This window comes from Thiocystis minor (assembly GCF_016653465.1).
Classification (GTDB): domain Bacteria; phylum Pseudomonadota; class Gammaproteobacteria; order Chromatiales; family Chromatiaceae; genus Chromatium; species Chromatium minus.
The window spans coordinates 1-57,671 of the sequence record NZ_NHSQ01000113.1; the positions used below are offsets into that span (position 1 = coordinate 1).

The following is a 57,671-nucleotide window of genomic DNA, read 5'->3' on the forward strand; positions in this document are numbered from 1 at the left end:
CATGTACTGATGTTCAGACCCGGCGTCGAACTGGACTTTGACCTGCGCGGACAGGAGCCCGGACTGCATTCGCAGAACATCCCGGTGCGCGCGAAGCTCGCGACCGTCAAGGCCCAGGCAGAGCAACGCCAGGCGCCTCAGTCTCCGACTGACGCGCGCCGGATGATGTCCGCCAACACCGATGGCCGGCTAGGGCGCCCGCGCCGCGCGCGCTTTCCGACCAAGCTTGGGCTTGGGCTTGGGTTGCTCGCCGGTGCCATCGCGGCGGACGCGACTGGGACTGGCCTTCCGCCGGTTGGCAGCCAGCCTCCTCCCCAGCACGCTAGCCACCTTGAACTGATACTTGGCAGCGCGGTCAACAGCCGCGCGAAAAACGACGAGGACGACAGCGGACTGGCCTGGGGCTTTGCCGAAGTCCGGATCAGCGAGAGCTGGCGCTCTGGCTTGAACGGCGGAGCAACGCTCATCGCGACCCCCGAACTCTGGCAGGATCAGCCCGGACTCTATGACCGGGTCTTCACCGCGTCCTTCGACATTCGCGACCTCTATCTTGGCGCCAGCACGCCGGACGGTGCCGCGCAGGCATGGGTCGGGCGCAAGAGCTTCGCGATCAATCCGGTCCTCGACGGCGACAGTCAGCAGGGTATTGGGGCGAGTCTAGCGCTCGGCGGCGAGACCCAGCTCCATCTGGCCGCGCTGTCGCGCTGGATCAAGTACTCGCGCACGCACTTTGACGCCCGCGGCATCTCCGGCTGGGAGAGCGTCGCCGAGGCCAACCCGCGCGCGGGCGATGTCTATCTCGCGCTGAGCATTGAGCAGATCCGGCTCGGCGAACACCTGAGCCTCGCGCCCTTTGTTAATTATCAGGACCATGTGCTTGCCGTTTACGGCTCGACCATCACCTGGTCGCAACCGCTGCGCGGACACGACGACGCTTGGCGCTGGGAACTCGAAACCATCCTGGCGTACTACCGCAATCAGGTTCCAGCCGCGCTGCAACCCGACTATCAGGACGTCTGGTCAGGCCGGATTCATGCCCAGCTCCACCGCTCGGACTTCTCCGTTGGTGCCGGCGCCTACTGGATCGGTGACCGGCGCAACGACACCGGCGCCGGTCTCTTTACCGATTTCGACCCGATGCAGGAAGACGACCTCTATCCCTACAACGATCGGAACAACCTGCACCTGTTCTATCTCGATGGCGCCTTTAGCCTCGGCAAGCTGGCGCTGAAGCCGGCGCTCGGCGTTGGCCGCAACCAGGCTCTGTCGAGCAATTCGCTTGAATTCGATCTGCTGGTCGAGTATCCGCTGACCCCAAGGATCACACTCGCCGGCTATGTCGTTCATGTCGATTTCTCACGCGATGTGATGCCCAATTATTCCAAAATCGGCACCTCGCTGAGCTACGCCTTCTGACGCCGGCGCCACGCTCTTCATGCGTTTCAAACAGTGGCCAGAAGCAGAGCAGGTCGGGTTCCTGAGTCGCACGCGTGGCTTACATTCCAACCGACGCCACGAAACTGCCGCACCCAACCAAACAACCGCCACCGCCCACACCTCCTAGCGCGTCGTCCGACAGCTCACTGGGGCGGGCAGGGATGAACAGATGAAGCACCTGCTCCGTGTTTGCCGCGTCAGGTCACGCCGCGGCGGGCGGGGAACCGAACCCGCCCGGCGATCCGCGACGGCAGGCTACCGCACACCGGACACGATGGATATGATCGATTGGCCTTCATCATGAATCCGACCGGGCTGTGGGGGAACGAGCGTTTCGGCGTCGAGAGATGCCATTCTGGACGCGGTTTCGCTGACCTTTCTCCCAAGCCCGGCTAGAATCTCCCCATCGTGACGCACCGGACTCACCCGATGATGCTGTTTTTCTTTCTGCTTGGTCTGGCGGTCCTGATCCTGGGCGCCGAATTACTGGTGCGTGGCGCCTCCCGCCTGGCCGTCGCCTTCGGCATCTCGCCGCTGGTGGTGGGTCTGACCGTCGTGGCCTTCGGCACCAGCTCGCCGGAACTGGCGGTCTCGGTGCAGTCCACCTGGTCCGGACAGGCGGATATCGCGCTAGGGAACGTGATCGGCAGCAATATTTTCAATGTGCTCTTCATCCTTGGCGTCTCCGCGCTCATCACCCCCCTGATTGTCAATCGGCAGCTCGTTCGTCAGGAGGTGCCGCTGATGATCGGCGTCTCGCTGCTGACCTGGGGTCTGGCGCGGGATGGAGCCCTGTCGTTTCTGGACGGCGCGCTGCTGTCCGGCCTGCTGGCGGTCTATTGCGTGTTTCTGATCCGGCAGAGCCGCCGTGCCCAGTCGCTCGATCTGGCGCCGGAAAACGCTCCGTCGCCGGACCTGACCGACCACGCAACCTGGGACCGGCATTGGGCGGTGCAACTCGGATTGATCGCGGCTGGGCTGATCCTGCTGGTGCTCGGCTCGCGCTGGCTGGTGGAGGGCGCGATCGCCTTCGCGACCTGGATGGGGGTCAGCGAGCTGGTCATCGGACTGACCATCGTCGCCGCCGGCACCTCGCTGCCGGAGGTCGCCACCTCGATCCTGGCGGCGCTGCGAGGCGAGCGCGATATCGCGGTGGGAAACGCGGTCGGCAGCAACATTTTTAACCTGTTATGCGTTCTCGGCATCTCCGCCCTGGTCGCGCCAACGGCGCTGCCGGTCTCCTCGGGCATGCTGAGCTTCGATCTGCCGATCATGATCGCCGTGGCGGTCGCCTGTCTGCCGATCTTCTTCACCGGCTATGTGATCGCGCGCTGGGAGGGCTTGCTGTTTCTGGCTTATTACATCGCCTATACCGCCTGGCTCTTCCTGCACGCCACCGACCACGCCGGCCAGGCGCTGTTCGGCACGGTGATAATCGGCTTCGTCATTCCGCTCACCTTCGTCACGCTCGCCGTCCTGAGCTACCGCCACTGGCGGGGATCGCACCGTCCGGGCGATCTCTGAGCGGACCGCGCGGAGGCAGCCTGTCGGCCACACCAAACATCGGGACGCCGCTTCCGGGCGGCAGTCGGTTCGGTTATGATTCGACGATTCATCAGGCGGCCTGTCATGGGTTGGCCTGACCGGCAATCCTGAACGGCTGACGCGGACCATTCTCCCGTGCCAGTCACCCCTGACAACAATTCACCCACGATCGTGGCGAGACGGAGAAACCCATGGGACTCGGCGGCATCAGTATCTGGCAGCTCTTAATTATCCTGGTCATCGTGCTGTTGCTGTTTGGCACCAAACGATTGAAAAATGTCGGTTCCGATCTGGGTGGCGCGATCCGGAGCTTCCGCGACTCGATGTCGAACGCGGACAAGGATGACAAGGTCGACAATGAACAACCGACCAGCGGACAGGCCGCCAGTGCGCCGGTTTCAACGTCGAAAACCAGTCAGGAAACGGACAAGCATCGCACCTGACCCGCGTTCGATAGAGCAGGTTGACTCATCATGTTCGATGTTGGCTTCTCGGAACTGATTTTGGTCGCGGTCGTCGCGCTCCTCGTCGTCGGCCCGGAGCGACTGCCGAAGGTCGCCCGCGTCGCCGGCATGTGGCTAGCGCGCGCGCGGCGCAGCCTGGTCGCAGTCAAGCAGGAGATCGATCGCGAAATGAAGGCGGGCGAACTCGCCGAAATCCTCAAGCAGCAGGCCGCCGCCAATCCGCTAGAGACTATCCTTGAGGATTCGTCCAAGCCTCCTTCGTCATCGCCCACCCCAGCCGCACCGGCTTCCGTCGATGCTTCGGCCACTCCCGATCAAGGTTCGCGCGGCTAAACCGCATCGCCCGCTGCTACAACTCCCGCGCCGGCAAGCACCAGCGATGCAAGGCCATCCACTCAAGGATGCTCCGCTTGCCACCGCAGGCAAACTATTGACAACAATTCATACCGTTAAAGAGGTTGCTCGATTGAATCCCCTATCCGCCTGGACATCCCGCGTCCACCAATCCTCGCTCTCCCGGCGCATGCCCCGGCCCGTGATGATCGCCCTGATCCTGACCTGTCTGCTGGCGCCGCTCGTGGCCAGCGCCGCAACCACACAGGAGATCGCGCTCTTCGGTATCCCGACCGAATTCATCCTCTTCGCACTCACCCTGCTTGGGGTCGCCTTCCTTCATAACCACACACTCACCGTCGCCCTGACCGGGCTTGCCGCGATCACGACCTACAAACTCGTCTTCACGGGTTTTCACGCGGGCGCTGGCCTTGCCGGTCTGGCGGGTCACATGGGCGGCGAGTGGGTGATTCTGACCAACCTGCTCGGGCTCCTGCTCGGCTTCGCGCTGCTGGCCCGTCATTTCGAGGACAGCGGAGTGCCCCAGATTCTGCCCCGCTACCTGCCGGATGGCTGGCTGGGCGGCTTGGCGTTGCTGGCCGCGATTTTCGTGCTGTCGAGCTTCCTCGACAACATCGCCGCCGCCCTGATCGGCGGCACCATCGCCTTCACGGTCTTCCGGCAGCGGGTGCATATCGGCTATCTCGCGGCCATCGTGGCGGCCTCGAATGCCGGCGGCTCCGGCAGCGTGGTCGGCGATACCACCACCACCATGATGTGGATTTCCGGCATCGCGCCTCAGGATGTCTTCCACGCCTATGTCGCCGCGGGCGTGGCCCTGGTGATCTTCGGCATCCCCGCCGCGCTCCAGCAGCATCGCTTCTCGCCGATCGTCTGCGATGCCCCGGAGGGCAGCCGGATCGACTGGACCCGTCTCGGCATCGTCGCCTGGATTCTCGTGGCCGCCGTCACCACCAACGTCGTCGTGAATTCCGGCTTCAAGGATCTGGCGGATGTCTTTCCGTTTCTCGGTGCCGCGGTCTGGGTCGCCATTCTGCTTGCCGCCCGGCTGCGCAAGCCCGAGTGGAGCCTACTGCCGGAGGCACTCAAGGGCAGCCTTTTCCTGCTGACGCTGGTCGTCTGCGCCTCCATGATGCCAGTGGAAAAGTTGCCGGAAGCCTCCTGGTATTCCGCCTTTACGCTGGGCTTCGTCTCCGCCGTCTTCGACAACATCCCGCTCACCGCGCTGGCCATCGAGCAGGGCGGATTCGATTGGGGCATGCTCGCTTACGCGGTCGGTTTCGGCGGCTCCATGATCTGGTTCGGCAGCTCCGCCGGCGTGGCGCTCTCGAATCTGTTTCCACAGGCCAAATCGGTCGGCTCCTGGCTGCGTCACGGCTGGCATGTGGCGGTGGCCTATGTGATTGGCTTCGCCGCCCTCATGTTCACCCTTGGCTGGCAACCGCATGAGGCGCCTCTGGCAGCGGTCCCCGCCGCGAACACCGCACACAGCGAACCAGCCGTGCTCCAGCTCGATACTCTAACGCACGCGGATCGGGAGACAGCGCAATGATCAAGTTTCTGGCACCGGTCGATGGTTCGGAATCGGCGGAACGCGCCGTCCGTCATCTGATTCAACTCGCTCGCTGCAAGGCGCCGGCGGAAATTCATCTTCTCAATGTGCGTCCTCCGATCGAGGCTTGGGAAGTGCGCCGTTTCCTGACCGAGGAAGAAATCGCGCAGACCCAGCAGGGCGAGGGCGAAAGCGACCTGCAGTCCGCGCGCGCCTTGCTCGACGAGGCCGGACTCTCCTACACCGCCCAGGTGCTGATCGGCCCGGTCGCGCAGACCATCGCGACCTTCGCCACCGAGCAGGGCTGCGACGCCATCGTCATGGGGACTCACGGCCGGGGGGGACTCGGGAATCTCCTGATGGGATCGGTCGCGACCAAGGTGATCCATCTGGTGAAGATTCCGGTCACGTTAGTCCGGTAAATGCGTGCGGCTCCGCCCGGTTCAGCCGGGCGGAGTCTCCAGAATCCAACTCCCCAATGGTTTTCCCGCGTGATCGTACTGTTGATCATCGCCTCTTCATTTTCGCGACGCGAACTATGAGCGCCGGCTTGCAGCCGGCACCTGGGGCAGTCGACATGTTGTCGACTGAAACACGACCGAGGGTCGCTTGTCCGGCTACAAGCCGGACTTACCAGTGCCGGCTGCAAGCCGGCGCTCCCGGAGATTGTCGTAGATCTCGCTGCGATTACGACCCTGTTGTTTCGCCAGATACAGCGCCTGGTCCGCCTGTTGGACCAGCACCTCCGACTCGGGATAGGCATCCTCGGCGACCGCGCCCCCAAGACTGATGGTCACGCCGCCGGTGGGCGAGTTGGGATGACGGATATTCAAGTCAATCACCGCTTGGCGTAGCTCCTCGGCGAAGTCCCGTATCCCCGGCAAGCCGGTGTTTGGCAGCACGAGAACAAATTCCTCGCCCCCATAGCGGGCGCAAAAATCGCCGCCGCGCCGCAATTTCGCCTGGAGCGCCTGGGCAACTTGCCGCAGACACTGATCGCCAGCCGGATGACCGAAGGCGTCGTTGTAATCCTTGAAGTGGTCGATATCGCAGAGAATCACGGCGAGCGGGATCTGTTGCCGTCGCCCGGACCGCCATGTCTGCTGGAACTGTTCGTTGAAGAAGCGTCGATTGCGTACCCCGGTCAGCGAGTCCACCATCGCCTGTTCGCGCAATTGGCGATGATAGCCGCTCAACATCTGGCCCATGATCACGATGACCAACAAGCCGCTGAGACCGATCGCGAGATGGCTGAAGGTCAGCGCGGCGAGCGGAATCGCGGCGACGCGCGGCAGCGTCACGCTAACCCCGCCGCGCACGTCGCCTTCCCGATACCCCTGCTCTTCATGGCAGCGTAGACACGCCTTTTCCGTGATGAGCGGTGCCATGTAACGATAGGATCGCTCGCCGACGATCTCTCCCTTTTCCGCAAGGCCCTGTTCAAACTGACGCAGCGCCTCGGTCTCCCAGTCCGTGGGCTGGTTCTCCGGGCGCAGCGGCTTCAAACTGGTGATGTGGAACTGAACCCCTCGGCTTTGCTGGGCGATCTCGGCCAGTTGTCGGGTCATGAAGGCGGGATTGACGAGCGTCAGGGTCAGGTCATCGGAGATTCGCAGGTCGCGCTGCGGATCCTTGAGATAGGGGTTCGGCTGGGTCTCCGGTGTCACCGGGACATAGACGCCGCCATGACGGGCATTCCAGCGCCGGGTGATGACGATCTGCTCAAAGAAGGAGCGCGCGGTTTCGAGCGCCAGCTCCTGACGTTTTTCGTTGGCTTGATAGATATTCCAGGCCAGCGAGAGACCCACCAGGGCGCACCACAGCAGACCGGCCAGAACCAGCCTGAAATTTAAGCGATATCCGGTCACTCGACGACCTTAGGCTCCCGCCATGCTCCCGCCAGATAGGCAAAGACGCTGTCGATCCGCGCGGGTTCCAGCGCCCCGAAGCGTTGTCCCAGGCGATAGCCGAGATTTTTCCAGGTCAGGCGCTCCAGGGCATCGGCCTCGTAGACCTTGTGGCGCCGGGTCGCATCCTCCCAGCCGTTCAGGAATTTACCGCGACGGTGTTCGTCAGGGGCCTTGCGTTCGTCGCGGTCATAGATGCAGGCGGTGACGGCGGCGTCGATCTCGTGGGTCGGAATGGGCATGATGTCTCCAGCGATTGAGGGCGCGGCGAACATTAGGTACCGCGTGCCGGCGCAGTCTAGCGCCAAAGGCGATCCGGGTCACTGAACCGCGAGCGGGTTCGGCGACAGCAGGCCGTTGACCGAAGAGAAGGTCAGTTCGCGTTATTTCAGCGCGCCGGCCCTGAATCGGGCCGGTCTGCTTGGCAACCGTTACGCCCTGCTGACATCGGGTCTGATGCTCCTTTTGCAGTTCGCCTTCACCGATCTCGTTCCCATGCACGATCCATTCGCGGAAGACCGGAAGCAGCCGTGCCCGCCTTATAGACAGCATTGACATTTTCAACATTGCATGATCACGCGGGTTGGGGTTACAGTATTTTGACGCGATGCAGCAATTGCAAGCCGCACTGATTTTCCAAGTACATTCCCGACCGAGGTCAACCATCATGCCGATCGACGTTCCCGCGCCGGACGATCCGACGGACCCGCTCCAACCGGAGCTGGTGGAGGGTCTGGCGCGTGTCGTGGCGGTGGAAGGCAGGCTGGCCTGGCTCGAACCCGAACAGACCACCTCTTGCGGCGGCTGCGCGGCATCCGGTCTGTGCGGGGCCAAGGGCATCGGCACGGCCGCGAGTCGACTGGAGATGCGCCGTTTCCCGCTCGTCAACGATGCGCATCTCGCCGTCGGCGAGCGGGTGGTGGTCGGGGTCGATGCGCGTGCGCTGCTCAAGGCATCGGGAACCGCCTATGCGCTCCCGCTGGTCATCATGTTCGGCGCCGGGGGGATGGCGCAGTGGATCGCCGGAAGCGATGGGATCACCATGGCGACGATGTTGGCGGGGCTTGGCGTCGGCCTGCTCGCCGCGCGCTGGGGCGCCCGTTGGCTCGGTGCCCGTGGTCAGCTCGCCCCGCGTTTTCTCCGCCGCGCCACTGAAGGCGAAACCTGTCGGATCGATTAAACCGCGTCCGGCATGGCCCGCGTCGTTTGTGGATCGGATCGACATCGCCGGACTCCACGCGCGATGGCGCTGACGCGGTTTCAGTTTTTTACATTTTTATTATTTAAACCGCGTGTGACTGATCGTCGTTGGTGGCCAGCGAGGCTGGGGGCACTCCAAACAACGCCTGTCGCTCTGGACGCGGTTTAACGGGGTCGGAACATGCAGGAATACATTCTTTTAATGGTCGGCGCGGCGCTGGTCAACAACGTGATTCTGGCCCGTTTCCTGGGTCTCTGCTCCTTCATGGGCGTGACGACCCGGATCGATACCGCCATCGGCATGGGGCTGGCGACGACCTTCGTCATCACTGTCTCCTCGATGGCGAATTGGGGAGTTGAGCACTATTTATTGGTGCCCTATGGCCTGGGCTATCTGCGTACCGTCACCTTCATCCTAGTGATCGCGAGCGCCGTGCAGTTCACCGAGATGACGGTGCGCAAGGTCTCGCCGCCGTTGTTTCAGATGCTGGGCATCTATCTGCCGCTCATCACCACCAACTGCGCCGTGCTGGGTGTCGCGCTACTACTGGTCGAGGGCAAGATGACGTTCATCGCGGCGACCCTGTTCGCCTTTGCCTCCTCGCTTGGCTACAGCCTGGTCATGGTCATCTTCGCCGGGCTGCGCGAGCGCCTGGCCCTAGCCGAGGTACCGCGTTTGTTCGCCGGTCCACCGATCGGATTCATCGTCGCCAGCCTCCTCGCGCTGGCATTCCTGGGTTTTTCTGGCATTAGCACGACCTGAGGGCTGAAGCAATGTTAACGGCGGTTGGAAGTTTGACGGCGATGGGCGTTGCCCTGGGTGGCATGCTGGGTGTCGCGGCGCGTTTGCTCGCCGTCGAGGAAGACCCGTTGGAACTTGAGCTTCAGGCCATGCTGCCGGGCTCGCAGTGCGGGCAATGCGGTTTCGTCGGCTGCGCTCAGGCGGCGGTGGCGCTGGCCAAGGGCGAGGCGTCGGTGACCCTCTGTCCGCCGGGCGGCAAGGCCGTCGCCGAACAATTGGCCAAACGCTTGGGCGTGACGGTCGATCTGGGCGATCAGGCGCCGCGACTGCCCGTGTATGCGGTCATCGATGAGGAACTCTGCATCGGCTGCACGCGGTGCGTCAAGGAGTGTTCGGTCGATGGCATTATCGGCGCCAGCAAGCTGATGCACACGATCGTCGCCGAGGTCTGTCACGGCTGCTCCAAGTGCGCTCAGGTTTGCCCCACCGATGCGATTCGCATGGTCGAAATCCCGCTCACCCTCGCCGCCTGGCATTGGCCGAAGCCCGCCTCGACCCATACGCACTAACGTCCTTCTCCCCGCCCCTCTTCCCAGCGGGGGGATTTCGAGCGCCCGCGGCGCGACTTTCACGGTGTCCCTGGAGCCGTCAAATACATGAAGCTTTTCCCGATCCGTGGCGGTATCCATCCCGAATACCGCAAGGAGTTGAGCGGCGAGCGCGCCATCGAGGCGCTGCCGCTGCCGAGCCGACTCTATATCCCGCTGCAACAGCACATTGGCGCGCCCGCCGAGATCCTGGTCTCCGCAGGCGATCTGGTCAAAAAGGGCCAGGTCATCGCGCGCCGTCAGGGACCGATCTCCGCGCATCATCATGCCTCCACCTCCGGGCGCGTGGTCGAAGTGACCGAGATCCCCGCCCCCCACCCGTCGGGCCTGCCTCAACCGACCATCGTCATCGAACCCGATGGAAAGGATGAGTGGGCCGCGCTGCCCGAGCCCATCGCCGATCCCTTCGCGGTCGCCCCCGAGGTCATCGAGGAGCGTGTCGCCGAGTCCGGCATCGTCGGCATGGGTGGCGCGACCTTCCCGGCGGCGGTCAAGCTGCACCTGGGCATCCAGTACCGCATCGACACCCTGCTGATCAATGGCGCCGAGTGCGAGCCCTATCTGACCTGCGACGACCGGCTGATGCGCGAGCACGCCGAGGCGATTGTCGACGGCGCCCGCATCATGGCTCACACCTTGGGCGCACCCAGGATCGTCGTCGGCATCGAGGAGAACAAGCCGCAGGCACTGGCGGCCATCACGGTTGCGGCCAACCCCTTCCCGAACATCGAAGTCGCCGCGCTGCCCGTGAAGTATCCGATGGGTTCCGAGCGTCACCTGACGCTGGCGATCACCGGACTGGAGACCCCGGCGCGCAAGCTGACGGCGGATCTGGGCGTCGTGGTGCATAACGTCGCCACCGCCCGCGCCGTGCATCAGGCCGTGCGCTTGGGTCGCCCGCTGATCGCCCGCGTGGTGACGGTGAGCGGCGGGGCGATGCGCGAGCCCAAGAATATCGAAGCGCCCATCGGTGCGCGGGTGTCCGACCTGATCGACTTCTGCGGCGGCTTCTCACAGCGCCCGGAACGGATCATTCAGGGCGGTCCCATGATGGGCACGCCGCTGCCGAATCTGGAGGTGCCTGTGGTCAAAGGCACCTCGGGCATCCTGGCGCTCACCGCCGATGAAATCAACGAACGCCCCGCCGATCCCTGCATCCGCTGCGGCGCCTGCGTCAACATCTGCGCCTGCGGTCTGACACCGGTCGAACTCGCCGCGCACATCCGCCATGACGATCTGGAGGGCGCGGCGAAGCTCGGACTCTCGGACTGCGTCTCCTGCGGCAGTTGTTCCTGGGTGTGTCCCTCGCATATTCCGCTGGTCCACTATTTCAATTACGCCAAGGGCGCCCTGAACGCTCGGGATCGCGAGCAGCGCAAAACCGAGCGGACGAAAACGCTGGTCGAGGCCAACGCGGCGCGTCAGGAGCGACTCGCCGCCCAGCGCGCGGCCGCCCGCAAGCCCAAGGCAGCACCCGCCGCCAACGAGGTCCAGGCATGATTGGCGGGGAGGCCACGAAAAGCGGGCCATTCGCCCATAGCACGAACACGGTCCAGCAGACCATGTTCACGGTGATCCTGGCCCTGTCGCCCGCCACGCTCTTCAATCTTTATCTGTTCGGCTGGCCGTCGATCTTTCTGTTCGGCGTCACCATCGGCGCCTGCGTGATCGCCGAGGCCATCTGTCTGGCGTTGGCCGGGCGGCCGGTGACGCACACCCTGAGCGATGGCTCGGCCATTCTCACCGGCTGGCTGCTGGCCATGACCCTACCGCCCTGGGCGCCCTGGTGGATCGGCGTGCTCGGTGCCGTCTTCGCCATCCCGCTGGCCAAACAGGCGTTCGGCGGACTGGGTCAGAACCTGTTCAACCCTGCCATGGTCGCGCGCGTCGCCCTGCTGGTGTCCTTTCCGGTGGTGATGACCGCCTGGATCGCGCCCCATCCGCTGTTCTCGGCGAGCGCGCCCGGTCTGGCCGACTCCATCGCCATTACCTTCGGCGGGCAAGTGCCGGACGGCGTGACCGCCGCCACCGCGCTTGGCTATGTCAAGACTGAACTGTCGCGGGGGATTCCGGTCTTCCAGTCGCTCGTCGAGTACGGCCGCGGCACGAATCTGACCTATACCCCGGATCTCATGGATCTGGCGACCGGCTACAAACCGGGCAGTCTGGGCGAGACCTCGGCGATCCTGATCCTCATCGGCGGACTCTTTCTGATGCGCCGGCGCATCATCACCTGGCATATCCCAGTCACGGTGCTGGGAACGCTGTTCCTGATGGGCACCCTGTTCAACCTGCTGGATCCGGCCCGCTTCGCCCCCGGACTCTTCCATGTCATCTCCGGTGCGACCTTTCTCGGGGCTTTTTTCATCGCCACCGACTATGTGACCTCGCCGGTCTCCGAGAAGGGGCAGTTGATCTTCGGCATCGGTGTCGGACTCCTGACCTGGGTCATCCGCACCTTCGCCGGTTATCCGGAAGGGATGGCCTTCGCCGTGCTGCTGATGAACTCGCTCACCCCGATCATCGACCAATACACCCGTCCGCGCCTCTTTGGCCGCACGCGCAAAGGCGAGCCCTTGCCGCTGAAGGGGAAAGCATGAATCCGCTCATGAAACAGGGCACCTTGACCCACGCGGCCATTCTCGGCGTCTTCTGTCTTGGTTTTGGCATCTTCCTCGGACTCACCGAGCTGGCGACCCGCGACGCCATCGCCGCCCGCGCGATGGAAGACCGGCAGAACTCACTCGGACAGGTGATCCCGGCGAGCCTCCACGACAACAACCCGGTCATCGACAACTTGACCATGCAGGACGCCGAAGGCCAAAACATCACCATCTACCGCGCCCGCAAGGCCGGCCAGGTCACCGGTGTCGCCTACGAAATCCACGGCTCGGGCTATGCCGGCCACATGAAGTTCATGCTCGGCGTGGACGCCGAGGGCCGGGTTCTGGGGGTCCGCGCCCTGAGCCACAAGGAGACCCCTGGGCTGGGCGACAAGATCGAGATCAAGAAGGGCGACTGGATTCTCCAGTTCGCCGGGCTTTCGCTGGGCAATCCGCCCGCCGAGAAATGGAAGGTGAAGAAAGACGGCGGACAGTTCGATCAGTTCACCGGAGCGACCATCACCCCGCGCGGCACCGTCACCGCGATTCGTCACGGGCTCGAATTCTTTGCCGCCAATCAGGCGCAACTGCTGGAGGTACACTGATGGCGACGACCGACTATGGCCGGATCATCCGCGACGGTCTGTGGGACAACAATGGCGTGCTCGCCATGCTGCTCGGCATGTGCCCAACCATGGCCATGACCACCAGCGCCACCAACGGATTAGGGATGGGGCTGGCCACCGCCGTGGTGATGGCCGCCTCCAATTTCATGGTCGCCGCCTTCCGCAACTACATCACCCGCGAGGTGCGCATCCCGGTCTACATCCTGATCGTGGCGGCCAACGTCACCTTCGTGGATCTGACCATGAATGCCTGGATGCACGAACTCTACAAGGTGCTGGGGCTCTTCATCCCCTTGATCGTCTCCAACTGTCTGCCGCTGGCGCGGCTCGAATCTTTCGCTTCAAAGGAACCAATACTGCCGTCGCTCATGGACGGCATCTTCATGGGGCTTGGATTCACGTTCGCGCTAACCCTGATCGGCGCGGGGCGCGAAATCCTGGGGTCGGGAACCCTGTTCGCCGATGCCTCTCTGCTGCTGGGTCCAGCCTTCAAATTCATGGAGCTGCGCATCATGCCCGCCGACATGGGCGTGCTGATGATGATCCTGCCTCCGGGTGGATTCCTGGTCACCGGGCTAGTCGTGGTGGGCAAGCGCCTGCTCGACATCCGCGCCGGCAAGGGCATCCAGATGGCCGGCGCCCATAGCGTCTGAGGAGATTCCGAATGAAGGTCAGCATTGTCTATGCCCTGGCCAAGCGCCAGATCTGGTTGAACGTCGAGGTTCCCGAGGACGCCACCCTGCGCGAAGCGGTCGAGCGCTCGGGCCTCCTCGCGCAATGTCCAGAGATTGACCTGGACCAGCAGAAGGTCGGGGTCTTCGGCAAGGTCTCCGCCCTGGAAACCAAGCTGGCGGATGGCGATCGTGTCGAAATTTACCGCCCGCTCATCGCCGATCCCAAGACCCTCAAGGGGCGTACTAAAGGCGAGGAGACGGCGGCCCCATCCGCCAAGACTTCTGCACATTGAGACTGAAACTGTTATCGAAGCAGGGCAGCAGATCAATCCGGACACACGCCTGCGAACCGTGCGGATCGGCGTCGTTCCGCACCAGCCCGTTCCAGCCGCCGGCCTGGATCAGGCGGTGGTTGCGATAGACATAGAAACCCTAACCCCACCGAAATGGGCATAGCGAGAAAACTCAGTCTGAACTTAAATCCGCCTGCGGCGCAGGCTGACGACCGCGCTCAGTGCCATCAGTCCCGACAGCATGAGCATGCCCCATTCGGAGAGGGTGGGAATCTCTGTGACCGTCGCAGGAATGACGGTGAACGCGATGCTGATCCCGTCTGCGAGTTGGTCACCACTGGTGCCCGTGGCCGCCAAGCTGACGTTGGATTCAGCCCCCGAATAGGTCACGCCGGCGACCGTGCAGCTATTGGCTCCTGCCAGGATGGTACAACCCGGCGTACCACCGAGTGTGCCGGTACCCGAGAGCAGCGACAAAGTCACCGCTGTATTCGCAGCCACATTTTGCGGCACATCACTGCCATCCTGCGCCTGCACGACCACGTTGAATCCAACGCCCACTGTTGGGTTGATGCCGCCATTGACGCTGGTAACAGTGAGCTTGGTCGGTGCTGTTGGCGTGCTGGCCACGCACTGGAAAATGTCGGTGTGCGTATTGACGTTCAAGTTGATCCATTCGGAGGGCACGTCAAACGCAGTGCCGCCAGCGTCCCGGTCACCAATAACGATCGTCGCCGGGCCAATGGTATCTTCGATCGTGATAGTTTCTACGCGACGCGACGACCCCACGGGGGTACACGCCGGCGGCGATTCCAACCGTGTGATGCTGGTGGTTGACCACGTCGTGCTGGTGCTACCTGCTCGCTGCAAGCAATGCGAGAACTCCGAGGTATTGCCAGAAGGATCGGTCGCGGTGGCGGCGATCACAGACTGGTCTGGCGGTACCGGCAACGTGACCGCACTGAAGCCCCCGTTGCCGCTGCCGTCAGTCGTGACGGTCGTGAAGCCAAGAAAACTCCGGCCCTGCCCGTCGCCATTCCCTCCGCACACTGTATTGGAGAAAAACTCGATGCGAAAGGCCGTGTTGGCAGTGCTGTTCAATGTCCCCCGCATCGTGGTGTTGCCTGTGACCAATGCGACACCTGTCAGCACCGGGAAGTTCTGCAGGTTGTTCGGCCCGGTGTCGGGGTCTCCGGCGTCGTTCGGCGTCACGCCGTTGTTGCCCAGGTCGATGCCCAGCCCGCCGTTGGAGAAAATCCGGTTGCGGCTGATGCGGTTGCCAACGTCGCCAGTGACGGCGATGCCGTTAAGCGTGTTAAAGGCAATCAGGTTGCCACCATCCGCCATTGCTGGATCGCCGATCTGTGCTCCAGTCGCCGTTGCGAGGATGCCGTGTTTGCCATTGCCCAGTGGCTGACTGCCAGTGATGTCTGCGCCGATGTAATTGCCCTGAATCAGGGCCGTGCCGTAGTAGCTGCCCCCGGCGATGCCGCTACCCAGATTGCCGGAGATGATGTTGCGCGCGGCGGCGCTCGTGCCACCGACCACGAGCGGCAGCGCGAGGTAATCCTGAAAGATCCCGTCGCCCTGATTGGGGTTGGCAGCCGTGCCGGCGGCATTCGTGCCGATCCGGTTTCCCTGGACCACGACCGTGCCGCTGGGCGGTGAAGAGTCGTAGGCGATGACAACGATGCCAGACCCCTTGTTGCCGGCGATCAGATTGCCTGCACCGGCGGTGGTGCCACCGATGGTCAGCGTGCCGGCGCCGAGGTTCAGGTCGGAAATGATGATTCCGCCCGTGGTGTTCTGGCCTACGGCCCCGTTGCCCAGCGCCCCACTGCCGTCGGCGCTGGTGCCGATGTAATTGCCCTCAATCCGGTTACCGTCGCCCAGGGTGTAGAGGGAGCCAGGCCAGTTGGATGCTGCGTCGATGCCGGCACCATTGCCAGAAATGAGGTTGCGCGCACCGGCGGTGGTGCCACCGATGAGATTATTAGCAACGTAGGGTCCGAGCCGAATGCCCAAGACCGTGTTGGGGATTGCTGCGGTGCCCGCAGCATTGGTGCCGATGGTGTTGCCTGCGATCAGGTTTCCGGTTGTCTCAGGCCCGCGCAGGATCAAGCCGCTGAAATTGCCAGAAATAAGGTTTCGCGCGGCAGGCGTTGCGCCACCGATGGTGCTGTTGGATACGTTGTCGAGGCGGATCCCCGACCCCGGATTCGCCGCAGCCGCCGTGCCGACCGCATTGGTACCGATGAAGTTGCCCTCGATCCGGGCATTGGACGCGAGGGACAGCAGGGCGAGGGTGGTCCCGCTACCCGATGATCCCGCTCCAGCGTGGTTCATGACCAGCCCGCGGATCGTGGTGTCGCTGCCAAGAACGGACAGCAAGGTGTTCGACACGGCACTCAGGCTGGCGCCGCTCAACTCGATCAGCAGTACGGCGTTGGTGCCCGTTGCCAGCGTGTTGACGCTCGCACCCGGCTGCGAATACCCGTCAATCAACACGCCCTCGCCAATCACCGGCAAGGCGCTGATCGGTTGGATCGTGTGCACGCCCGCGCCGGGAATGTTGAAAGTGATCACATCCGGCGTTGGGCCGTTGATCATCGCGTTGGCGTTGAGAATCGCCTGGCGTAACGAGCCGGCCCCCGAATCGTTGGTATTGGTCACAACCAAGGGCAGTCCCGCAGATGCCGGATCCTGCACCAAGTGCGCCACGGAAAACTCGCTGGTGCCGTCCGGTCCGCTGGCCGTTGCCGAAACCCAATGGCCCGCCGCCACGGCAGGCAGCGTGAGCGAGGTCTGTGCCACTCCGGATGCGTCGGTGGTCAGCGATGTCGTGCCAAGCAGCGTGCGTCCGTTGCCCGTGCCAAGCCCATTGAGAACTGCGTCGGAATAGACCTCAACGCGATAAGTCTGATTGGCGGCAGTCGTCAGGCGCAAGCTCACACTGGTGGTTGCACCTGAAACGGTCGCCGAGAGAATTGACGGTGAATTCTGCAGCCCGTTGGGGCCAGCATCGGCGTCCAGCGCGTCCTGACTGACGTTCGCTCCGCCACTGTTGTAGTCAGAATCACCGTAAGTCGGTGTCGCGACAAATTGAATGTTGCTAACCAGAAAGTTGCTCCAGTCGGTGAGAAACGAATTGCCGAGGATTTGATTGTTGTGCGGAACAAAAACGGTTGGCGGGCTTGTCGCCGTGTCGTTGATCAGGTTGACCCCCACGGTCGTCAAATTGCCAGCACCGGCGGCGGTACCGCCGATGGTGTTGTTGATTGACCCACCGAAGATCCGGATGGGGCCATCCAGGCTGCCATGGGTAATGGGTGACGTCATCGGCACACCGTGGATGTCGGTGCCGATATAGTTACCCGCGACGACGTTGCCGGAACTGTGCTGGATATTGAAGGCGGTCCAATTGCCCGTGATGATGTTGCGCGCCGCTGGCACCGGGCCGCCGATGGTCGTGTTTCCGGAACCTGCACCAGAGATTGAGATGCCAACGCCGTTGAGTTTATGAAATGCACTGAAATTAGTGTCCGAATACGACGTGCCGTACACATTGGTGCCGATGAAATTTCCGGCGATGGTGTTCCCGTAACCGTGAACCACGATCGCCCCGTGGTTCACATTTATGGGGAAGAAACCGCCCCCAATCTGGTTGATGACCAGCCCCTGGATGACACAGTTGTCAGCATCAAGCTGTAGCCCAGTGCCGCCAGGGGTATTTTGCCCGCTGATTTCGATCAGAAGACGCGCGTTGTCGCCGACCGCCAGCGTGTTGGGGCTTGCCGTGGGCTGCGTGTAACCGTCGATGGTCACGGTATCGGTGATAGGCGGAAGCGGGGTGGTCGGGAAAATCGTCTGTACCATCACCAGGCCGCCAATGTTAAACGCGATCGTGTCGGCACCAGCGGTGTTGTTCGCCGCGATGATGGCTTCACGCAGGCTGATCTTGCCATCTGCGCCGGGCGTGGTGATCAAGGCTGAGATCGACGTGGTGTTGCCGTCTGATATGTCGGTCGTCGAGGTCACGCTCACCGTGGCTGCGCCTGCCTGGCTGGAAAGGCCCAACAATCCGCTGCCGACCAGCGCCAGACACAGCACGACCCTCTCGATTTTTCGCCAGCATCCGCTGGGTTGTGGATTGACGGACACGCTTCCTATCAACCAGGCGCGCAGGCCAGATTGAATTTTGCTGTAGACTGAACGACTTGACATGGAAAATTCCTCGGAGGAGGCCCGGAGCTTGTCACTTAATGTATTCGGATTGCCGTGTCAAAGCACGAAATAGTTCGTGTAACGTCCGCGGTCGGTCGCACTGCCGCCAGCGTTGTTCGCAGAGCCGGTGTCCGTCCTGGGGCGTAAGCGTTTACCGCTGCAAGCCGCAACGCGTGACAGCTCCTTGCGTATTCCGGTCGCCCCAGTCCTTTCTGTACCAACCACTCGTGGCCGAATGAACGGCCTCCATAGACTCACGCCACCCGCCGAAACGCATCGAATCGTTCCGCCAGATAGTCCCGATTCGGTCGATCCCGCTCATGATGCGGGAATCGGATTGTCTGGCCGTGCAACCCCTTGATCCCCGGCTCCAACGTCAGCCCATCATGCTACCCAAGCACGGAATCGGCGACGACGATCCGCCCGTCTGGATCGATGCCCAACAGATTTCGGTCGTCAGCGGTGCGGTGCAGGATCGAGAGACAGATGCCGTTGGTGACGTCCGGCTGTCCGCGCTCGTCGCGGTCGGAAATGATGTGCGCGGCTTGCAGCAGTTCCAGGATGGGTAGCCCCGAAACCGAACAGCGCCGGTCGTCGGCGGACAGGACCAGTTCGCGGAACGCGGCTTGATGCAGACGGATTTTCGCCTCGATGGTGCTGTCGCAGCGCTCGATGGGCGGCGTTGACTCGCGGTTGCTTCAACTCATACTGGTCGGCGGTCTCGCGCACCTCGGATCGCTGGGTCAGCTCGAATTGGCTGCCGATCGCGACGCTACAGAAGAGGTTGCCTGGATTCCATCAGGTAGCAGGGGTAGAGGATCTGATCGATGCCCGGCACCAGCGCGTAGAATTTGGCCAGAAGACTTGAACAGAGGGCATCAGGTGACTAGCCTTCGTGCCTCGACAACGCCGAGATCCCATCATGCCGGATTTGACCCGCATCACGCTCGACCCGGACATTTGCCATGGCAAACCCTGTATCCGGCACATGCGCTGGCCGGTGGAGACGATCCTCGACCTCGTGTCCACCGGCATGGGCTGGGATGAGATCCTGGCCTGTCTGCACTACGCCCGCCTGCTGGTGTCTGGCGAGTCGCTGCGGCGCGTGGCCTGATGAGAGTCCTCTGCGACGTCCATCTCAACCGGCCTTGGTGACCAGCACCGCGCAGGGAGTCGCGTTCAGGATGCGCTCGGAGGTACTGCCGAGTAACGCGCGTTCCAACCCCGTGCGGCCATGGCTGCCGGTGACGATGAGGTCGACCTCCCGCTCGCGCGCCAGTCCGATGACGCACTCCGACGGTTCCCCTTGCAGCACTTGCCCGTCGGCGGCAATGCCCTCGCCGCGAAGATGGGCCAGGACACGCGCGACGACCTGTTCGGCCAGCGCGCGCCGCTCCGGGCCGTGGCTCTCGGTCGTGACCGAGAGCACGGTCATCGGCGCACCGCAGGCACGGGCGAGACTGCCCGCCGTAATCGCCGCCGCCTCCGCGAACCGCGAGCCGTCGGTGGCGAGCAGGAGACGCCGTGCTTCGATATGGGCCGCGCGCGGCACCACTAGAACACTGCAATGGGCCAACCCGATGACCTGCGCCGTGGCATGACCGAGCATCATACGCGCCAGGCCGCGCCGTCCGCGCCGACCCATGACGATCAGGTCGACGTTCAACTGTTCGGCCAGATCGCAGATCTCCTGATGCACGTTGCTGCCCTGGATCAGGTGAGTCTCGCAGCGCACCCCGGCCGCCACAGCCTGTCCCCTGATCTCGTCCAGGTGTGCCTGAGCGATCGCGATTTCCTGCTTGAGGATGGAGGTACCCATCGCCTCGTACTCGACGCCGGTCGCGATCAGCGACATCAGATGCACCTCGGCACCGCACCGGCGGGCCAGACCGATCGCCTCGCGCACCGCAGCGGCGCTGAAATCGGAGCCGTCGCTGGCGACCAGGAAACGCTCGAAGCGCCCGAGCGGCGAGAGTTGCGGTCCGCCAGCCACGGCGGCAACCGGGATAACCTGCGGCGCTGGCGCCAGGAGGGTGGCGGCGCGATGCTCGCGGATTCCCTGATAAAGCGCCTGGAGAATCATGACGCCTCCGAACAGGAGCGCGAAGACCAAGGCCGCCTGACCGATACCGTCGAGCCAGCCGATGGTCGCGGGAGCGAGCGCCGGGATCGATCCTAGTTCGGAGAGATAGCCTGGAATGTAGAAAAAGCGGCTGACCAGCACCAGCAGCATGATCGCGGCCATCACGAACTTGACGACATGGTCCTTGACGTAGGTGGTGCCGATGGCCCCGATCTGGATGCCGAACAGCGAACCGGCCAGGATGATCATTGAGAGACGGATGTCCACGTAGCCTTCCAGCGCGTAAAAGAGACTGCCGCCCAGACCCATCACGAAGGCCACGACCAGTTCGGTCGCGCTCGCCATGATGGCCGGCAGCCCGAGGATGTACATCATGGCCGGCACGCCGATGAAGCCACCGACCGCGATGGTTGCCGCCAGGAGGCCGGTGGCGAAGCCGAGCGGGGCGATGACGAGGAAAGACACCCGCGCGTCGACGCTTTTCAGATGCACCATGGTGCCGGGGATGATGATCCGGCGCACTCGCTGGACCAGCTTGCTCGGTCCCGCCGACTGAGTGCCGATGCGCTCGCCGCGCCGTTCCCGTATCGCATCGCGCAGGACCATGCCGCCGACGATGGCGAGCACCACCACGAAGACGAACGAGACATAAAGGTTGGTTCCGGCGGCGCCAAAGCTCTCCTTGATCCCGACCATGATGTGCTTGCCGAAGAGCACGCCGAATTCGGCGAAGAGCCCCATGACAAGCCCGAGCTTGATGTCGACCTGACCGTACTTATTGCGCTTATGGGCGCCGACCAGGGCCTTGGGAAACTTATGGGCCATGTTGCTGGCCACGGCGACCATGCCCGGCACGCCCATGCTCATCATCGCCGGGGTCAGTACGAAGGCGCCACCGGAGCCGATAAAACCGCTGACCATGCCGCCGACGAACCCGACCACAAACAGGATCAGGACCGAAACCAGGTTGAGGTCGATAAACTGGATATTTTCCACGCTGGCGATCCTCCGTTATTTCTTGGCGCGCAGGCCGAGCAGATCCCAAAAATGCCCGGTGAAGGCGCCGTGGACGAAGGAGAAGACCATGGCGACGGCGAGCGGGATCAGGGCGTAAAGCTTTTCGCCGTCGCGCGTGGCGGCGGCGAGCTCGTTCAACCGGTCGGCGAACAGAAACAGCAGCAGATACAGAATCGCGCTTGCCGCTCCAAGGGTCAGCGTGATGGCGAGTGCCCGCGACGAACGTCCGGGGGCTGAACTGGGTGAACTCATCGCGGGCGTCTCCTCATCAATTAGATGTTGGCAAATGGGCGAGTGCCGTAGGATTATGCACACATTGTCTGGCGGGTGCCTGTCGATGGCTCCAAAACCTGTTCGAGCGACGCGCGCGAACACTTGTATTCGTTCTCTCTCATGAGGTTCCTGACCATGGGTTTTTCCGGCATCGGTTTCTGGGAGTTGCTATTGATTCTGGTCGTGGTGCTGCTCCTGTTCGGGTCCAAACGGTTACCGGCCATCGCCTCGGATCTGGGCGTGGCCATCCGGGATTTCCGGCGATCCGTCTCCAGTGGCGTGCTTGCGGGAGCGGATGAGCCCCCCTCGGGGAGAGACCAACCCCAGGATGTGCATGCGCCGTCTGACCGCTCGACGTGAACACGGCGAAACAGACTCAGGCGATGAAGATTTTCCGTACAGTCATGAAAAGTCCCCGCCGATCCGAATCCTGGATTCTGCCTGCGATCACCGTATTCGCCCTTCTGCTCACCGGCTGCGGCGAGCGCACGGCGCCTTTGATCGAGATCGAAGGCCCCACGATGGGCACCTATTACGCGGTCAAGGTCGCCCGCCCGCCCGTTGGCATGACCGCCGAGACGCTAAAGCGCCAGGTCGAGTCGGCGCTCAACGAAGTGATCGCCGAAATCTCGACCTATGAGCCAACCTCCGAGTTATCGCGCCTCAACCGCAACCCCAGCACCGATTGGATTTCCCTCTCGCCCAACCTCCACGCGGTGATCGCCGAAGGCCAGCGCATCGCTGCCTTGACCGATGGCGCGTTCGACATCACGATCGGGCCGCTGGTCAACCTCTGGGGCTTCGGTCCCGAGGCACGCCCGGAGGCGCTACCGACCGAGACGGAGATCCAGGCCGCCCAAGCGCGTGTCGGCTGGCGCAAGCTGGAACTGCGCGCAGCGCCACCGGCCGTTCGCAAGGCACGGGGCGATCTCTACATCGATCTTTCGGCACTCGGCGAAGGGGTCGGCGCCGACCGGGTATCGGCCGGGCTGGACACGGCTGGCGCGAGCCATTACATGATCGCAGTGGCCGGCACCATCCGCGCCAAGGGACGCAATGCCAAGAACCAGCCCTGGGCCATTGCGATCGAGGAACCGCTACCGGACCAACGCACCGTTCACCGCATCGTCCCCGTCTCCGACCGCGCCATTTCGACCTCGGGCGACTATCGCAACTTCTTCGTGAAGGACGGCAAACGCTATTCTCACGAGATCGATCCCAGTACCGGTGCGCCGATCGAACGCAACCTGGGTTCGGCCACGGTAGTCGGTGACCGTGCGATGGTCGTCGACGGTCTGGCGACCGCCTTCATGGTCCTCGGAGAGACGCGGGGGCCAGCGCTCGCGACCTCCCAGGGATTGGCGGCCTATTTCATCGTTCGCGAGGGGGACACGCTGCGCGGCTTCGGCAGCCCGGCCTTCGAGGACGATCTGGCGCGGAGCCATCAGCCGTGAAGATCATCATTCTGGGCGCCGGTCAGGTCGGCGCGTCGGTGGCCGAGAGCCTGGTCTCCGAGGCCAACGAAATCACCGTCATCGACACCGACATCCGGCGTCTGCGCCAATTGCAGGATCGCCTGGATCTGCGCACCGTGGCGGGGAACGCGGCGCTGCCCTCGGTGCTACGCCAGGCCGGGGCCGAGGATACCGACCTGCTGATCGCCGTCACCCAGAGCGATCAGACAAATCTCTGCGCCTGCCGCACCGCCGACACCCTGTTCAAGATCCCGACCAAGATCGCGCGGCTGCGCTCGGCCGACTACAACGAACATCCCGAACTGCTGGATAGCAAGAATTTTGCGGTGGACTTCAGCATCTGCCCGGAGCAGATCGTCACTGACTATCTGCTGAAACTCATCGAGTTTCCCGAGGCGCTGCAGGTGCTGAAATTCGCCGACGGACTGGTCAGCCTGGTCGCGACGCGCGCTGTGGCGGGCGGCCCGCTGGTCGGGCATCCCGTCAGCGATCTGCGCCGGCACATGCCAAAGATCGACGCCCGGATCGCCGCCATCTATCGTCGGGATCAACCGCTCGCGCCCGATGGCGACACCCTGATCGAGACGGGCGACGAGGTCTTTTATCTAGCGGCCACCCAGAACATCCGTCAGGTCATGAGCGAACTGCGCCGCCGCGACCAGCCGACGCGACGGATCATGATCGCGGGCGGCGGCAACATCGGCTCCCGGCTGGCGGGCGTCGCGCAGGAGCGCTATCAGGTCAAGCTCATCGAGGCCGATGAAGCGCGCGCCCGGGAACTCGGCGCCACCCTGACGAATACGCTGGTCTTGCACGGGGACACCACGGACGAGACCCTGCTCGCCGCCGAGAACATCGACGACATGGACGTTTTCCTGGCACTGACCAACGACGACGAGAACAACATCCTGGCGTCCCTGCTGGCCAAGAGTCTCGGCGCGCGCCGCGTGCTGGCCCTGATCAACCGGCGCGCCTACGCGGATCTGCTCCAGGCCGATCGCATCGATATCGCCATCTCGCCGGCCCAGATCTCCATCGGGTCATTGCTCGCGCATGTGCGCCGCGGCGACGTGGCGGCTGTGCACAGTCTGCGCCGCGGGGCGGCGGAGGCGCTGGAATTCGTGGTTCATGGCGACCCCACCACGTCCAAGGTCATCGGTCGGCGGATCGATGAGCTGGAGCTTCCCCAAGGCGCCAGCATCGGGGCCATCGTGCGCGGGGTCAGCCGCGACAGCCCCGGTGCCAGCCTGCGTCTCGGGCAGGTGCTGATCGCCCATCATGACACCCTCATCGAACCCGAGGATCATGTCATCCTCTTCCTGGCGAGCAAGGAGCTGGTGCCCAAGGTCGAACGCTATTTCCAGGTCGGTCTGGCCTTTTTCTGATGCACGCGCTGCTCTCGGTCCTGAATGTCCTCGGACACCTGTTGATGGTGTTCAGCGTGACCTATCTGCTGCCGATCGTCTGCGCGATCCTCTATCGCGATGGCACCCTGCTCACCTTCGTCATCAGTCTGGCTGCTTGCGTGGCGGTGGGCGGCGCGCTCACGCTGGCGACTCGGCGTTATCGGAGGGAGCTGAAGGCGCGCGATGGCTTCATCCTGGTCACCCTGTCCTGGACCCTGATCTCGGCCATCGCCACCGTGCCGCTGATGCTGCACGAGCAACTCTCCTTCACCGATGCCTTCTTCGAGACGATGTCCGGCCTGACCACCACGGGCGCGACCGTCATGGTCGGGCTCGATACCGTCGCCCCCGCCATCAACCTCTGGCGGCATGCGATCAATTGGCTGGGCGGCATGGGTATCATCGTGCTGGCGGTGGCTATCCTGCCGATGCTCGGTGTCGGCGGCATGCAGTTGTTTCGTGCCGAGGTGCCCGGCCCCATCAAGGACGCCAAGCTCACCGCCCGCATCGCCGACACTGCGGCCGTGCTGTGGGTCATTTACCTGGTGCTCACCCTGGCCTGTATCCTCGGCTTGTGGCTGGCCGGCATGAGTTGGTTCGACGCCATCTGTCACGCCTTCGCGGCGCTCAGTCTGGGCGGCTTCTCGACCCGCGACGCCAGCGTCGGCGCCTTCGATTCGCCCGCCATCGAGGCGGTGCTGATCGGGTTCATGGTCCTGGCCGCGCTGAATTTCGCCACCCACTTCACCGTCTGGCGCGAGCGCAGTTTCCGGCCCTATTGGCGCGATGCGGAGGTCAAGGGGGTGCTATCCGTCCTGCTGGTCAGTTGTCTCGGTTGCGCGGCTTATCTCTGGCTCGGCGAGGTTTACGCCAGCTTCTGGACCGCCCTGCGCCATGTCAGTTTCAACCTCGTGTCGATCGCGACCGACTGCGGATTCGTCAGCACGGACTACGCCCTGTGGCCGACCTTCGTCCCCTTCTGGATGCTGTTTCTCTCCGCGATCACCGCCAGTTCCGGCTCGACCGGCGGCGGTATCAAGATGATCCGCACCCTGATCCTGATCCGCCAGAGCGGGCGCGAACTGACCCGGCTGCTGCATCCCGCCCTCGCGGCCCCGGTGACGGTCGGCGGAATGGCCGTCCCGAATAGCGTGGTCGTGGCCATCCTGGGCTTTATCTTTCTCTATTTCATGAGCATCGTGGCCATGACCTTCCTGCTCATCTTCGGCGGGCTGGACTTCATCTCCGCCTTCACGGCGGTCATTGCCTGCATCAACAACGCCGGGCCGGGTCTGGGCGTGGTCGGACCGGCAACCAATTACGGCAGCCTCACCGATTTCGAAACCTGGGTCTTGAGCGTCACCATGCTGCTCGGGCGGCTCGAAGTCTTCTCGCTGCTGATCCTCTTTACGCCGATGTTCTGGCGGAAATAGGCACTGACTTGATGGGGGCGGGCAAACCCGCGACGACAAATTTTTGAGGTCGCTTCGACTTGTGGCGATCCCCCAGTCCATTTGATTTTTCAGGAGGTTCCATGCGGTTGTCCGAATTACTCCGAACCAAGATGATCAACGCGGGTCACGACTTGCACGGTGGGGAACTGCGGCGGGTGCTCGGTCCCCTGGATCTCACCCTGCTCGGGATCGGCGCCATCATCGGGGCCGGGATCTTCGTGCTGACGGGCGTCGCGGCGGCGACCCAGGCGGGCCCGGCCATCATCCTGTCCTATCTGGTCGCCGGCACCGCCTGCGCCTTCAGTGCCCTGGCCTATGCCGAACTAGCCGCGTCCGTGGGCGGTTGCGGGAGTGCTTACGGCTACAGCTACGCGGGACTCGGCGAGATCGTCGCCTGGATCATCGGCTGGGATCTGATCCTGGAATATGGCGTGGCGACCTCGGCGGTCGCGATCGGCTGGTCCGGCTATGTCAACAACGCCCTGACGGCGGTTGGGCTGGCCCTCCCGGAGCTGTTGACGAAGGGGCCGCTGGAGGGCGGGCTGGTGAATCTGCCGGCCGCGCTGATCGTGCTGATCCTGGCGGCGCTCCTGAGCTTCGGGGTGCGCGAGAGCGCGCGGTTCAATGCGATCATGGTGGTGGTCAAGCTAATCGCCATCACGATTTTTATCCTGGTGGCGGCATCCCATGTCCAACCCGCCAACTGGAGTCCCTTTATGCCGTTCGGCTGGAACGGGGTCATGGGCGGCGCGGCGTTGATCTTTTTTGCCTATGTCGGCTTCGATGCCGTTTCGACCGCCGCCGAGGAAGCCCGCCATCCCCAGCGCGACCTGCCCATCGGGATTCTGGTTTCGCTTGGAGTCTGCACCCTGATCTACATTGTGGTCTCGGGGCTGCTCACGGCGGTCGTGGCCTATCCCAGCCTCAACGTCGGCTCCCCGGTCGCCGATGTGATGCTACGGCTCGGTTATCCCTGGGCTGCCGCACTGGTCGCGGCGGGAGCGATTGCCGGCCTGACCACGGTCATGCTGGTGCTCTTTTATGGATTGACACGGGTCTTCCTTGCGATGTCGCGCGACGGGCTGCTACCCCCGCTCTTCGCGCGGGTGAACGCACGGACCCATACCCCGATTCGGGTCATTGTGGTGAGCGGGTTGTTGATGGCGGCGGTCGCGGGCTTGACACCCATCGGCGAGGTCGCCGAACTGGTCAACATCGGCACCCTTGCCGCCTTCTTCCTGGTCTGCATTGGCGTGGTCAGCCTGCGCGCGACGCATCCCGATTTGCCGCGCCCTTTCAAGACCCCCTGGTCGCCAGTCGTTCCCCTGCTTGGCGCGATCTCCTGCCTTTATCTGATGCTGAATCTGCCACTCGTGACTTGGCTGCGTTTCGGGTTGTGGCTGGCGCTGGGGCTAGTGATCTATTTCATGTATTCGCGCCACCACAGCGCCTTGGCGGCCGTCGAATCGTGAACAGAGGATCTCTGGCGAGATGTCATGGTCGGGCCGGAGAACGAGTACGGCAATTTTCTTGGGCTGATCATGGTCATCGCGAGACGATGACCAGAATCCGGCGCCTGACGGTCAAACCTCAGCCGGCGTGATCTCCAGCAGCACCTCATCCGGATTCACCGCATCGCCCTTGATGACGAACACCGCCGTCACCGTCCCGGCGATGGGGGCCTGGATCTCGGTCTCCATCTTCATCGCCTCGGTGATCAGCACCGGCTGACCGGCCGTGACCGTATCGCCTTCCTTCACCAGCACGTCGACGATGTTACCGGGCATCGAGGTGGCGACATGGCCGGGCTGGGTGGGTTTGGGCCGTTTGCCGGCGATGGCCTTCTTGACCGCGCCCTGGGCGCCGCCCGTCAACACCAGTTCGTCGAGCGTCTCGACCACCACCTCTTCCGGAATGCCGTCGATCGCGAAATAGAAATGACGCTCGTCCTGGCTCTTATGACCCGTGCCCGTCACCTTGACGTGATAGGTCTCGCCATGGACGGCGATGTTGAACTCGGTGGGCGCGGTGCGGGGACCGGTGCTGCTGGGCAGCGGCTCCAGAGGTTCCGGGTGCAGGGTGCCGGCGGCGCGGTGTTCCAGGAAGGCGCGCCCGATTTCAGGGAACATGGCATAGGTCAGGGCGTCCTCCTCCGAGGTCGCGAGTTCGCCGATCTCGTGGCGGAGTCGCTCCATCTCCGGTGTCAACAGGTCGGCCGGGCGGCAGTCGATCAGATCCTCGTTGCCGATGGCCTGCTGTTGCAGGGTCGGGTTGATCGCGCCCGGTGCGCGTCCGTAGCGCCCCTGAAGATAGAGCTTCACCTCGTTGGTGATGGTCTGATAACGCTTGTCGGTCAGGACGTTGAGCACCGCCTGGGTGCCGACGATCTGCGAGGTCGGGGTCACCAGCGGCGGATAGCCGAGATCCTTGCGCACCCGCGGGATCTCTTCGAGCACCGCGTTCATGCGCTCCAGTGAATTCTGTTCCTTCAACTGGTTGGCCAGATTGGAGATCATGCCGCCGGGCACCTGGTTGACCTGGACGCGGGTATCCACGCCCGTAAACTCGCTCTCGAACTGATGGTATTTTTTGCGCACCTGATAGAAGTACATGCCAACTTCCTGGATCGCCTCCAGGTCCAGACCGGTGTCGTACTCGGTGCCGCGCAGTGCCGCGACCAGGCTCTCGGTGGGCGGGTGCGAGGTGCCGCCAGCCATCGATGAAATGGCGGTATCCAGGGTGTCGCAGCCATTCTCGATTGCCTTCAGGTGGCACATATCGGCCAGACCGGAGGTGGCGTGCGAGTGCAGATGCAACGGCAGGTCGACGCTATCCTTCAACGCCTTCACCAGCTCGGCGGTGACATAGGGCGTCAGCAGCCCCGCCATGTCCTTGAGGGCGATGGAGTCGCACCCCATGGCCGCCAGTTCCTTCCCCAACTGGACGAAACCGGCCACGGTGTGAACCGGACTGACCGTGTAGCAGATGGTCCCCTGAGCATGCTTGCCGGCGGCCTTGGTCGCCTCGATCGCGGTCTTGAGATTACGCGGATCGTTGAGTGCATCGAAGATGCGGAACACATCCATGCCGTTCTGGGCGGCACGGGCCACGAAGGCGCGCACGACATCATCGGAATAATGCCGGTAGCCAAGCAGATTCTGGCCGCGCAGCAGCATCTGCAGGCGCGTCTTCGGCAGTGCCTCGCGCAGTTGGCGCAGACGCTCCCAGGGGTCTTCTTTCAGGAAGCGCACGCAGGCGTCGAAGGTCGCGCCGCCCCAGCATTCCAGCGACCAGTAGCCGATGGCGTCCAGCTTGGGACAGATCGGCAGCATGTCCTCGGTGCGCAGGCGCGTCGCGAACAATGACTGGTGGGCGTCGCGCAGGACGACGTCGGTGATGTTGATCTTTGGCATATTGTTAAGAAGTTGTCAGTTGTCAGTTGTCAGTTGTCAGTTGTCAGTTGTCAGTTGTCAGCGAGCGTGTTGCGGAGGCTGACGAGCATGGCGGAAATCTCTCGTGTTTCAGAAACCCAGAGGCTTCCTGTGTGCTTTTCGATGTAGCCAATCTCAATTCCGATATAAATCTGGGTGCGCAGTTCACCACATGAGCCAAGGGCAATGTCGAGATAGCGTTGCTGATCCTTGCTGGAGCGTCGTTCCATGCCCTCCGCGATATTGCTGGGGACGGAGAGTCCTGAGCGCGTGATCTGATCACGAAATCCAAAATCACGTAAACCCACAAGCGTCTTGTACAGCTCGGTACTGAGCCGCGCGGATCGTTTCCAAACATCAAGATCCTCGAACCGTATCAAACCCATTGCATCGCTTCCGTCTTGTCCGCAGCATTTTCTGCCAACTGCCAACTGCCAACTGCCAACTGCCAACTATTTAAAGCCCCGCATGCGCCGCGATCGCCGCCGCCAGCACGGCGGCAACGTCCTCGCGGCGACGCTTGGTCGAATAGTCCAGCAACTCCGGATGGGTCTCCAGAAAGCTGGTATCGAAGCATCCGGAGCGGAAATCGGGATGGCGCAGGATCTCCTGATAGAAGGGGATGGTGGTCTTGACACCATACACGCCGATGTCGCGCAGCGCGCGATGGCCGCGATTGACGACATCCTCCCAGTTCAGCGCCCAGACAATGACCTTGGCCAGCATCGAATCATAATGCGGCGGGACCGTGTAGCCGGTGTAGATCGCCCCATCGGTGCGCACGCCCGGACCGCCGGGGGCGTAATAGCGCGAGATGCGCCCGAAACTCGGCAGGAAGTTGTTCTTGGGATCCTCGGCATTGACGCGGAACTGCATCGCGAAGCCGCGCCGTTGGATCTCGTGCTGTTTGAAACGCAGCGGCAGCCCGGCGGCGATGCGGATCTGTTCCTCCACCAGGTCAACCCCGGTGATGGTCTCGGTGATGGTGTGTTCGACCTGGATGCGGGTGTTCATCTCCATGAAATAGAAACGCCCGTCCGAATCGCGCAAAAACTCGATGGTGCCGGCATTGGTGTAACCGACAGCGCGCGCCGCCAGCACCGCCAGGCCGCCGACATACTGGCGTTCGGCCTCGTCGAGCTGCGGCGAGGGGGCGATCTCGATCAGCTTCTGATTGCGTCGCTGGATCGAGCAATCGCGCTCGTAGAGATGCACGCAGTTGCCATGATGATCGCCCAAGATCTGAACTTCGATGTGCTTGGGATTGACCACGCACTTTTCCAGGAACACCTCGGCGCGACCAAACGCCTTGGTGGCCTCGGAGATGACGCGCTCGTAATTGTTGCGCAGTGCATAGGCATCGTCGCAGCGCCGGATGCCGCGCCCGCCGCCGCCGGAAGTGGCCTTGAGCATGATCGGATAGCCGATCTCATCGGCGAACCGCAGGGCCGCGTCCAGGCTCTCCAGATTGCCGGGGCTGCCGGGCGTCACCGGGACACCGGCCTTCTGCATCGCGAGCCGCGCCTCGGTCTTGTCGCCCATGCGGGCGATCACCTCGGCGGTCGGGCCGATGAAGGTCAGTCCGCGGCGCGCGCAGGCGCGCGCCAGTTCCGGGTTTTCGGACAGAAAACCGTAGCCGGGATGCACGGCATCGCACCCGGTCGTCAGGGCCAGGTTGACGATGTTGTGGACATTGAGATAGCCCGCCAGCGGATCGCTGCCCAGGCTATAGGCTTCGTCGGCCTTTTTGACATGGAGCGAATGACGGTCGGCCTCGGCATAGATGGCCGCCGAGCGGATCCCCATCTCGGCGCAGGCACGGATGACACGGACCGCAATCTCGCCGCGGTTCGCGATCAGAATCTTACGAAGCATCGGTTAGCCTCTGAAGCGGCCAGTTCACCGGCCGAAATCGTGGTCACGAGCAAGCTCGCGGTTTATGCTGCTATGCAGCAATATAGCCTAAGAGGAGGATGAAGCATAGCAATTGAGCACGTGAAAATCAGGACGTCTTTCTCGGCAAGACCAACAGCGACGGTGGGTGCGCGGAACCGCTAAGGTTTAAGATATGCAGTTGCCCTTGGGCTCAACCTGATGCGTCGCTTCGCTTTGGCACCAACGAAACTCGGAAACGGAGAAGATGCATCCAACCTTTTCCTGTCCCCCATGATGGCACCAGGCCAGCCGGCGGGATCGCCGCGCCAGCAACCGTGCGCCTTTAACGCCGCGACAGACCAAACATTGATTTTTTCGCAACCTTTGAGGCCACTCCATGTTCTCGCTTCAGACGATCTTCGGCAAAGGCAATCAGTTCTTTGGCTTGCTTGAGGAGGCCGCCACGGCGGCGGCTGACAGCACCACGGCGCTGTACCGGATGCTCTTGGAACGCGACCAACCCCCGGCATTGGACGCCTTCCGGCTGGCTCGTCAGCGCGAGCGCGCGATTGCCGATCAGATCAACGAAGAGCTGGTCAACAGCTTCGTCACCGCGCTGGATCGCGAGGATATCGAGGCGTTGAACTCCGCGTTGGTCCGCATTCCCAAGCAGGTAGAGCGGTTCGCCGAGCGTTACGCCCTGGCCACCCAGCTCCTGGACGGGATCGATTTCGCCCCGCGCGCGGCCATGCTCGCGCAGGCGGCAACAGTGGTGGCGGAAATGGTCCGTCAGCTCCGCCGCATGAAGCTCGAAGAGATGAAGCATCTGAATGACCGTCTGCGCTCCATCGAGAGCGAGGCCGATCGGTTGATGCTCGAACTCTATCGCGACATCTACGCCGGGCACTTCGATGGTCAGCAGATGTTCCTGATCAAGGAATTTTTCGAGATCCTGGAGAAGGCCATCGATCGCTGCCGCGAGGCCGGTCTGGTCGCTTATCAGATCGTGCTCAAGAATAGCTGAGGAGACTGGTGTGCTGACTCTCCTCATTGCGGTGGTCATCACCGCACTCGTGTTCGAATACATCAACGGTTTTCACGATACCGCCAACTCCATCGCCACCGTGGTCGCGACCAAGGTGCTGACACCGATGCAGGCGGTCGCGCTGGCGGCCACGACCAACCTGCTCGGCGCGCTCTGGGGCACGGCGGTGGCCAAGACGATCGCCTCCGGACTGCTGGATCAGACCGTCGTCGAGGTCACCTCGCAGTTGATCCTCTGCGCGCTGGCCGGCGGTATCGTCTGGAACCTGGCGACCTGGTTTGTCGGCCTGCCGTCCTCGTCCTCGCATGCACTGATCGGCGGCCTGTGCGGTGCGGCCGTCGCGGCGACCGACCTGCAATGGTCGTCCGTGATCTGGTCTGAGCCAGCCGATCCCTGGTACAAGGGGGCGGGTGTGCTCTGGAAGGTCGTGGTCCCCATGTTCAGCAGCCCACTGCTCGGCTTTACCGCGGGCTTTCTAGCGATGGGTTTGCTTTTCGCGTTGTTCTGGGCGATGGCCCGCCGGGGCGGGCTGCTCCGACGTCTCGCCCGGCCGCGCTGGGTCAATGCCTTCTTCGGCAAGGCCCAGCTTGGCTCGGCGGCTTACATGGGGCTCGCCCACGGCCTCAACGATGCCCAAAAGACGATGGGAATCATCGCGCTGGCCCTGCTTTCGGCGCATCAGGCTGGCACCCTGGAGACACTGCCCGACTGGCTGACCTGGCTGCGTCCCAGCGAGGCGGCCATCGCCTACGGCGACATCGATACCTGGATCAAGGTGACCTGCGCCCTGACGATGGCCGCCGGGACGGCGGTCGGCGGCTGGCGGATCATCAAGACCCTGGGTCACAAGATCGTCCGCCTGCACCCGATCCACGGTTTCGCCGCCGAGACCGCCGCCGCCAGCGTCATTACCCTAGCCTCCTCACTGGGCATCCCGGTGTCCACCACCCACAACATCTCCGCCGCCATCCTGGGCGTGGGCGCGGCGAAGCGCTTCTCGGCCATTCGTTGGACCGTGGTCGAGCGTATGCTGTGGGCCTGGATCCTAACGATCCCCGCCGCCGGCGGTATCGCCTTTGGCCTGTTCGAGCTGCTTCAGGCATTCGGGATGACCTGAATCAGGTCAAGGTAGCCACGCCCGTGCGCGTCGCGACCCACGCCATTCCGTCATTCGTCGAACTGTCCGGTGACGGAGCACGCTCATTGTGGGGCGACGGTTCGGATAGATTCAAAAGTATCCCTCATAAATATCGGTCCACTGCCCGCCGGCCATAGGGGGTGAGGTCGCGGGTGTCGGGGACGAGGTAGCGAACACCATGGGAATCCAGGATCAGAGCGCTGTGGGGACCCAGGCGGCGCACGTCCTCTTCAGTCTTGAGGACGAAGCGAGTCGGACCACAATCGGTTTCCACCTCCCATTCCGCGGGTTCCAGATAGCTGGAAACCTGGATCACCCGCAAGATGCGAGGGACGAATTCCCGTTGGGCGAGCTCGTCTTCCAGAATCGCGCGGACATCGGGCGGCAGGTCGGCCAGATCCTCAATGCAGCGCAGTTCCCGCCCCTCGCGATCGCAGAGGGTCACCCAGCGCCGGGGATCGCTCAACGGGTAGGCCCGTACCGGAATCGCATCCTGGTGCTCGACACCTGTGGCGTCGATGTAGGTCAGTCGACCGAACGGGTTGATGCTTAGGTGAAAATCGGGGGGTTGATGGGCCGTTTCGTCGCTGGTGGTCATGCCTCTACCTGTCGAGGATTTGCATTGTTGGCGCGCATTCTGTTTCCATCTCCATTCTATCGGTCAACCAGGAAAGAGGCGATGTTTCCAGGCTCCACCAAACCCGCCATCCGCTCCGTCGGCTGGTTCGATTCGATGGGCTTGATTGGCCTGCTCGCCATCTGCGCCCTCCCGGCAACGGCGCTCGCCGCGCCGCGTTTGCGCTGCACGCTCGATCAGGGCGGCACGACCCAAACGAGCGAATCCGCTCCGGTCACCGACCCTTACCGCGTCGAGTCCACCGACATCAACGGACGGTTTCGTTTCAAGGCGGTGGCGGTCGGCGACGAACAGCAGGTCCGTTACGTCAAGCTCTACAGCTATTATCGCGCCAACGGGCGCTGGATGTTGCTGCATGAAGCAAGATACGAAACACCCGCGATTCAAACCGGCGGGGCGAGCGATGCCCTGACCGGTCGTCATTTTCTGTATTCCCCCGGTCGGGAGCGAGAGTTGCAATATGGTTGCACACTGATCGAGGTCGCCCAATGATTTTGGCTTATCGCTCGCGTCTGGCCGTGATTCTCTGCGGCGCTTTCACCGCCTCTGGTTTTGCCGTGGCAGAGAGCTGTCCTCCTGAACCAATCGTCACACTCGCGATCGTCGGCGATCTCATGCTCGACGAGACGCCGGGCGAGGCGATCCGCAGTGGTCGCGATCCCTTTGCGCCCTTTGCCACCATCCTGGACGGCGCCGACATTCGCGTGGGCAATCTCGAATGTGTCGTCGCCACCCGTGGGGAGCCCGAACCGGGAAAGCCCTACACCTTCCGCGCCCATCCGCGCGTCTTGCAGACGCTCAAGCGGCATTTCGATGCGGTGAGCCTGGCAAATAATCACTCCGGCGACTTCGGCCCGGTTGCCTTCGGCGAGATGCTCGACCTTCTGGGACAGGAAAGCATCGGCTGGTTCGGAGGCGGCAGCGACTTGTCGCGGGCGCATCGGCCGTTGGTGATCGAGCGTCATGGCCTGCGGATCGCGCTGTTGGGCTACAACGAGTTCCTGCCGCGCAGCTTCGAGGCCGATTACGACAAACCGGGGATTGCCTGGAGCGAGGACGAGCAGGTACAACTCGATATCGCCAAGGCTCGCGAGGTTTTTCACGCCGATCTGGTGATCCCGATCCTGCACTGGGGCTGGGAGCACGAGACCGTCGCCAGTCCGCGTCAACGCCAACTGGCGCACCTGATGATCGACGCCGGGGCGGACGCGGTCGTCGGCGGTCATCCCCATGTCACCCAGGACATCGCGTCGTATCGCGGCAAGCCGGTCATTTACAGCCTGGGGAATTTCGTCTTCAACGGCTTCACCGAGGCTGTCAACACGACCGGCTGGCTGCTCCGTCTCGATCTGGATCGGGCAGGCGTGCGTCGCTGGCGGATCTTCATCGCGCACCTCGACGCCGAGGGCATTCCTCACCCGGCTCCGTCTTCCGATGAGGTTTGCTGGGAACGAGGACAGGGAAACCCATCGCCCTGCGGGAATCGCTGACGGGAATCCACGCTAGGCGCATCGGACGCGGTTCAAATGACGACATGCTGCTTCGCCTGCTCCATTTGGGCGTGGTAGAGCCGGTAGTAAAGGCCCCGCTGCTCCAGTAGTGCCTTGTGCGTCCCGACCTCGCCGATCCGGCCGCGTTCGAGCACCACCAACCGGTCAGCCTGGCGCAGGGTGCTGAGACGATGGGCGATAGCGATGGTCGTGCGGCCCTGGGTCAGGTTGTCGATGGCGCCCTGGATCTCCCGTTCGGTCTCGGTATCGACCGAGGAGGTGGCCTCGTCGAGGATCAGAATCCGAGGGTCGGTCAGCAGCGCGCGGGCGATGGAGATGCGCTGCCGCTCCCCGCCCGAGAGCGATTGGCCACGCTCGCCCACGAGCGAGTCATAGCCGTCCGGCAGACGCAGGATGAATTCATGGGCGCGGGCGGCACGGGCGGCGGCCATCACCTCGGCCCGGCTGGCGCCCGGACGGCCGTAGGCGATGTTGTCGGCGATGGTGCCGAAAAACAGGAAAGGTTCCTGCAGGACGATGCCGATGTTGCGCCGGTAGGCTTCCACCGGGAAGGAACGCACGTCGACGCCATCCACCAGCAATTGGCCCTCGGCGACGTCGAAGAAGCGGCAGATCAGGTTGACGAGCGTGGTCTTGCCCGCCCCCGTGTGTCCGACCAGACCCACCATCTCGCCCGGCTGGATCGCGAGGTTGATGTCGTGCAGAACGCGCCGTGGTCCATAGTTGAAGGACACGCCGCGCAACTCGATGGCCCCCTTGACCCGTCCCAGCGCGACCGGCTTGCTCGGCTCCGGGACGCTGGGGATGCGATCCAGGATTTCGAAGACGCGGTGCGTCGAGGCGGCGGCGCGCTGCACCGCTCCGACCAAGCGGCTGAGGGTCTCCAAGCGGGCGTAGAAGCGACCGATGTAGGCAATGAAGGCGGTCAGCACGCCCACCGTCACATGATCCTGACCGACCTGCCAGACCCCGAAGGCCCAAACCACCAGCAGCCCCAGTTCGGTGAGAAAGGTCACGGTCGCGCCGAAGAAAGACCAAAGCGTGTTGACCCGGGTGTTGATCGCAACCACGTTCTCGTTAGCTTGATCGAAGCGCTCGATCTCGCGCCGCTCCTGGGTGAATGCCTTGACCACCCGGATGCCGGGAATGGTGTCCGCCAGCACACTGGTCATCTCCGCCCAGGCACGACTGCCGCGCTCGAAGCCGTGGCGCAGACGCGCGCGCACCACCTGGACCAGCCAGGCGATCAGGGGAAATGGAGCCAGGGTGACCAGCGCCAGCACCGGATCGATCGAGAAAAGCACCACCGAGACCATCAGGATGGTCAGCAGGTCATTCATCAGGTCAAGCAGGCTGACCGAAAGGAAATGGCAGAGCCGTTCGGTGTCGCTGCCGATGCGCGCCATCAGATCCCCGGTGCGCTTGCCGCCGAAGAACTCCAGCGACAGTGTCTGTAAGTGTGCGTAGGTCGCGCCGCGCAGGTCGGCGGCGATGCGCTCGCTCACCACGGCCAGCACGTAGGTGCGGCCCCAGCCGAGCAGCCAGGCGAGCAGCGCCGCGCCCCCGAGACCGGCCAGATAGAAGAGGGCGAGCCGGTAATCCAGGGGGGCGCCGGTGCTTTGATGAGGAATCAGCACCTCGTCCAGCAAGGGGATCGTGAGATAGGGCGGCACCAGACTGACCGCCGTGCAGGCGAGCATGAGACCGAAGCCCAGGGCAATGAGTCCGGCCCGCGGGCGCGCGAAGCGGGTGAGCCGCCAGAGCGAACGACCGGGCGGCGGCAGCGGCGGGGCGACGCAAAAGGCGCAATCGCTCTGGCCAGAGGGGACCACGGCACCGCAGGTGGGGCAGATGGTCCCCTGGCCTTCGCCTCCCGTGACTGCCCTTCCGCGGAGTCGGTCAAGGGCGGCGGTGCAATGCGCGGCAAAGCGTTTGGCCGACGCCTGGCAGGCGGCGGTATGGCGCCAGTACGCGAGCCGGCGGTCCGTCCCCAGCAGCTCCAGGAATCCCGCGTCACCACGCTGACCGGCTCGCACCTGGTCCAGTTCGGCCAGCGGCCAGGACATCCAGGACTCGGCGGCCCCGGTCGGATTCGGGCCCAACAGCCGGCGCGGCGTCAGACACAGGAAACCGGCGTGATACTGGAGCCGCTGATTCAGGTCCGGCGCGAACCAGGCGAGTGGGAATTCTCCCGCGTCGAGTTGAGATTGAAGGGCGGCGGTCCAGGGCGGTAAGGGGCCGTTCGGAGCGTCCCAGGGAGGTGACGGAAGATCGGTTGGAGATGCTGGTTGGGCCAAGGGACTGTCGGGATCCATGAAACGAGCGAGCGCCGGCACGGCGCACGGGAGACGCCAATGGTCGCACTTGGCTCGCCGCTTTTCCAGAACGGCCGGTCGATGGCAACCGCGGAGACGCTGGGCGGATTCGCGGATCTCGACTTTCGCGCGCCCCCGTCATAGCATCTCGCCGCGACCTCCCCACCCGACCTCCGCTCGCGCGTCGCTCGTGGCCCATGGAGGGTCGAGTACGGATCGCGCGACGGGCGCGCGATCCCTGCTGATCCAGGTTCCTCGGTCCGCGCGCCCGCCGACGCAAGGTCGGCCAGCGCGCCCGAGGAGGAACGCCCGTTCAATTGCGTGTCGGGTCAGATCGAGTGCATATCCGCAGAGTTCGTGAATTGCGCGGCCTTAACCTCTGGGCCGATTTTCCCGTGGCCGAAGTCTGGCTGGATCTCTCCGATCATCCGCCCGGCGACATCCTGTGGTCGTCCGCCTATCTGCGTCCGCGCCTGGGCCGAATGCTACCGGGTCTGAAGCGACCGCGTCGACCGCCCATCAAACACGACCAGAAGCGCCATGAACGCTGGCTGACGCAGGTGCTTCTGGAGATCATCCTTGAGCTGGCCGCCCGCATCGGCAAGCGCCCCGATTTTACGCGGGTACGCCGCACCTCCGAACCGGGCGTCTATCGCCTGGTGTTCCAGTCGATCGAGGGGCTGCCGGCGGCGGACTGCGCCGAAACCGCGCTCGAAATCGTCAAGGCCGCCTTGGCCGGTATCCAGTGCGACACCGAGCGCCTGCTGGAGGCACTGCGCGCGAAGGCACGGGACATCGCGCTCTCGCCCACCTGCGCCGCGCTCCTGACGGCGGCCCAGGCACGCGGCATCCCGGTGCGGCGACTGCCCGGCGAGGTGCTGCAATTCGGTCACGGCGCCCGGCAGCGACGCTGGTTCCGCACGGCCCTGGCCGAGACCGAGCCAGCGACCCTGGAGGCGGCCCGGAATCGGGAATTGCTCGACACCTTGCTGGCGGCCACTGGCCTGACCTGTACCGAGGCACCGGTCACGGATGCCCACTATCGGATATTGGTGGCCGGACAGCGCGTGCTGGCCGCGCTCTGGTGGCAACCGGATTCCAGCGGCAACGCACTTGGTTCCACGGCCACGGACGTGAGCGGCCTGCTCCACGAGGAGGTGCGCGCCCGCTGCCTGGACGCGGTGCGCGCCCTGGGGCTGGAAACGGCGGAGGTGCGTCTGGCGATGGCGGATATCACGCGGTCCCTGGAGTCGCAGGGCGGTCGGGTGAGCGAGGTTATCCCCTACCCGCCGCTCGATCTCTATCTCGACGCAGTCACCTCGTGCTCTATTGCCGACGCCTGTCTCGACACCCTGTTCCGACCCGGCGAGACCGGCCGCGTCCCGATCGTGGCCGTGTCCGGGACCAACGGCAAAACCACCGTGACCCGCCTGATCGCCCACGGACTCGGCATCTCCGGACGCTTCGTCGGCATGACCTGCACCGACGGGATCTATCTGGGCGAGCGGCGCATCGACACCGATGACTGCGCCGGACCCCAAAGCGCCCGGCTGGTGCTGCTCAACCCCCAGGTGGAGGCGGCGGTGCTGGAGACCGCCCGGGGCGGCATCCTGCGCGAGGGGTTGGGCTTCGACGCCTGCGACGTGGCGGTGGTCACCAACATCGGCGAGGGGGATCATCTGGGACTGGGCTGGATCGACACCGTCGCGGAGCTGGCCGAAGTCAAACAGACCCTGGTGCGCGGAGTCGGTCCAGAGGGGACCGCCGTGCTGAATGCCGACGACCCCCTGGTCGCCCGGATGGCCAGGCATTGCCGGGGCGACGTGCTGTTCTTCGCCCGAGAGGCCAGTCATCCACTGATTTTGCGCCACCGGCGGAATGGTCGGCGCGTGGCCTTCACGCGGGGGTTGGACCTGATCCTGGCCGAGGGCAGGAACGAATGGACCCTGCTCCCATTAAGCCGTATCCCTCTGACCCACGACGGGCGGATTGGCTTTCAGGTCGAAAATGTCCTGGCGGGTGCGGCCGCCCTCTGGTCCCTGGGCGTCCCTTTGGAGACCCTGACCGTCGCCCTGGAGACCTTCGGGGCCGATCTGGACAAGAGTCCGGGGCGCTTCAATGTGCTGACCATCGCTGGCGCGACCGTGGTCTTCGACTATGGCCACAACCCCTCCGCGCTCATCGCTTTGATTGAGGCCCTCGGGGTCTTCCCGCATCGGCGTCGGCTGGCCGTCTATTCCGCCGCCGGGGATCGACGCGACGTGGACCTGATTCGTCAGGGCGAGATCCTGGGCCACGCCTTCGACCAGGTCATCCTTTATGAAGATCACTACACCCGTGGACGTCAGCCGGGCGAGATTATGTCGATCTTCAATCAGGGATTGGCCCTGGGCCAGCGGGTACGCGAGATCCAGACCATCCACGGCTGGCAGAATGCGGTGGAATCGGCGCTGTGGCAGGCACAGCCGGGGGATCTGCTGCTGATCCAGGCCGACGTGATCGACGAGACCGTCGACTTTGTCCGCGCCCACCTCGCGGGGGATGCGGCGCTCCGGGAACTGCCTTTGCTCCGGTCGACTTTGGCCAATGCTTCGGCGCGGGAGCCGTCCGCGTTCATCGGGCAAGCATGAGGCGGATCCGCGCCGACCGCTCGCGATGCGCTCCAAGGTTGCGCGGCCAGCCAAGAGGCGGTTTCGTCGGGAAATGGACAGGATGAACAGGATTTTACCGGAACACGCCCAACCAACCGCGCCGACTGCCGGTGCATCAGGAACTCCCATGCTGACCATCCAACATCAATGGGTTCTGCGGGGCCCCAACCTCTGGGCGCATTTCCCGGTCATCGAACTGCGACTGGACCTGGGCGCAATCAAAGACACCTCGTCCGAGGAGATTCCGGGATTCAATGACCGGCTCAAATCCTGGTTGCCGTCGCTGATCGAGCACCGTTGTAGCGTCGGCGAACGGGGAGGCTTCTTTCAGCGGCTGGACCGGGGCACCTACATGGCGCATATCCTGGAGCATGTCTCGCTGGAACTGCAAACCCTGGCCGGTACCCCGGTGGGCTATGGTCGCGCCCGCGAAACCGACGATGAGGGCGTCTACAGGGTCGCCATCGAATACGCGGAAGAAGCACTGGGCCTGGCCGCGATCGCAGTGGCCCGCGAGTTGATCCTCGCCGCCATCCACGACGCCCCATTCGAGGTGACGGCTGAGCTGGAGCGTCTGCGCGACCTCTGCCATGAGGTTCGACTCGGTCCCAGCACCGCCGCCATCGCCAAGGCCGCCCGCGCTCGCGGCATTCCCGTCCGCCGCCTGGGCTCCGAGAATCTGCTGCAACTGGGCTGGGGGTGCCGTCAGCGCCGCGCCTGGACCGCCGAGACCGACCGCACCAGCGCCATCGCCGAATCCATCGCCCAGGACAAGGAATTGACCCGGATGCTGCTGCGCGCGGTCGGGGTGCCGGTCCCCGAGGGCCAGCCAGTCGCGACTGCGGAGGACGCCTGGCGGTTTGCCCAGGCGCTCGGCGCACCGGTCGTCGTGAAGCCGCGCTATGGCAACCACGGCCGTGGCGTCACCGCCAACCTGACTGGCCGCGAGCCGATCGAGGCGGCCTTTGCCGCTGCCCAGGAGGAAGGCTCGTCCATCCTTTGCGAGCGCTATATCCCAGGGGCGGATCATCGACTCCTGGTCGTGGGCGGGCGTCTGGTCGCCGCCGCTCTGCGCGAGCCGGCTCAGATCGTGGGCGACGGGCGTTCCTCGATTCAGGAGTTGGTCGATGCAACCAATCGCGATCCACGCCGGAGCGCCGGGCATGCCACGATGCTGAGTTTGATCGAGCTGGACGCGATCGCGCACGCGATGCTCGCCGAGCAGGGTCTGACCCCGGAGTCGGTCCCCGCCGCCGGGCAGCGGGTGCTGCTGCGTCGCAACGCCAATCTCAGCACCGGCGGAACCGCCGCGGACGTGACCGACCGGGTCCACCCGGCGGTTGCCGCCCAGGCGCTGGAAGCGGCGCGGATGGTGGGCCTGGATCTGGCGGGGATCGACATCCTGGCCGCCGACATCGCGCGTCCCCTGGAGGAACAGGGTGGCGCCGTCGTCGAAGTCAATGCCGGTCCGGGACTGCGCATGCACCTGGAACCGTCCGCCGGGCAACCGCGCCCGGTGGGCGAGGCCGTCGTGGACCTGTTGTTTCCCGAGGATACCGACAGCCGCATTCCGCTGATCGCGGTCACTGGGGCCAGCGGCGCCGACTCGACCGCCCGGCTCATCGCGCATCTGATCCAAGTTCAGGGCGACTTGGTGGGCCTGGCCACCCAGGATGGCATCCAGATCGGCGAGCGCCGCATCGATCCGCGCGACGGCTCCGGCCCCGAGGCGGCACGCACCCTGCTGATGCACCCGCGACTGGACGCGGCGGTCCTGGCGTTGGCGGCTGGCTCCATCCGGCGCGAGGGGCTGGGTTTCGACCGCTGCCGCGTCGGTGTCGTCACTCAGATCGGCGAGACGCTCCCCGTGGGACAACCCGGAATCGAAACGCTGGATGATCTGGTGCGCGTCAAACGCTGCGTCGTGGAGGCCGTCGCCCCGGACGGCTACTACGTCCTCAATGCGGACGATCCCCGCGTGGTCGGGATGGCGGAATCCTGTCGGGGCGCGCCGATCTGGTTTGCCAGCGGCCCGGAGATCCCGTCGGCGACTCCGGAGATTGGTCGAGATGACCGAGCCGTGTTGGAGCGGGACGGCTTGATCGTCCTCGCGACGGGCGAGGCGATGGAGCCCCTGTTGCCGCTAGGACAGGTTGCCTGGATCGAGCAAGGGCGGGAGCAACCCCGGATCCAGCCAATCCTGGCCGCGGTTGCCGCGGCCTGGGGCCTGGGGTTGTCTCCGGACGAGATGCGCGCGGGGCTGATGACGATCCCACCGTCATTTGGCCAAGCGACAGGGCCGGGGTGACAAAACCGCCAGTCGGCGGTTGTCGAGACTCAAGACTCTATTTCAAAATCTGGAACAGATTGTTGAAATCGTCCGTCCAGGCGTTCAGTCCGGGAATCGGAGTCACCGGGGTGGATGCCTGGAGGATGCCGGCCCGATCCAGCACCCCGGGATCGCGGGCGACCAGCATCCAGTCCGTGCGACGCTGGCTGGGGCCGTTCGGATCGTCGCGGATCAAGGCCGTCGCGAGACCCTTGACGCGGGCGATCTCCTGGACCACCGGCGGCATCCACAGGAAGCGGTTCGTGAGATGGAAGGCAATGATGCCATCCGCCTTGAGGTGGCGCAGATAGAGATCCATCGCCTCCGACGTGATCAGGTGGACCGGGACCGAGTCGCCGGAGAAGGCGTCGACCGCTAGCACGTCGAACCCCTGGGGCGATTCCTGCTCAAGCGAGAGTCGGGCATCGCCGAGCGCGGTCTCGATGCGCGCCTGGCTCTCGTCCATGAAGCTAAACTCGGCGCGCGCGAGTTCAAGCACCTGGGGGTTGATCTCATAGAAACGGTAGACATCCCCCGGTCGCCCGTACACCGCGAGGGTGCCGGTCCCGAGCCCGATCAATCCCACCTTTGCGCCCGAGGTGGCGGCGATGGCCCGTCCAATGCCCGAGGTGGGGCCATAATAGGTCGTCGGTAGCCGTCGGCGGTCGGGGGCGAGGAACTGCTCGCCATGTTTGATGGAGCCGTGATAGAGCTGGCGAACGTCATCGCGCGGATCCTGACGATGCGCGTCGACACTCTGCAGGGTGCCGTAGAAGTTGCGCGCGATGCGGCGGGTGCCGACAAGATCGTCCGTGACTTGCACGTAGAGAAAATAGCCGCACAGAGCCGCCAGCACGCCGGCCGCGCCCCGCGCCATCAGGCCCGTCGGCGTCCTGGCCTTGCCCGTGGCCGCGCCGTCGCCGGCTTGGGTTGGACGCAGCACGAACATGAGCAGCAGCGCGGCGAGGACGAGTCCGATGCCCAGCTCATAGTAGCCGGGGAGGACGCGCGGGGCGATCAGGGCAACGGCGATCCCTCCAAGCGCTCCGCCCAGCGCAAGCATGAGATAGAAGCGAGTGAGAGACCGGGGGGCTGTGCGAAGCCGCGCCAACTCGCCATGCAGGACCATGCAGAAGAAAAACAGACCTATGGCATAGAGCGGGATGGCGACCTTGATGTTGACCCCGATCGCGCTGTCCTGAAGCCCATCGGCGCACAGCAGGAGCAGAAGCGCCGCCACGGGCAGAAAAAAGGCGCGCCGGTACCAGCGGTCGCTCTCGAAACAGAGCACGAAGGTCAACAGATAGAGCGACAGCGGCAGTAGCCACAGGAAGGGAATCGCCGCCACGTTTTGGGTGATGTGGTTGGTAATGGCCAGGAGCAGCCAGGAACCCATGGCCGAGAGACCGAGCCACAGCAGATAATCCCGGGGACGGGGATCCCAATCGCTCTCTGGCGCATGGCTGTGGGCATGGGTCGCCGGGGGCAGGCTGTGGGTGTGGCGCAGGAAGTACCAGGCCGAGCCTGTGCAGGACAACGCGAACAGAACATAGACGCCGGACCAGGCGTAGGCTTGGGTAGCCAGTCGCGCGTGCGGCTCGATGAGGAAGGGATAGCTCATCAGGGCGAGCAGTGACGCGAGGTTCGACAGCGAGAAATAGCGATAGACATGGGTTCCGATCTGGCTGCGCGCGATCCATGATTGCAGAAGCGGTCCGGTGGTCGAGAGCAGAAAATAGGGCGGCCCGATGGTGGCGACCAGGAGTCCCAGGATCCACAGCGTCGGATCCGCCTCGCCGGTTGGCTTCCAGTGAGGGCTGGCCAAAATCGGCAGCAGGGTCAGACTGAGCGCAAGCAGGAGGACATGCACCTGCACCTGGCGGCGCGCGCTCAGGTGACGACCCAGTCCGCGTAGGCGTAGCCACCCAGGAGCGTGACCTGGAAGAACACCATGCAGACCGACCAAACCGCCGCCGATCCCCCGAACCAAGGCAGGATTTGCTTGGCGATCAGCGGCTGGACCAGAAACAGCAGAAAGGAGCTGGAGAAGATGGTCCCCGCGAAGAGGAGCTTTGAGCCTAGGCTATGCATGGGGGATGACTGGTTCCTCGTGAATTTGAGCATGGAGCATCGGGTGTCAACAGGGGCGTTTCTCCGCTGTCGTTCGCTTTCGGCTCGGCCGTCTCCATGCTACGCGATTATCGAATCTCAAACCGCTTCAGATGAGGAACGACGCATTGGCCAATGAGCACATTCCGGGCTGGGATCTGACTGGCGAGATCCAGCGATTGCAGTCCCTGATTCCCTGACACCATGTCCGCATCGTTTCTCGGATCGCTGCAGTGGGCGGGGGTTGAACACCGACGTTGTGCCCTGAGGTGGGCGATCATGGATTGGATGATTTTCGAGATTCTCGCCCTCAATTAGGCTGCACCCAGTAAAAAGCCGAGGTTCCACCCGCGGCCATCCCTTTCATTCATCCAACGACTCACCACAATGCCGCGCCGTATTCTCCCGTTCATCATCCTGCTCGCCGGTCTTGGCGGCTTTTTTGCCCTCAAGGAAACCCGTCCCACTCCCAATCCCGTGGTGCCAACGGAGCGTATCTGGCGGGTCGCGGTCACTGCGGCCACGCCAGCGGATCACCGTCCAGTGCTCTCGCTGTTCGGTCGCGTGGAGGCGCCGGATCGGGTGCGCGCCGCCGCCCCGGTGGCTGGGCGACTGCTGGAAGTGCGCGTGCGCGACGGCGAACGGGTCAAGGCCGGCGCGGTGCTGGCGCGGCTCGATCCGCGCGATCTGGAACCGCGCCGCCGGAAGGCCCAGGCCGAGGTCGAACAGGAGCGGCTGCGTCTGACCCACGACACCGAGGCGTTGGAACAGGAACGCGAGCTGCTGCGTCTGGCCGATGCCGCCGTCACGCGCGCCGATACGGTCCAATCCAAGAAACTGGGCTCCATCTCCAGCGTCGACGAGGCGCGCGAACAGCTCGCGCGGGCACGGCTCGCGGTGACATTGCGCGAGCAGTCGATCGCCGAACACCCGTCCCGGCTCGCGTCGCTGAAGGCGACGCTGGCCGAGGCCGAGCGCGATGCCGCGCGCGGCGAGATCCTGGCGCCCTTCGCCGCGCGCATCGGCGTGGTCGAGGCGGCGGCGGGCGATCAGCTCCAGGCCAATCAGACCATTCTCACGATCGTCCCGCTCGATGGACTCTATCTGCGCGCCAAGATCCCGGGCGTCTATGGCGAGGAACTGCGCCAGGCGCTGAACGCCGGCGAACGCCTGACCGCCCACGGCCAGCATGCCGGTAAAGACCTGACGGCGGTGCTGGAACGGCTCGCCGGCGAGGCCGACGCACGCGGGGTCGACGCCCTGCTGCGGCTCGACGCCGGCGCCGACCTCCCGCTCGGCGCCTTCGTCAATCTGCGTCTGGAACGCCCGCCGGCGCCCGATACCGTCGCCCTGCCCTTCTCGGCGCTGCATGGCGGCGACCGCATCTTCGCGGTGGACGACGGCCGGCTGCGCGGGATCGCGGTCGAGCGGATCGGCGAAGTCGGCGGCGACACGACCGAGGCGGGACAGGTGCTGGTCCGCGCGCCCGAGCTGACGCCGGGGACGCCGGTGATGGTCACGCATCTCCCCAATGCGCTCGACAGCCTCAAGGTGGAGACCATCCAGTGAGCGATGGATTGATCGCGGTCTTCGCCCGTCACCGGCTGCTCGCCAACCTGCTGATGATCATGATCTTCATCCTGGGCGGGATCAGTCTGACCCGGATGAACATCCAGTTCTTTCCGACCTTCGCACTGGACATCATCTCGGTACGGGTGGTCTGGAGCGGGGCAGCGGCCGAGGACGTGGAAAACGGCATCCTGATCCCATTGGAAGAACGGCTGAAAACCATCGACGGTCTGAAAAAAATCACCTCGACCGCCGCCCAGGGCATCGCCAGTCTGTCGCTGGAGTTGCAGGAGGACACCGATCCGCTGCTCGCGCTGGACCAGACGCGCCAGCGCGTGTCCGAGTTCCGCAACCTGCCCCAGGACGCCGAAACCCCGCAGATCAGCCGCGTCTCGCGCTACGATTCGGTCGCCCGTTTGTTGGTCTCTGGACCCAGTCTCGCCGACCTGCGCCCTTGGGTGCGTCAGTTCGAGCGCGAACTCCTGGCGCGCGGGATCGACCGAATCGACATCAGCGGGCTGCCCGAGGAACGCATCGCCATCGAGGTGTCGGGGCGGACCCTGGAGAGCCTGAAACTTTCGCTGGACGGCATCGGCGAACAGGTCGCCCGGCTTGCCCGCGACATCCCCTCCGGCCTCGCCGGCGACGCCGACGGCGCGCGCGAACTGCGCAGTCTGGAGCAGCGCCGCGATCCGGTGGACTTCGAGGATCTGGCGATCGTCAGCGACGAGCGCGGTCTGGTGCGCCTGGGGGATGTCGCGACCATCGTGCGCGAGGCGCGTCCCGCCAGTCTGCAACTGACCGAGATCGCCCTGGACGCGACGCCGGGACCGAATCGCGAAAACGCCCCCGCCACGGTGGAGATCTTGGTCCAGCGCGCCGAGAACGGCAATTCGCTGACCGCCGCGCGGATCTTCGAGGAATGGCTTGCGGACACCCGGCCCACGCTCCCGCCCGCGCTCGAACTCACCATCTTCGACGCCCAATGGGAACCGATCCGGGACCGCATCGACCTGCTGATCCGCAACGGTCTCCAGGGCTTCACCCTGGTGCTGCTACTGCTCTTTCTCTTTCTGCCCGGACGGGTGGCCTTCTGGGTCGCGATGGGCATCCCGACCGCCTATCTCGCCGCGCTAACCCTGCTCTGGGCCTTTGGCGGCACCATCAACATGATCAGCCTCTTCGGACTGCTGCTGACGCTCGGCATCATCGACGACGACGCCATCGTGATCGGCGAGCATGCCGAGGCGCGGTTTCGCGCCGGTCTGGCGCCCGCCGAGGCCGCGATCGCCGGCGCGCGACGCATGTTCTGGCCGGTGGTCGCCTCGGCCCTGACCACGGTGGCCGCCTTCCTGCCGCTGATGGTGGTCGGCGGCATCATGGGCAACATCCTGGGCGACATCCCCTTCGTCGCCATGATGGTCCTGCTCGCCTCGCTGCTGGAGGTCTTCCTGATCATGCCGGCCCACCTGCGCGCCGCCTTCGCCCATCACGCCGAGGCGACGATTCCGCGCTGGCGCCAGCGGGTGAACGCCGGCTTCGATCATTTTCGCGATGGACTCTACCGACCGTTGGTGACCGCGGCGGTGCGCTGGCGTGGCGTCACCGTCAGCGCGGTGGCGGTGCTGATGCTGCTGGCGGTCGGACTGCTCGCCGGCGGGCGCATCCAGTTCGTCTTCTTCCCGACCCCCGAATCGCAGATCGTCTTCGCCAACGCCACCTTTGTCGCCGGCACCCCGCGTGAGCAGAGCGCGGCCTTTCTCGGCGAAATGGAACGGGCGCTGCGCGAGACCGAACAGACGCTCGGCGGCAACCTGGTCGAGGCGGCGGTCGCCCGTCTGGGCAGCACGGTCGCGGTGGAGGCCGGCTCCGGCGCCCAAGGCGATCAACTGGCCGCGATCCTGCTGCAACTGGTGCCTTCCGAGCGTCGCGAGGTTCGCAACGAGACCTTTCTCGCCGCCTGGCGCGAGGCGATCCGGATGCCGGCCGGGCTGGAGAATCTGGTCATCTCCGCGCGCCGCGCCGGCCCGCCGGGACGCGATCTCACGGTGCGCCTGACCGGCGACGACGCCATCCGTCTCAAGGCCGCAGCGCTGGAACTGGCGCAGAGCCTGGAAAGCGTCCCCGGCGTCTCGGACATGCTTGACGACATGCCCTTCGGGCGCGAGCAGTTGATCTACCGGCTGACCCCGGCCGGACAGGCGCTCGGCCTGACCACCGAGCTGCTGGGCCGGCAACTGCGCGCCGCTTTCGACGGCCATCTGGCGCAACTGGTCCAGGTCGGACAGGACGAGCTGGAGGTGCGGGTGCTGCTCCCGCGCGGCGAACGCACCCGGCTCGATGCGCTGGAACAACTGCTGATTCGCGCCCCGGACGGCGCCTTCGTCCCGCTCGCCACGGTCGCCCGCTGGGAATCCCGGCGCGGGTTCGAGACGCTGCGTCACGCCGCCGGACGCCTGGCGGTCGAGGTCTCGGCCGATGTCAACCGCGCCCTGAGCACCCCGGACAATGTGCGCGAGGCGCTGGAGCGCGAACTGCTGCCCAAGCTCGCCGATGACTACGGGATCGAGTACAGCTTCGAGGGCCGCGCCGCCGATCAGCGCGAGACCCTGGGCGACATGCGCCTCGGGCTGATGTTGGGGCTGGGCCTGATCTATCTGATCCTGGCGGCGGTCTTTGCGAGCTGGGGCTGGCCGCTGGTGGTCATGACCGCGATCCCGCTGGGTCTGGTCGGGGCGATTACCGGACACTGGTTGCTGGGGCTGGATCTGACCCTGCTGTCGCTGTTCGGACTGTTCGGACTGTCCGGGATCGTGGTCAACAACGCCATCATCCTGGTCAGCATGTATCACGAGCTGCGCGAGACCGGGATGGCGGTCGACGAGGCGCTGGTCGAGGCCGCCACCTCGCGGCTGCGGGCGATGCTGCTGACCTCCGCGACCACCGTGGTCGGTCTGGGACCGCTGATCTTCGAGACCAGTCTCCAGGCGCAATTTCTGATTCCGATGGCGGTTTCGCTGGCCTTTGGCGTCGGCTTCTCCACCATCCTGGTGCTCATCTTCACGCCGGCGCTGCTGTCATTGCACGAGAGTTTGCATCAGCGGATGGGGCGGGTGTGGGACTGGATGCTCGATCGACCCGCGGCGGCAACGCTTTCCGCGCGAAGCGATCCGTAACCGGACGACGGTGGCCGGGCGCCTTGCCTTGCTTCAATGAATCCGTTGAAGATGCCGTGTCGCGGCCCTGGATCCGTGCTCGGCTGGCGGCGGATTGCGCCGCACTCAACTCGGAATGAAATCTGTCGCTTGTAAGAGCGTCAGGTACGCGATGCGTACCCTACCAAACGGCGGGGGCGAATCCCGCCGGATTGCGGACTTCGACCTGTTCGCCGTTCTGGCACAGGACGTAGAAGCCCTGGGCCATCGCGTAGTCGGCCACCGACGGCGAGACCACCATGCCGGCCACCGCGCCCATCACCCGGTGGTCCTTGTACAACGGCAGAACCCGCTTGAGCTTCGCAAGCCGCGCCACATGCGCATCCACATGCTCCACCGTCAGCTTGCTTTTGCACTCCACACCCACCAGGGCGCCATCGTTGACCACCAGCAGATCGATTTCCAAGGCTTCGCCATCGCGCTTGGCCGAGACGCCGGGGTACACCGCATGCACCTCGATGCCCTGAGCACGGAATAGCCGCACCACCGCCGGCGCCACCAAGTGCTCGACGAACTCGCCGAGCCGATTGACCAACTCGCCCAGATTCTTTGACAGTTGCTTGACCAGACGGTCGGTTTCCTGAAAACGGCGGTCGGTTTCCTGAAAACGGCGGTCGGTTTCCCGCGACCTTTCCTGCATTAATCGCTCGGTTTCCCGCGACGATTCCTGAATTAATCGCTCGGTTTCCCGCGACGATTCCTTCATTAAGCGTTCGGTTTCCTGAAATTTGCGGTCGCTTTCCTGAAACAACCGCCAGACATCCTCAAGGGTCGGATTGGCAAGTGACATGGCCTGGATTCCTCTCGACATTCAATTGGTTTGAAGCTCGGCAGTTCTCATTTTAGCGTCATCCGCCGCCGTAGGAGCCCGCTTGCGGGCGACATGATCCGCCACAAGCCGTTCGGTTTGCTCACCCGTCGTCCGCAAGCGGGCTCCTACGTCAACATGAGCATTGCAACCGGGCGCCGCCCCCGCTTCACGGGATCCGTCGAAGATGCTAGTGTCGCGGCCCTGAACCCGCTCAGCCTGCCGCAACATGCGCCGCGCTCAACCTGGAATGAAGCATGATGGATTGGCCACTCTTATTCAAAGCACTCATCCTCGGTCTCGTCGAAGGTCTGACCGAATTTCTTCCGATCTCCTCGACCGGACATCTGATCATCGTCGGCAGCCTGCTCGATTACACCGACGAGCAAAGCAAGGTGTTCAAGATCGTCATCCAGCTTGCCGCCATCCTGGCGGTGTGCTGGTTCTACCGCAAACGCATCGTGCAGGTAACGCTCGGGATGTGGAACCGCGAACCGGAACGGCGATTCGCGATCAATATCTTGATCGCCTTCCTGCCGGCCCTGGTGCTTGGTGTCCTCTTCCATCACGCCATCAAGACCTATCTCTTCAACCCGCTCACGGTGGCGGGCGCGCTGATCGTCGGAGGGCTAGTGATTCTGTACGTGGAGCGCCGCCCGCGCAAAGCGCGCTTCGAGTCGGTCGACGACATCACCTGGCGCGAGGCGCTCAAGGTCGGCTTCGCCCAGACGCTCGCGATGTTTCCGGGCGTCTCGCGCGCGGGCGCCACCATCATGGGTGGCCTCGTCTTCGGACTGTCGCGGCGCGCGGCGACCGAGCTGTCCTTCTTCCTCGCCATCCCGACCATGCTGGCCGCGACCGTCTACGATGTCTACAAGGCCCGCGACCTGCTGGTGATGGACGATCTGTCGGTGTTCGCCGTTGGCTTCGTCGCCGCCTTTATCGCCGCCGCGCTCACCGTCAAGACCCTGCTGCGCTATGTCTCCAACCACAGTTTCGAGGTCTTCGCCTGGTATCGCATCGGCTTCGGTCTGCTGGTGCTGGTGACGGCGTATACAGGGTTGGTTGAGTGGTGAAGATAACGGATCATGGCTGCACTTCCTTGCGCATTGGCGATCCCAGGCGCGGTTGACGATTGAGGGAACCACGCGACATGTCTGAACGATTCTGGGAAACCACGGCACTGACGGCGATGACGGCCGAGCAGTGGGATTCGCTTTGCGATGGCTGTGCCAAATGCTGTCTGGAAAAGTTCGAGGACGAGGACACCGGGCAGATCGTCTACTCACGGGTCGCCTGCGCCCTGCTCGATCTGGAGACCTGCCGCTGTCGCGACTACTCGAACCGCGCCCGACAGATGCCGGATTGCATCACCCTGGTTCCGGAGGTGCTGAAAAAGCCCGCCTGGCTGCCCGAGACCTGCGCCTACCGATTGCTCGCCGAGGGTAAGCCGCTGCCGGACTGGCATCCGCTCATCACCGGCGATCCGGAAACGGTCGTCGAGGCTGGCCAGAGTATCCAGGGGCGCGCGATTAGTCCCGAATCGGGCGAGAATCCGCTGATGAATCTTATCGACTGGATTCGTTAAGGACGCGGCTCAACAGACCCATGACGGCTGCGTCGCCGGCTTCCGGCAGTGGCAGACGCACCCGCCAGCCGGCCCCCGGCGCGACCGACAGCGCTTCGCCTTCCAGAGTCTCCATCCGCTCCAGACGAAAATGCGCGTTGCCCTGGGGGGTCATCAATTCCAGGTCGTCACCGACCGCAAAGCGGTTTTTCACCTCGATCTCGGCCCAACCCGCCGCGCCGCCAGTCACCTCGCCCACAAAGATGCGGCGTTGGTTGCGCGAGGCCCCATCGGCATAATTCTGCAACTCGCCCGGCGCGTGCCGACGATAGAAGCCCTCGGTATAGCCCCGGTTGGAGAGACCTTCCAGATCGGCAAGCAGTTCGGGTCGATACGCCCGCCCCGCCACGGCATCGTCGATCGCGGCCCGATAGACCTGGGCGGTCCGCGCAGCATAGTAGTGCGATTTGGTGCGGCCCTCGATCTTCAGACAGTCGATCCCCATGGCCACCAGCCGACCGACATGCGCGACCGCCTGGAGATCGCGCGAGTTGAGGATATAAGTGCCGTGTTCGTCCTCGAACACCGGCAGATATTCGCCCGGTCGCTTGGCCTCTTCGAGCAGATAGACCTCATCGGCGGCGGGATGCCTGTCCTGCCCGACTGATTCGGCGGCGCCCAGCCGATACTCCCAGCGGCAGGAATTGGTGCAGCTTCCCTGATTGGCGTCGCGATGATTGAAGTAGCCCGAGAGCAGACAGCGCCCCGAGTAGGCAATACAGAGCGCGCCGTGGACGAAGACCTCCAGTTCGATGTCGGGACAGGCGTCGCGGATCCCGGCGATCTCGTCCAGCGAAAGTTCGCGCGAGAGAATGACCCGCGACACCCCCTGCCCGGCCCAGAAACGCACGGCGGCGGCGTTGACCGTGTTAGCCTGGACCGAGAGATGGATCGGCTGCTCGGGCCACTGTTCGCGAACCATCAGGATCAGCCCCGGATCGGCCATGATGAGCGCGTCCGGTCCGAGCGCGACGATCGGCGCCAGATCCTCGATGAAGGTCCGCAGCTTGGCCCCGTGGGGCATCAGATTGGCCGCGAGATAAAAACGCTTGCCCAGTGCATGCGCCTCGGCAATGCCAAGCGCGAGGTTCGCCGCGTCAAAGTCGTTGTTGCGCACCCGCAGGCTGTAGCGCGGCAGACCGGCGTAGACGGCATCCGCGCCATAGGCGAAGGCGTAGCGCAGGTGGTGGAGCGAGCCAGCCGGCGACAGGAGTTCCGGCGCGCGCCGAGCGCCGGAATGCGATCCAGCGGTTCTCAATGCAGTTCGACCAGGAATGTCAGCCGCTCGTCGTCACCGATCAAGCGTTTGCGTTCGACCACGACCGGAAGCGTCAGACCCGGTCGGCTGTCGAGCAGCGCGATGCGGATATCCGCATAGTTCGCGATGGACGCCTCGCCCACCCCCACGATCCGGTCGCCCTCCGCGAGCCCCGCGATCTTCGCCCCGCTCTCGTCGCCGAAGCCTTTGACCAGCACTCCGTTCCCGCTGGTTTCGTTGTCGAGCATCACGCCCAAGAGACCGGGGGGCGGCAACTCGGCGGGTTGCGGATAGAGAAAGAAATCGGCCGCCGCGGGATCGGGGCGGCGATTGGCGCCATTGAGCAGGATGGCCGAGGGCACCGGCTGACGACGCAGAAGCCGGTTCGGGATGCCCTGCCCGTATTCAATGTGCCCAGCCCCCGCCAGCACCACCAGCGTGCGACCGGGATCGTCGGCGAGCACCCTGGCGGCACGTTCCGCCATCCCTTCGTCCCAGAGCAGTTGGACCTCCAGAAAATGTTCGAGATTGTGTTGCTGCTCGGCGGGATGGAGTTTGAAGACAGACTCCACCCGCTGCCGATAAGCGGGATCGTCGCGGTCGATCTCGGTTGGGATCCGCGCGCGTTCCGCCTCGGTCAGTCCAGCGATGCCGACATCGCCGACCTTGGCCGTCAACTCCGACGCCAGATTCAGCGCGATCACCGGGATGCGTTGCTCGCGGGCGAATTGCAGGATCGGACGGTAGAGGCGATAGTCATAGCGCCAGCGGTCGAAATATTGGGTTCGGCGTAGAAACTCCGCTTCCGGGATGGTCCCGGCGATGTAGGCATCGATGTCGGCCTGAAAGGGCTGTTGAAAAAACTCCAGGCCGATGGCGAGCGGTCGACCGCGCGTATGCAGACCCTGGATGATGGCCAGTTGATTGAGATGGTCTTCGTAGCGATCATGACTTTCGCCGACGAAAATCACGCGACGATCAGTGAGCCGATCCAGCAGCGCGTCCATGCTGGTGAGCGACGCGAGATCCAGTACCCGGCTCTCGATGTGCGGTGGTATCCCGGTCGGCACCGGAGGCTGAGCGACCGGCCCGGTCGTGGCGGATTGGGCCAGCGCGAGGGTGCCGAACAGAAGCAGCAGTGTGCCGGTCAGGATGGTTGGAGACGGCTGTGACATCGAGTTCCCCCGGTGATGTGAAATCGCGTTTTGCGCAAGGGCGATCCAGAGCGGTCAGTCATGGCGCCCCATGCTCTCTCGTGAACCAGGATAATAATCGTCATCGAGGATTTGCGCCGCCGGATAAGGGCATTCCATCGGAAAGGTCTCCGGCGGAAGACCTGTCTCCTTGCAGGCCAGATCGAGCGCGTCGGCATAGGCCGTGGCGATGGACTCGGGCAGAATGGATTTCAGGCCGGGAGATTGACGCAGCAGCACGGCAAGCTGCTTGCGTTGTTCGATGATGGTCGCGCGCCAGCGTCGGCCATCGAAATCGCGCCAACGCTCGGACAGGATGGGGTATTGATCGTCCCATTTCAGTCAATGAGCGAGCAGGATCATCAACCGGCTTTCCAGTTCGCGTCGATCGCTCTTGCCCATGTCGCTGAGTTCTTCCAATAAATGCTCCACATCCAATTCCGCGTAGCGCCCGGCACGCAGCATCTCGGCGTTGCGTCGCGCCCAAGCGCAATAATCGGTTCGATAGAGCGTGCTGAGATCAGTCATAAAAAAACCTGTCCTGAAGGTCATCTCCCCTGCAATCGTTGTCGTTGTCGTTGTCGTTGTCGTTGTCGTTGTCGTTGTCGTTGTCGTTGTCGTTGTCGTTGTCGTTGTCGTTGTCGTTGTCGTAATCGATTCTCCGACTACGATTACGACAACGACAAACTTGACTCATCAGCAAGTATTTGGCGCACTCAATCAATCGTGTCAAAAATTCTCCCTGGAACCTGATACCAATGCCAAAGCAGATCAACCTCACCGCCGCGTTCGCCTTCGCCGTCCTTTTTTCGATCCTCACGCCAAGCGTCGCGCTGGCCGCGACACCCTCTATCCAGCATACCCTGGAGGTACAGATCGACCCTGCGTCCGGCACGCTGACCGTTCAGGATCAGATGGGGCTACCCGACGGCGAAAGCGAGTGGCTGTTGCTGCTGCACGCCGGCCTTGATCCAAAGGTGATCGCGGGCGATGCCGAACTGACTCCGGCGGGCGATTTCGAGCACTTGACCCGCTATCGTCTGCGCCAGCGATCGCCCGGTCCCGTCACCCTGAGCTATGGCGGGCGCATCCATCATGGCCTGGAACACATCGACGAGGGCATGGGCCGCGCGCGTCAGTGGTCGCTCGGAACCATCGAACCCAACGGCGTCTTTCTCGACGGCAACAGCGGCTGGTATCCGCGCATCCCCGACCGGCTGCACACCTTCCAACTCCAGGTCCGACTGCCCGAGGGCTGGACGGCGGTCTCTCAAGGCGCCGGTCCGGGCGCGCCTGAGACGGGACTGTCCACCTGGTCCGAGACCCAGCCCCAGGACGACATCTATCTGATCGCCGCGCCCTTTCGACTTTATCGCGAACCAGCCGAGGGTTTCGAGGCCCAGGTCTATCTGCGTCGCCCCGACGACGCACTGGCCCGAACCTATCTGGACGCGACCGCCAAGTATGTCGCGCTTTATTCGGACCTGATCGGCCCCTACCCCTTCGCCAAATTCGCCCTGGTCGAAAACTTCTGGGAGACCGGTTACGGCATGCCCTCCTTCACCCTGCTGGGGCCGAGCGTGATCCGCCTGCCCTTTATCGTCGATACCTCCTATCCGCACGAGATCCTGCACAACTGGTGGGGCAATGGGGTCTATATCGAGTATGAATCCGGCAACTGGAGCGAAGGGCTGACCAACTATCTGGCGGATCACTGGATGAAGGAGCGGGTCGGACAAGGCGCCGAGTACCGTCGCGATACACTCAAAAGCTTTGCGGACTATGTACGCGATGGCAAGGATTATCCGCTGACCGAATTTCGCGGACGCCATGGATCGGCCTCCCAGTCGATCGGTTACGGCAAGGGTGCGATGTTTTTTCACATGCTCAGGAAGCAACTCGGCGACGAGACGTTTAACCAGGGTCTGCGTCGTTTTTATACCGAGAACCGCTGGCGCGCCGCCAGTTACGCCGATCTGCAACAGGCTTTCGAGGCGGTCAGCGCGCGCGATCTGCGACCCTTTTTCACGGCCTGGACGACCCGGCCCGGCGCGCCGCGACTCGCGCTGACGGATGTTCGGCTTACGCGGAACGGCGAAGCGTACCGGATCGCCGGTCGAATCGAGCAAATCCAGTCGGCGCCCCCCTTCCCGCTTCAGGTTCCGGTCGTCATCCACCGGCACGCGAGCGATCCGATGACGCTGATCGTCGAGTGCGACGAACGATCAACCCCCTTTGACATCACGCTGGCCTCGGCGCCAGAACGGCTCGCTGTCGATCCAGCCTTCGATATCTTCCGCGACCTGCTCCCCGGCGAAACGCCGGTCACGCTCGGCAATCTCTTCGGCGCGGACCGGGGTCTGATCCTGCTGCCTTCCGCCGCGCCGGCGCCACTCCAGGACGCCTATCGACAACTTGCCGAAAACTGGCGACAGGGTCATCCGGGGTGGCGTCTCCAATTGGATCACGAGGTCTCCGAACTCCCGGATGACCTGCCCGTCTGGCTGCTGGGATGGGAAAACCGCCATCTCGGAAGCTTTGCGACAGAGGCACCCGATTTCGCGCTCGACGCCGCCGAGAACCATCTTCGGATCGGCGACAACCTCCTGGATGGCACGGTCAGCCCGGTCCTGACCCGCTGGCGCGGCAATCAACCGCTGGCCTGGCTGGCGAGCAACGATGCCGCCGCCCTACCCGCGCTCGCCCGCAAGCTGCCGCATTATGGCAAATACAGTTATCTGAGCTTTACCGGCCCCGAAGCGACGAACCAGCTCAAGGGGCAGTGGCCCTCGGGCGATTCGGCGCTTGTTCATTGGTTTGGCGTCAGGCCGAGCGGTGAGGGAATCTGAATCTGCATTTGAATTTGAATCTGTCGAAACACGATCCCGCGCCGCCCGCGCTTCGCCCGTCAGACCCAGGCGGCATCGCAAGGGCCGGTATCGAGCCAGCCGCACCTTGCGTAACAGGTCTTCGATCTCGCGCCAGAATGCGTTCGACAGCATCGCTGTTTAGGCACCATACTG

At 64.0% G+C, this 57,671-nt stretch carries 48 protein-coding genes and 1 pseudogene; 32 read left to right on the forward strand and 17 right to left on the reverse strand.

Translation table 11 applies throughout. The annotated features are described in order from the left end of the window. From CCR95_RS15875 to CCR95_RS15900, 6 genes are all read left to right on the forward strand, one after another. Window positions 1-1,416 (forward strand): hypothetical protein (locus tag CCR95_RS15875; protein ID WP_201096123.1); only part of this gene is annotated, 1,416 nt, incomplete at its 5' end. A 450-nt stretch (window positions 1,417-1,866) separates the two neighbouring features. Continuing rightward, a complete protein-coding gene (locus tag CCR95_RS15880) occupies window positions 1,867-2,961 on the forward strand; it encodes a calcium/sodium antiporter (RefSeq protein ID WP_201096124.1) in 1,095 nt (364 codons plus the stop codon). Window positions 2,962-3,173: 212 nt separating this feature from the next. Next, the gene (tatA, locus tag CCR95_RS15885) at window positions 3,174-3,425 is read left to right on the forward strand and encodes a twin-arginine translocase TatA/TatE family subunit (RefSeq protein WP_201096125.1); all 252 of its coding nucleotides are present in this window, start codon (window positions 3,174-3,176) and stop codon (window positions 3,423-3,425) included. Between the two features lie 30 nt (window positions 3,426-3,455). After that, window positions 3,456-3,779: a Sec-independent protein translocase protein TatB gene (gene tatB / locus CCR95_RS15890; RefSeq protein WP_201096126.1), complete on the forward strand. Its 324-nt coding sequence runs from the start codon at window positions 3,456-3,458 to the stop codon at window positions 3,777-3,779. Between the two features lie 133 nt (window positions 3,780-3,912). Then, the gene (locus CCR95_RS15895; RefSeq protein ID WP_201096127.1) at window positions 3,913-5,352 is read left to right on the forward strand and encodes a citrate transporter; all 1,440 of its coding nucleotides are present in this window, start codon (window positions 3,913-3,915) and stop codon (window positions 5,350-5,352) included. Further along, window positions 5,349-5,774: a universal stress protein gene (locus tag CCR95_RS15900; RefSeq protein WP_201096128.1), complete on the forward strand. Its 426-nt coding sequence runs from the start codon at window positions 5,349-5,351 to the stop codon at window positions 5,772-5,774. Before CCR95_RS15895 ends, CCR95_RS15900 begins: the two co-directional genes overlap by 4 nt. A gap of 195 nt (window positions 5,775-5,969) precedes the next feature. Here CCR95_RS15900 and CCR95_RS15905 read toward each other — a convergent pair whose 3' ends face one another. Together CCR95_RS15905 and CCR95_RS15910 are read right to left on the reverse strand one after the other, a co-directional pair. Then, a complete protein-coding gene (locus CCR95_RS15905) occupies window positions 5,970-7,220 on the reverse strand; it encodes a diguanylate cyclase (RefSeq protein WP_201096129.1) in 1,251 nt (416 codons plus the stop codon). Continuing rightward, window positions 7,217-7,501 carry a hypothetical protein gene (locus CCR95_RS15910; RefSeq protein WP_201096130.1) on the reverse strand — a complete coding sequence of 95 codons (285 nt, stop codon included), beginning with the start codon at window positions 7,499-7,501 and terminating at the stop codon, window positions 7,217-7,219. The genes CCR95_RS15905 and CCR95_RS15910 overlap by 4 nt, the downstream gene beginning before the upstream one ends. Window positions 7,502-7,616: 115 nt before the next feature. Between CCR95_RS15910 and CCR95_RS15915 the strand changes: the two genes are divergently transcribed. The 9 genes from CCR95_RS15915 to CCR95_RS15955 all read left to right on the forward strand — a co-directional run bounded on the left by CCR95_RS15915 (window position 7,617) and on the right by CCR95_RS15955 (window position 14,005). Continuing rightward, window positions 7,617-7,814: a hypothetical protein gene (locus tag CCR95_RS15915; RefSeq protein WP_201096131.1), complete on the forward strand. Its 198-nt coding sequence runs from the start codon at window positions 7,617-7,619 to the stop codon at window positions 7,812-7,814. 112 nt (window positions 7,815-7,926) lie between these two features. Then, window positions 7,927-8,439, forward strand: coding sequence for a SoxR reducing system RseC family protein (locus CCR95_RS15920; protein WP_201096132.1), 513 nt, complete (start codon window positions 7,927-7,929; stop codon window positions 8,437-8,439). Window positions 8,440-8,640: 201 nt separating this feature from the next. Beyond that, on the forward strand, window positions 8,641-9,222 hold the full coding sequence (gene rsxA / locus CCR95_RS15925) for an electron transport complex subunit RsxA (RefSeq protein WP_201096133.1): 582 nt from the start codon (window positions 8,641-8,643) through the stop codon (window positions 9,220-9,222). A gap of 11 nt (window positions 9,223-9,233) precedes the next feature. Then, on the forward strand, window positions 9,234-9,770 hold the full coding sequence (locus tag CCR95_RS15930; RefSeq protein WP_201096134.1) for an RnfABCDGE type electron transport complex subunit B: 537 nt from the start codon (window positions 9,234-9,236) through the stop codon (window positions 9,768-9,770). An 87-nt stretch (window positions 9,771-9,857) separates the two neighbouring features. Continuing rightward, the gene (rsxC, locus tag CCR95_RS15935) at window positions 9,858-11,309 is read left to right on the forward strand and encodes an electron transport complex subunit RsxC (RefSeq protein WP_201096135.1); all 1,452 of its coding nucleotides are present in this window, start codon (window positions 9,858-9,860) and stop codon (window positions 11,307-11,309) included. Further along, entirely contained in the window at window positions 11,306-12,409 is a 1,104-nt protein-coding gene (locus CCR95_RS15940) for an RnfABCDGE type electron transport complex subunit D (RefSeq protein ID WP_201096136.1), read from the forward strand. Before rsxC ends, CCR95_RS15940 begins: the two co-directional genes overlap by 4 nt. Further along, entirely contained in the window at window positions 12,406-13,017 is a 612-nt protein-coding gene (gene rsxG / locus CCR95_RS15945; protein WP_201096137.1) for an electron transport complex subunit RsxG, read from the forward strand. The genes CCR95_RS15940 and rsxG overlap by 4 nt, the downstream gene beginning before the upstream one ends. Further along, window positions 13,017-13,691: an electron transport complex subunit E gene (locus CCR95_RS15950; protein WP_201096138.1), complete on the forward strand. Its 675-nt coding sequence runs from the start codon at window positions 13,017-13,019 to the stop codon at window positions 13,689-13,691. The genes rsxG and CCR95_RS15950 overlap by 1 nt, the downstream gene beginning before the upstream one ends. Window positions 13,692-13,702: 11 nt before the next feature. Next, window positions 13,703-14,005, forward strand: coding sequence for an RnfH family protein (locus CCR95_RS15955; RefSeq protein ID WP_201096139.1), 303 nt, complete (start codon window positions 13,703-13,705; stop codon window positions 14,003-14,005). Window positions 14,006-14,188: 183 nt separating this feature from the next. Here CCR95_RS15955 and CCR95_RS15960 read toward each other — a convergent pair whose 3' ends face one another. Then, on the reverse strand, window positions 14,189-18,229 hold the full coding sequence (locus tag CCR95_RS15960) for an IPTL-CTERM sorting domain-containing protein (protein ID WP_201096140.1): 4,041 nt from the start codon (window positions 18,227-18,229) through the stop codon (window positions 14,189-14,191). A 389-nt stretch (window positions 18,230-18,618) separates the two neighbouring features. Next, window positions 18,619-18,903, reverse strand: a complete 285-nt coding sequence (locus CCR95_RS26125) for an HNH endonuclease (RefSeq protein WP_338115414.1) — start codon at window positions 18,901-18,903, stop codon at window positions 18,619-18,621. A gap of 248 nt (window positions 18,904-19,151) precedes the next feature. On the opposite strand from CCR95_RS26125, the gene CCR95_RS15970 reads away from it, so the two are divergent. Beyond that, window positions 19,152-19,343, forward strand: coding sequence for a DUF433 domain-containing protein (locus tag CCR95_RS15970; protein ID WP_201096142.1), 192 nt, complete (start codon window positions 19,152-19,154; stop codon window positions 19,341-19,343). A 24-nt stretch (window positions 19,344-19,367) separates the two neighbouring features. Here the strand turns inward: CCR95_RS15970 and CCR95_RS15975 are convergent, their stop codons facing one another. Continuing rightward, on the reverse strand, window positions 19,368-21,308 hold the full coding sequence (locus CCR95_RS15975; RefSeq protein WP_201096143.1) for a TSUP family transporter: 1,941 nt from the start codon (window positions 21,306-21,308) through the stop codon (window positions 19,368-19,370). Window positions 21,309-21,323: 15 nt separating this feature from the next. Further along, entirely contained in the window at window positions 21,324-21,581 is a 258-nt protein-coding gene (locus tag CCR95_RS15980; RefSeq protein WP_201096144.1) for a hypothetical protein, read from the reverse strand. Window positions 21,582-21,722: 141 nt separating this feature from the next. Here CCR95_RS15980 and tatA (CCR95_RS15985) point away from each other — a divergent pair, with 141 nt between their 5' ends. The 5 genes from tatA (CCR95_RS15985) to CCR95_RS16005 all read left to right on the forward strand — a co-directional run bounded on the left by tatA (CCR95_RS15985) (window position 21,723) and on the right by CCR95_RS16005 (window position 27,409). Further along, entirely contained in the window at window positions 21,723-21,962 is a 240-nt protein-coding gene (gene tatA, locus CCR95_RS15985) for a twin-arginine translocase TatA/TatE family subunit (RefSeq protein WP_338115411.1), read from the forward strand. A 44-nt stretch (window positions 21,963-22,006) separates the two neighbouring features. After that, window positions 22,007-23,056 carry an FAD:protein FMN transferase gene (locus CCR95_RS15990; RefSeq protein ID WP_201096145.1) on the forward strand — a complete coding sequence of 350 codons (1,050 nt, stop codon included), beginning with the start codon at window positions 22,007-22,009 and terminating at the stop codon, window positions 23,054-23,056. Further along, the gene (gene trkA, locus CCR95_RS15995; protein ID WP_201096146.1) at window positions 23,053-24,462 is read left to right on the forward strand and encodes a Trk system potassium transporter TrkA; all 1,410 of its coding nucleotides are present in this window, start codon (window positions 23,053-23,055) and stop codon (window positions 24,460-24,462) included. Before CCR95_RS15990 ends, trkA begins: the two co-directional genes overlap by 4 nt. Next, window positions 24,462-25,916, forward strand: coding sequence for a TrkH family potassium uptake protein (locus CCR95_RS16000; protein WP_201096147.1), 1,455 nt, complete (start codon window positions 24,462-24,464; stop codon window positions 25,914-25,916). The genes trkA and CCR95_RS16000 overlap by 1 nt, the downstream gene beginning before the upstream one ends. Before the next feature lie 101 nt (window positions 25,917-26,017). Next, complete coding sequence (locus CCR95_RS16005; RefSeq protein WP_201096148.1) at window positions 26,018-27,409, forward strand: APC family permease; 1,392 nt, start codon at window positions 26,018-26,020, stop codon at window positions 27,407-27,409. Window positions 27,410-27,520: 111 nt separating this feature from the next. Here CCR95_RS16005 and oadA read toward each other — a convergent pair whose 3' ends face one another. From oadA to CCR95_RS16020, 3 genes are all read right to left on the reverse strand, one after another. Next, the gene (oadA, locus tag CCR95_RS16010; RefSeq protein WP_201096149.1) at window positions 27,521-29,350 is read right to left on the reverse strand and encodes a sodium-extruding oxaloacetate decarboxylase subunit alpha; all 1,830 of its coding nucleotides are present in this window, start codon (window positions 29,348-29,350) and stop codon (window positions 27,521-27,523) included. Between the two features lie 50 nt (window positions 29,351-29,400). Further along, window positions 29,401-29,754: a four helix bundle protein gene (locus CCR95_RS16015; RefSeq protein ID WP_201096150.1), complete on the reverse strand. Its 354-nt coding sequence runs from the start codon at window positions 29,752-29,754 to the stop codon at window positions 29,401-29,403. A 70-nt stretch (window positions 29,755-29,824) separates the two neighbouring features. Further along, entirely contained in the window at window positions 29,825-31,243 is a 1,419-nt protein-coding gene (locus CCR95_RS16020; protein WP_201096151.1) for an acetyl-CoA carboxylase biotin carboxylase subunit, read from the reverse strand. 397 nt (window positions 31,244-31,640) lie between these two features. Here CCR95_RS16020 and CCR95_RS16025 point away from each other — a divergent pair, with 397 nt between their 5' ends. Together CCR95_RS16025 and CCR95_RS16030 are read left to right on the forward strand one after the other, a co-directional pair. After that, a complete protein-coding gene (locus tag CCR95_RS16025; protein WP_201096152.1) occupies window positions 31,641-32,267 on the forward strand; it encodes a DUF47 domain-containing protein in 627 nt (208 codons plus the stop codon). Between the two features lie 10 nt (window positions 32,268-32,277). Further along, the gene (locus tag CCR95_RS16030) at window positions 32,278-33,405 is read left to right on the forward strand and encodes an inorganic phosphate transporter (protein WP_201096153.1); all 1,128 of its coding nucleotides are present in this window, start codon (window positions 32,278-32,280) and stop codon (window positions 33,403-33,405) included. 124 nt (window positions 33,406-33,529) lie between these two features. Here the strand turns inward: CCR95_RS16030 and CCR95_RS16035 are convergent, their stop codons facing one another. Further along, window positions 33,530-34,024 carry a cyanophycin metabolism-associated DUF1854 family protein gene (locus CCR95_RS16035; RefSeq protein ID WP_201096154.1) on the reverse strand — a complete coding sequence of 165 codons (495 nt, stop codon included), beginning with the start codon at window positions 34,022-34,024 and terminating at the stop codon, window positions 33,530-33,532. Window positions 34,025-34,105: 81 nt separating this feature from the next. Between CCR95_RS16035 and CCR95_RS16040 the strand changes: the two genes are divergently transcribed. Next, window positions 34,106-34,555 carry a hypothetical protein gene (locus tag CCR95_RS16040; RefSeq protein WP_201096155.1) on the forward strand — a complete coding sequence of 150 codons (450 nt, stop codon included), beginning with the start codon at window positions 34,106-34,108 and terminating at the stop codon, window positions 34,553-34,555. Beyond that, window positions 34,552-35,553, forward strand: a complete 1,002-nt coding sequence (locus tag CCR95_RS16045) for a CapA family protein (protein WP_201096156.1) — start codon at window positions 34,552-34,554, stop codon at window positions 35,551-35,553. The genes CCR95_RS16040 and CCR95_RS16045 overlap by 4 nt, the downstream gene beginning before the upstream one ends. A 32-nt stretch (window positions 35,554-35,585) precedes the next feature. Here the strand turns inward: CCR95_RS16045 and CCR95_RS16050 are convergent, their stop codons facing one another. After that, complete coding sequence (locus tag CCR95_RS16050) at window positions 35,586-37,889, reverse strand: cyanophycin metabolism-associated ABC transporter (RefSeq protein WP_201096157.1); 2,304 nt, start codon at window positions 37,887-37,889, stop codon at window positions 35,586-35,588. 395 nt (window positions 37,890-38,284) lie between these two features. Here CCR95_RS16050 and CCR95_RS16055 point away from each other — a divergent pair, with 395 nt between their 5' ends. Further along, window positions 38,285-40,519 (forward strand): Mur ligase family protein, encoded by a 2,235-nt coding sequence (locus CCR95_RS16055; protein WP_338115412.1) that lies wholly within the window; start codon window positions 38,285-38,287, stop codon window positions 40,517-40,519. Window positions 40,520-40,667: 148 nt separating this feature from the next. Further along, entirely contained in the window at window positions 40,668-42,848 is a 2,181-nt protein-coding gene (locus tag CCR95_RS16060; protein ID WP_201096159.1) for a cyanophycin synthetase, read from the forward strand. Between the two features lie 37 nt (window positions 42,849-42,885). On the opposite strand, the gene CCR95_RS26130 is transcribed toward CCR95_RS16060, so the two are convergent. Next, window positions 42,886-44,745, reverse strand: a complete 1,860-nt coding sequence (locus tag CCR95_RS26130; RefSeq protein ID WP_201096160.1) for a fused MFS/spermidine synthase — start codon at window positions 44,743-44,745, stop codon at window positions 42,886-42,888. Window positions 44,746-44,759: 14 nt separating this feature from the next. After that, window positions 44,760-44,960: a hypothetical protein gene (locus CCR95_RS16070; protein WP_201096161.1), complete on the reverse strand. Its 201-nt coding sequence runs from the start codon at window positions 44,958-44,960 to the stop codon at window positions 44,760-44,762. Between the two features lie 405 nt (window positions 44,961-45,365). Between CCR95_RS16070 and CCR95_RS16075 the strand changes: the two genes are divergently transcribed. Beyond that, window positions 45,366-46,547 carry an efflux RND transporter periplasmic adaptor subunit gene (locus CCR95_RS16075; RefSeq protein WP_201096162.1) on the forward strand — a complete coding sequence of 394 codons (1,182 nt, stop codon included), beginning with the start codon at window positions 45,366-45,368 and terminating at the stop codon, window positions 46,545-46,547. Next, window positions 46,544-49,723, forward strand: coding sequence for an efflux RND transporter permease subunit (locus CCR95_RS16080; protein ID WP_201096163.1), 3,180 nt, complete (start codon window positions 46,544-46,546; stop codon window positions 49,721-49,723). Before CCR95_RS16075 ends, CCR95_RS16080 begins: the two co-directional genes overlap by 4 nt. A gap of 160 nt (window positions 49,724-49,883) precedes the next feature. Here the strand turns inward: CCR95_RS16080 and CCR95_RS16085 are convergent, their stop codons facing one another. After that, entirely contained in the window at window positions 49,884-50,552 is a 669-nt protein-coding gene (locus tag CCR95_RS16085; protein ID WP_201096164.1) for a DUF3782 domain-containing protein, read from the reverse strand. A 275-nt stretch (window positions 50,553-50,827) separates the two neighbouring features. Between CCR95_RS16085 and CCR95_RS16090 the strand changes: the two genes are divergently transcribed. Beyond that, window positions 50,828-51,646 carry an undecaprenyl-diphosphate phosphatase gene (locus CCR95_RS16090; protein ID WP_201096165.1) on the forward strand — a complete coding sequence of 273 codons (819 nt, stop codon included), beginning with the start codon at window positions 50,828-50,830 and terminating at the stop codon, window positions 51,644-51,646. 77 nt (window positions 51,647-51,723) lie between these two features. Continuing rightward, entirely contained in the window at window positions 51,724-52,158 is a 435-nt protein-coding gene (locus CCR95_RS16095) for a YcgN family cysteine cluster protein (RefSeq protein WP_201096166.1), read from the forward strand. On the opposite strand, the gene trhP is transcribed toward CCR95_RS16095, so the two are convergent. From trhP to CCR95_RS16110, 3 genes and pseudogenes are all read right to left on the reverse strand, one after another. Then, complete coding sequence (gene trhP / locus CCR95_RS16100; RefSeq protein ID WP_242523282.1) at window positions 52,139-53,455, reverse strand: prephenate-dependent tRNA uridine(34) hydroxylase TrhP; 1,317 nt, start codon at window positions 53,453-53,455, stop codon at window positions 52,139-52,141. The genes CCR95_RS16095 and trhP overlap by 20 nt on opposite strands. Next, a complete protein-coding gene (locus CCR95_RS16105; protein WP_201096167.1) occupies window positions 53,452-54,630 on the reverse strand; it encodes a ChaN family lipoprotein in 1,179 nt (392 codons plus the stop codon). The genes trhP and CCR95_RS16105 overlap by 4 nt, the downstream gene beginning before the upstream one ends. Window positions 54,631-54,684: 54 nt before the next feature. Further along, a pseudogene (locus CCR95_RS16110) lies at window positions 54,685-55,200 on the reverse strand (DUF29 domain-containing protein). A gap of 206 nt (window positions 55,201-55,406) precedes the next feature. Between CCR95_RS16110 and CCR95_RS16115 the strand changes: the two are divergent. Further along, window positions 55,407-57,497 (forward strand): M1 family metallopeptidase, encoded by a 2,091-nt coding sequence (locus CCR95_RS16115; protein ID WP_201096168.1) that lies wholly within the window; start codon window positions 55,407-55,409, stop codon window positions 57,495-57,497. Window positions 57,498-57,671: the final 174 nt, after the last annotated feature.

What these genes read in the sequence shown, in the direction of transcription:
- CCR95_RS15880 (WP_201096124.1), top strand. Translation starts at nt 1,867, where the DNA reads ATGATGCTGTTTTTCTTTCTGCTTGGTCTGGCGGTCCTGATCCTGGGC.
- tatA (WP_201096125.1), top strand. Translation starts at nt 3,174, where the DNA reads ATGGGACTCGGCGGCATCAGTATCTGGCAGCTCTTAATTATCCTGGTC.
- tatB (WP_201096126.1), top strand. Translation starts at nt 3,456, where the DNA reads ATGTTCGATGTTGGCTTCTCGGAACTGATTTTGGTCGCGGTCGTCGCG.
- CCR95_RS15900 (WP_201096128.1), top strand. Translation starts at nt 5,349, where the DNA reads ATGATCAAGTTTCTGGCACCGGTCGATGGTTCGGAATCGGCGGAACGC.
- CCR95_RS15910 (WP_201096130.1), bottom strand. Translation starts at nt 7,501, where the DNA reads ATGCCCATTCCGACCCACGAGATCGACGCCGCCGTCACCGCCTGCATC.
- CCR95_RS15920 (WP_201096132.1), top strand. Translation starts at nt 7,927, where the DNA reads ATGCCGATCGACGTTCCCGCGCCGGACGATCCGACGGACCCGCTCCAA.
- rsxA (WP_201096133.1), top strand. Translation starts at nt 8,641, where the DNA reads ATGCAGGAATACATTCTTTTAATGGTCGGCGCGGCGCTGGTCAACAAC.
- CCR95_RS15930 (WP_201096134.1), top strand. Translation starts at nt 9,234, where the DNA reads ATGTTAACGGCGGTTGGAAGTTTGACGGCGATGGGCGTTGCCCTGGGT.
- rsxC (WP_201096135.1), top strand. Translation starts at nt 9,858, where the DNA reads ATGAAGCTTTTCCCGATCCGTGGCGGTATCCATCCCGAATACCGCAAG.
- CCR95_RS15940 (WP_201096136.1), top strand. Translation starts at nt 11,306, where the DNA reads ATGATTGGCGGGGAGGCCACGAAAAGCGGGCCATTCGCCCATAGCACG.
- rsxG (WP_201096137.1), top strand. Translation starts at nt 12,406, where the DNA reads ATGAATCCGCTCATGAAACAGGGCACCTTGACCCACGCGGCCATTCTC.
- CCR95_RS15950 (WP_201096138.1), top strand. Translation starts at nt 13,017, where the DNA reads ATGGCGACGACCGACTATGGCCGGATCATCCGCGACGGTCTGTGGGAC.
- CCR95_RS15955 (WP_201096139.1), top strand. Translation starts at nt 13,703, where the DNA reads ATGAAGGTCAGCATTGTCTATGCCCTGGCCAAGCGCCAGATCTGGTTG.
- CCR95_RS15960 (WP_201096140.1), bottom strand. Translation starts at nt 18,229, where the DNA reads ATGTCAAGTCGTTCAGTCTACAGCAAAATTCAATCTGGCCTGCGCGCC.
- CCR95_RS15970 (WP_201096142.1), top strand. Translation starts at nt 19,152, where the DNA reads ATGCCGGATTTGACCCGCATCACGCTCGACCCGGACATTTGCCATGGC.
- CCR95_RS15980 (WP_201096144.1), bottom strand. Translation starts at nt 21,581, where the DNA reads ATGAGTTCACCCAGTTCAGCCCCCGGACGTTCGTCGCGGGCACTCGCC.
- tatA (WP_338115411.1), top strand. Translation starts at nt 21,723, where the DNA reads ATGAGGTTCCTGACCATGGGTTTTTCCGGCATCGGTTTCTGGGAGTTG.
- CCR95_RS15990 (WP_201096145.1), top strand. Translation starts at nt 22,007, where the DNA reads ATGAAAAGTCCCCGCCGATCCGAATCCTGGATTCTGCCTGCGATCACC.
- CCR95_RS16000 (WP_201096147.1), top strand. Translation starts at nt 24,462, where the DNA reads ATGCACGCGCTGCTCTCGGTCCTGAATGTCCTCGGACACCTGTTGATG.
- CCR95_RS16005 (WP_201096148.1), top strand. Translation starts at nt 26,018, where the DNA reads ATGCGGTTGTCCGAATTACTCCGAACCAAGATGATCAACGCGGGTCAC.
- oadA (WP_201096149.1), bottom strand. Translation starts at nt 29,350, where the DNA reads ATGCCAAAGATCAACATCACCGACGTCGTCCTGCGCGACGCCCACCAG.
- CCR95_RS16015 (WP_201096150.1), bottom strand. Translation starts at nt 29,754, where the DNA reads ATGGGTTTGATACGGTTCGAGGATCTTGATGTTTGGAAACGATCCGCG.
- CCR95_RS16020 (WP_201096151.1), bottom strand. Translation starts at nt 31,243, where the DNA reads ATGCTTCGTAAGATTCTGATCGCGAACCGCGGCGAGATTGCGGTCCGT.
- CCR95_RS16025 (WP_201096152.1), top strand. Translation starts at nt 31,641, where the DNA reads ATGTTCTCGCTTCAGACGATCTTCGGCAAAGGCAATCAGTTCTTTGGC.
- CCR95_RS16035 (WP_201096154.1), bottom strand. Translation starts at nt 34,024, where the DNA reads ATGACCACCAGCGACGAAACGGCCCATCAACCCCCCGATTTTCACCTA.
- CCR95_RS16040 (WP_201096155.1), top strand. Translation starts at nt 34,106, where the DNA reads ATGTTTCCAGGCTCCACCAAACCCGCCATCCGCTCCGTCGGCTGGTTC.
- CCR95_RS16045 (WP_201096156.1), top strand. Translation starts at nt 34,552, where the DNA reads ATGATTTTGGCTTATCGCTCGCGTCTGGCCGTGATTCTCTGCGGCGCT.
- CCR95_RS16050 (WP_201096157.1), bottom strand. Translation starts at nt 37,889, where the DNA reads ATGGATCCCGACAGTCCCTTGGCCCAACCAGCATCTCCAACCGATCTT.
- CCR95_RS16060 (WP_201096159.1), top strand. Translation starts at nt 40,668, where the DNA reads ATGCTGACCATCCAACATCAATGGGTTCTGCGGGGCCCCAACCTCTGG.
- CCR95_RS16070 (WP_201096161.1), bottom strand. Translation starts at nt 44,960, where the DNA reads ATGCATAGCCTAGGCTCAAAGCTCCTCTTCGCGGGGACCATCTTCTCC.
- CCR95_RS16075 (WP_201096162.1), top strand. Translation starts at nt 45,366, where the DNA reads ATGCCGCGCCGTATTCTCCCGTTCATCATCCTGCTCGCCGGTCTTGGC.
- CCR95_RS16085 (WP_201096164.1), bottom strand. Translation starts at nt 50,552, where the DNA reads ATGTCACTTGCCAATCCGACCCTTGAGGATGTCTGGCGGTTGTTTCAG.
- CCR95_RS16090 (WP_201096165.1), top strand. Translation starts at nt 50,828, where the DNA reads ATGATGGATTGGCCACTCTTATTCAAAGCACTCATCCTCGGTCTCGTC.
- CCR95_RS16095 (WP_201096166.1), top strand. Translation starts at nt 51,724, where the DNA reads ATGTCTGAACGATTCTGGGAAACCACGGCACTGACGGCGATGACGGCC.
- CCR95_RS16105 (WP_201096167.1), bottom strand. Translation starts at nt 54,630, where the DNA reads ATGTCACAGCCGTCTCCAACCATCCTGACCGGCACACTGCTGCTTCTG.
- CCR95_RS16115 (WP_201096168.1), top strand. Translation starts at nt 55,407, where the DNA reads ATGCCAAAGCAGATCAACCTCACCGCCGCGTTCGCCTTCGCCGTCCTT.